Here is a 54547-nt window from a genome sequence, read left to right as displayed (position 1 = left end):
GTGCCGGGAGCCGACATGAGCAGGTTGACGCAACCGACCAAGCCCGAGAGCAAGCTGTTCCGGAGGGTCCGCGACCAGGCGGACGAGGCGGACCAGCGATTCCGCCTGGCTCCCGGGCTGCGGCGGCAGATCAGCAAGGTCTTCCCGTCGAACTGGTCGTTCCTGCTCGGCGAGCTCGCGCTCTACAGCTTCGTCATTCTGGTGCTCACCGGCACCTACCTCGCCTGGTTCTTCGACCCGTCGATGACCGAGGTGACCTACAACGGCGTCTTCAACAACCTGCGCGGCGTGACGATGTCGCGGGCGTTCGAGAGCACGCTCGACATTTCCTTCGACGTCCGCGGCGGGCTGTTCGCGCGCCAACTGCACCATTGGGCCGCGCTGATCTTCATGGCCTCGATCGTGGCGCACATGTTCCGGATCTTCTTCACCGGCGCGTTCCGCCGCCCGCGCGAGGTGAACTGGACCATCGGCATCCTGCTGTTCTTCCTCGGCATGTTCGAGGGCTTCATCGGCTACTCGCTGCCCGACGACCTGCTGTCCGGCACCGGGCTGCGGATCGCTTCCGGCATCGTGCTCTCGGTCCCGGTCATCGGCACCTGGCTGCAGTGGTTGCTCTTCGGCGGGGAATTCCCCGGAACCGAGATCATCCCGCGGTTCTACCTGTTCCACGTGTTCCTGCTGCCCGGGCTCATCCTCGGCCTGGTGGCAGCGCACCTGGCGATCGTCTGGTACCAGAAGCACACCCAGTACCCCAGCACGAAGCGCATCGAGTCCAATGTGGAGGGCGTGCGGATCATGCCGGTGTTCGCGGTCAAGAGCACCGGGCTGTTCCTGATCATCACCGGCGTACTGGCGATCATGAGCGGCATCTTCCAGATCAACGCGATCTGGAACTTCGGCCCTTACGTGGCCTCGATGATCTCGGCGGCTTCCCAGCCCGACTGGTACATGATCTGGACCGACGGCATGGGGCGGTTGTGGCCGCCGTGGGAGGTCTACCTGGGCCCGTACATTATTCCGGCGGTGTTCTTCCCGCTCGTCGTCGGGCTGGGCCTGGTGTTCACCGTGGCGATCATCTACCCGTTCCTGGAGCGCAAGCTCAGCGGCGAGACCGCGCACCACAACCTGCTGCAGCGACCGCGCGACGCGCCGGTGCGGACCGCGCTGGGCATGATGGCCATCACGTTCTTCCTGGTGGTGCTGCTGTCCGGGGCGAACGACATCATCGCCTTCCAGTTCGGGTTGTCGCTGAACATGACCACCTGGGCGGGCCGGATCGGCGTGCTGCTCGCGCCGCCGATCGCCTACTACGTGACCTACCGGATCTGCCTGGGCCTGCAACGCGCCGACCGCGAGGTCCTGGAGCACGGCGTGGAGACCGGCATCATCAAGCGCCTGCCGCACGGCGAGTTCATCGAGGTCCACCAGCCGCTCGGCCCCGTCGACGAACACGGCCACCCCGTGCCGTTGCCGTACCAGGCCACCCCGGTGCCGAAGAAGATGAACCAGCTCGGTGCCGCCGGCCGGTCGGTGCCGGGCAGTCTGCTGGTACCGGATCCGCGCGAGGAGACCGAGGCGCTCGACGCCGCCCGCCGCCGGGAGGCCGAGGAGGGGCGCGCCGCCAGGGAGGCCGAGGTCGAGGTCCGTTCGGGCCGCCCGCAGGCGCCCGAACGGTGATCGGCGCTGCCCCGGCCGTTGCCGTAGGGTGCGCGCGTGTCCAATCGGGAACTGGTGGTGCTCGGCACGGCGAGCCAAGCGCCGACGCGGTCTCGCAACCACAACGGTTACCTGCTGCGCTGGGACGGCACCGGCTTCCTCTTCGACCCCGGCGAAGGCGTTCAGCGCCAGATGATCCACGCGGGGGTCAGCGCGCACGACATCGACCGGATCTGCATCAGCCACTTCCACGGCGACCACTGCCTGGGGGTGCCGGGAGTGGTCCAGCGGCTCTCGCTGGACCGGCTGCGGCGGCCGGTGCACGCGCACTACCCGGCCAGCGGCGCCGGTTTCTTCCGCAACCTGCGCTACGCGTCCGCGTTCGACGAGGTCGTCGACCTGCAGGAGCGGCCGATCGAGTGGGAGGGCACGATCGCCACCGGCCCGTTCGGCAGGCTGGAGGCGGTGCGGCTGGACCACCGCATCGAGACGTTCGGTTACCGGCTGGTGGAGCCGGACAGCCGGCGCATGGTGCCCGAGCGGTTGGCCGAGTTGGGAGTGCGCGGGGCCGCCATCGGGAAGCTCCAGCAGGAGCACACGCTCCGCTTGGACGGCGGTCGCATGGTGACGCTGGAGGAGGTCAGCGTGCCGCGCCCCGGGCAGCGGTTCGGGTTCGTGATGGACACCCGGCTGTGCGATGGCGTGTTCACCGTCGCCGACGGCGCCGATCTGCTGGTGATCGAGTCCACGTTCCTGGACGAGGACGCGCGGCTGGCCGACGAGTACCGCCATCTCACCGCCGCCCAGGCGGCCCGGGTCGCCGCCGAGTGCGGTGTGCGCTGCCTGGTGCTGACGCACTTCTCGCAGCGCTACTCGGATCCGCAGCGCTTCCACGACGAGGCCGCGGCGGTCTTCGACGGCACGGTGGTCGTGGCCGAAGACCTGCAGCGGGTCCAGGTGCCGCGGCGCCGTTGAGGCGTGCCGATATGCTGCCGGGCGGGCAGTCATCGCGCGGAAGGCAGGTTCGTTGGTTCGGCAACCGATCCCGGTGGTCATCGTCGCGGGGTTCCTCGGAGCCGGGAAGACCAGCCTGCTGAACCACCTGCTGCGCAACCCGCAGGGCGCCCGGATCGGTGTCGTGGTCAACGACTTCGGGAAGATCAACATAGATGCGCTGAGCGTCGCGGGCCAGGTCGACTCCACCGTCTCACTGGGCAACGGCTGCCTGTGCTGCGCCGTCGACGCCCGCGGGCTCGACCACCTGCTGGCCAAGCTCGCGCGGCCAAGCAGCGACATCGACGTGATCGTGATCGAGTCCAGCGGGCTGGCCGACCCGCGCGGCATGGTCCGGCTACTGCTGAACAGCGCGAACCCCCGCCTCGGCTACGGCGGGCTGGTCGAGGTGGTCGACGCCGCGGAGTTCGACGCGACCCGGCGGCGGCACCCCGAGATCGACCAGCACCTGCGCTTCGCCGATCTGGTGCTGCTTAACAAGATCGACCGCGTCGACGAGTCCGACCAGCGGCGGTTGGCGGAACTGGTGCGCGGGCTCGCCGACGGGAAGCCGGTCCTGACGACCGACCACGGCCGCGTCGACCCGACGCTGCTGTTCGAGCGCGAAGCGGTCCGGGAACGGCAGGACACCGCGCGCCAGATGTCCTTCGACGAACTGCTGGCCGAGCCTGCCGACGACTGCCACGAGCACCTGCACGCCGCGTACGAGAGCGTGGAGTTCACGGCCGACAGCCCGGTGGATCCCCGAGCGCTGATTCGGTTCCTGGACGACCGCCCGGCCGGGATCTACCGGATGAAGGGGCAGGTCCACTTCGGCGCGCCGGGACGCGGGCAGAAGTTCACCCTGCACACCGTCGGCGACTTCCTGCGCTTCTACCGCACGCGGTGGCGCCGGGACGAGCCGCGGCGGACCCAGCTCGTGGTGATCGGCTCCGGCCTCGACCGGGACCGGGTGCGCAGCGGCCTGACCGCCTGCCTGGGCGAACCGGACCGGTCCGACGAGCACAGCATGCTGGACGTGCTGAAGTACACGCGCTCCTGAGACCTTGCGGAAGCGCGCTCGCGCGGGCAGCCTACGGACGATCAAGACGCGACACTGGGAGGGGCTGCCATGCAGGGCTATCCGGGGCAGGATCCCGCCCAGGCGGAGTTGTTCGCGAGCCTGGCCGGGGTAGACCGCAGCCGCGCCAATCCGGCCCGCATGTACGACTACTACCTAGGCGGGGCGCACAACTTCGCCACGGACCGCGAGGCCGCCGACCGGGTGCTGGCGGTGCTGCCCGAGACCCGCACCTTCGCCCAGGAGAACCGGGCGTTCCTGCAGCGCGCGGTGCGGAACCTGGTCGAAGAGGCGGGCATCAGCCAGTTCCTCGACCTCGGTTCCGGCATCCCGACCGTCGGCAACGTGCACGAGATCGCACAGGGCCTGGACCCCGCGGCGCGGGTCGTCTACGTCGACCACGAGCCGGTGGCGGTCGCCCAGTCGCAGCGGATGCTCGCGGGCAACGACCTGGCCACCATCATCCGCGCGGACCTGCGGCACCCAAACCTCGTGCTGGGCCACCCCGACGCCCGGCGGTTGCTTGACTTCTCCCGGCCGGTGGCGGTGCTGATGATCTCCGTGTTCCCGTTCATCCCGGATGCCGACGACCCGCCCGGGATCATCGCCGGCTACCGGCGGGCGTGCGCGCCCGGCAGCTACCTGGCGCTGTCGCACAGCCTGACGCCGGAGTACTGGCCTGGCGAGGTCGCGGAGGCCATCGAGCTATACCAGTCCAGCACCCACCCGTTGCACCTGCGCAACCCGGCGCAGGTCGCCACCCTGTTCGACGGCTACGAGATGGTCGAGCCGGGCCTGGTGTTCACCTCGGCCTGGCGGCCCGACCGGCCGGTCACCGGCGAGCAGGCGCTGGAGAGCCGCGCGGTGGCCGGGGTCGGCGTGCTGCCCGGGTAGCGTCCACTGTGGATCAGCTGCCGGATCCCGGCGGCGGTCGTACCGTGGCGCAGACCGGTTCCGACTCGCCGACAGGAGCGTGCCGAATGTCCAGCGCCGAGGTGCTCGTCGATGCGTTCAGCCGAATCCGCGAAGTGGTGCACGAGACCGTCTCGGGCCTGGCTCCCGACCAGCTGGCGTACCGGGGCGATCCGGAAGCCAACTCCATCGCCTGGCTGGTGTGGCACCTGACCCGGGTGCAGGACGACCACGTCTCGGACGTCGCCGAGGTGGAGCAGGTCTGGACCGCGCAGGACTGGCTGGGGCGCTTCGGGTTGCCGTTCACGCACGAGGACATCGGTTACGGCCACGACCCCAACGAGGTCGGCGAGGTGCGCGTCGACTCCGGTGAGCTGCTGACCGGCTACCACGACGCCGTCCACGCGCAGACGGTGGCCTTCGTCTCGGAGCTGACCGACGACGACCTCGCCGAGGTCGTGGACGCCGGGTGGACTCCCCCGGTCACCCTCGGTGTGCGGCTGGTGAGCGTGATCGCCGACGACCTCCAGCACGCCGGCCAGGCCGCCTTCATCCGCGGCATCGTCGAACGCACCGGATAGCCGGTGGCACCGGGGCAGCGTGGTGGCAGACAATCGCGGCATGACCGAGCGCAAGCCACCCGGTGTCACGTTCGAATCATGGATCGACAAGCAGATCCGCACCGCCCAGGAGCGCGGTGACTTCGACGACCTGCCCGGCGCGGGCAAGCCGTTGCCCGGCGCGGGCGCACCGCTCGACGACCATTGGTGGGTCAAGGAGTACATCCGCCGCGAGGGGCTGTCCGGCGATGCCCTGCTGCCCGCCCCGCTGCAGCTGCGCAAGGAGGTCGAGCGGCTGCCCGAAACCGTTCGCGACCTGACCACCGAGCAGGACGTCCGCGACGTGGCAGCGGACCTGAACCGCCGCATCGTCGAATACCTCCGCGCACCGACCGGACCTCAGGTCGCCGTCGGACCCGTGAACGTCGATGACGTGGTGGCCCGGTGGCGCGCCGACCGGCCCGAGCCGCAGCGGCGCCCAGCATCCGCGCCGAACGAGCCCGTACCGCGGAAAACGCATTGGTGGCAACGCTTCCGCCGCTGATCCGGCCAGCCGTTTCCCACCTTTTGAACGGCTTTGACGGAAGTTGTCGACGGTGCTTTGATCAATGTCATGACGCCGGGACCGCTGCTCGTGCAGCGCGCGCACATCGACCTGTTGTGGGTCGCTTCCGCAGCTTGTCCGCGCGCTTGATCTCCCCTGCCCCGGCGTTGCCCCGCTGCTCGTCCAAGCCGCCTGCCGCCGGGTTGCCCTCGCCTCGCCGGTGACCTGCCGCCGAGGTGCTGTTGTTCGCATCGGTGTCGGTGGACCCCGGCATCGCGATGAGACGGAGAACTGTGCCATGACGCTGGAAGCTGCTTTCCGGGAGGCGGTGGGTCCGGAGTCCCCGGAGGCGCGTCCGCTGGGGGACGGTGCGGTGATCGAGGTGACCGCCCGGTTCGTCGTCCCGCAACGAGATCTCGCCACGTTGGAAAGCGATTTCGCCCGGAAACTGCGCGCCTTGGTGGAGCTTCCCAGCCAGTCCACTGTGGAGATACAGACCAGGCCGGAGGTGCCGCGGTTGCGGTCGCTGCCCGCTCCGACGGAGCCCGCCCTGCGCATCCTGGTCGCCCCGCGCAGGGTGGTGCGGGCCGACGGGACGAACATCGACTTCACCCGGCTGGAGTTCGACCTGCTGCTGTTCCTGTGCGAGAACCCGGGGCGGGTGCACCGGCGCGGCGCGCTGCTCAACGCCGTCTGGCACCTGAACAGCACGCCGAGCACCCGCACGGTGGACGTGCACGTCCGCCGGATCCGCAGCAAGCTCGGGCCGGACCTGGACCTGATCACCACGGTTCGCGGGGTCGGCTACCGGGTGGACCGCCTCTCGGACGTCCACATCGAGCCCGACCCCTACGCGTCCTGAGACCGCGCCAGCTTCCGGGCGGCTTGAGGCCGAGGCGAGGCGGGTAGCCGGGCGGCATGCCGAAGCGCAAGCGCGAGGACTACGAGCGAGGGCTGCCGGGCTACCACGACCCGATGGCCGGCTTCGCCGGAGCGCCCTACGCGCGCAGCGCCCTGACCCTGCGGCTCTGGCTGGCCGGATTCGGCCTGGTGTTCTGCACGGGTGCGGCCGTGCTGGTGTTCCTGTTCGTGCCGGAACTGGCGTGGCTGGGGTGGGCGCTGATCGTGCTGGCCGTGACCGCCCTCGTCGACTTCGGCTGGGTCGCCCACCGCAAGCGCCGCGGCGAACCCGGCTGATCGGAGCCGCGTTACAGCCTGGCGCGATGTCTCTAACCGCTCGCCTGATCGTCACGCCCGGGGCTCGCGGAGTGCCGGGGCTCACGTTCCCTACCTGGCGGAAAGACACCTCCGATAAACACAGCTATGCTGAATATATGAGTCGCGACTTTCCCGCTGCCGAAGACACCGCCGGGATCGCTCAGGCGGCCACCGAGGTCAGGACGGGCGTGATGCGCCTGGCGCGTCGGCTGCGCGCCGAGCGCGATCCAGGCGAGCTGACCCTGGGGCGTCTGGCAGTGCTGGGCCGCTTGGAGCGCGACGGTCCGGCGACCGCCAGCGCGCTGGCCGCCGCCGAGCGGGTCACCCCGCAGTCCATGGCTCGAATGGTGCAGCACTTGATCGACGCCGAACTGGCCGAGCGCGACCTCGACCCGGCCGACCGCCGGGCCGCCATCATCCGGATCACGGAGGCGGGCCGTCGCACGGTCCGGCAGGACCGGGGCAAGCGCGAGGCGTGGTTGGCCCAGGCGATGACCGGGCTGACCGACGTCGAACGGGAGCTGCTGGTGCTCGCGGCCAGGCTGCTGGACCGGCTCGCCGACTCCTGACACCGGCTTCTACCCAGGATCGGACCGACGCCTCGAACGACGCACAAATTCCCTTCTCAAAAGACAGCAACGCTGAATACCTGTTGCGATCGACGGACCCCAAGCCCGAGTTACCGGGCAAGTTCGTCACCCCGATCGCCCTCGGCACGATCCTGCAACCGCTGAACTCGTCGATGATCGCGGTCGCGCTGGTCGGCATCCACTCCCACTTCGACGCGGGCACCTCGGTGACCTGGCTGGTCTCGGCGCTCTACCTGGCCACCGCCGTCGCCGCCCCCGCGATGGGCCGCATCGCCGACGTACTCGGCCCGCGCCGTATCAGCCTCGCCGGTATCGTCTTGGTCGGCGCCACTTCGGCGGTCGCGCCGTTCGCGCCGAACGTCGCGGCGCTCGTGGTCTGCCGCATCCTCATCGGCATCGGCACCGCGGCCCAGTACCCGTGCGACGTCGCGATGATCCGCCGCGCCGCTGACCGGTTTCGCTCCCGGCCGAACAACGCTCTGCCCGCGCTCGCCATCTGCTCGCAGGTCACCGCCGCGCTCGGGCCCTCCCTCGGCGGGCTGCTCGTCGGCGGGTTCGGCTGGGCCGGGGTGTTCTGGATCAACGTTGCGGGTGCCGATAAATCATCCGCACAGGTCACGGCCTTGATCGCCGTCTCTGGCCAGTGGCCGCCGCTCGCCCCGCGATCTTCACGTGTACAGGGCCCGGGCGGCATCATGAGGTCGCCGCCTCCACCGTCTGGGAAATCCTCCGCGAGCACGGCATCCCGCCCGCGCCGGAACGCCAGAGGCGCTCGCCCGCTACCCGAACCGTTCACCGAGCCAGGACAGATCAGACGCCTGGAGATCCGCCGACGAGATCGGCTCGCGGAACCCTTCACGAGTACCAACATGCAGCCCTGAACTGGGCGGATGATTTATCGGCACCCGCACGTCTCACACCCGCCGACCTCAAGATCGCCGGCTCCGCCGTGCGCACCGCACGGCTGCCTTCACTCGTCCGTCGGGGGTGACGGCGGCGATCCCTCTGACTTGTCCCGGCCTCTTCGCTCATCGCGTTCCAGCGCCTGGGCGAGAGCCTGCACCGTCTCCGCCGAACGGAACAGCGCGACCATGCACAACATCCAGTCCCGGCGCACGACCTGGTCGGATTCGGGCGCTAACGGTCCTTCGGGCTCGGCCCGTGGGCGCGATGCTGGCCAGCACGGTCTCTCGCTCTGGTTGAGCAATCTCGTCCGTCCGACGAAACCTGGGAAGCCTTCATCGCCTCACACGAGGCCAAGCTCAACGCGACGACTGCCCTGCTGAACGACCCGGAGAGCTTCGAGGCGATCAGCAGCAGCCACGACAGCGCCCCGGAGCCGTTCGGGTCGCTGTCCGACGTTGAAGACGAGCTGAATCATGCGCTGGCGAAGCTGCACTCTGCGACGGCGACGCCGCTTCCGCACCCCGAACACCCGGCCACACAGCTCGCCAAGGAGTCCGGCAAGACGGTCCACGACATCGCGGTGGACACGGACACGCAGGTTCATCACGAGATCACCAAGCTCCAGGATGCAAAGAGCCTGGACGATGCCGCGTGGATCGCGACGATGAACGAGAAGGAGAAGGAGACCGGCGATAAGCTGCTCGCGGCCAACCATGCTTTCTTCAAGAGGATCAGGGATCGCGGCCTGAAGCACCCGGACGAGCGCCCGGTCCTGATAAAGATCGCAGACGGGTTCGACACCGTCGTCACCGCGTCATCAACTTCGTGAAGAAGGCGGCCGATTGGCTGGCAAAGAAGGTCGAGTGGGTCTGGGACAAGATCAAGTCCGCGGCGAAGGCCGTGGCGCACTTCTTCGGGCTCTGACCAGCGGACACAGGAAGGGAAGGCCCCCCGGCGAGCGCCGGGGGCCCTCTGCTGTTCCAGTCAGGTCCCCACGGAGCCGCTTGTGTGAGCTAATCGTTGCTTTTCGGCGTGTACTAAATAGCGGCACACTCAGCAACGCTGGCGCGGCCAACAGCGCCGCGCCAGAACGTGTCTCCCTCGAATACGTCGCTGTACCACTACGGCGGCGAAGGGTGACCTGGCGGTTGGTTCTGGGCGTATGAAAGGGCCTCCGCAGCTGCGGAGGCCCTTACCGGAACGCCAGCTCGAGTTTGACGAGCGTCTTTCGCACTTCTGAACTCCGCCTGCTCCAGAACTTCCGGCGGGGCTCAAGACTACGAACGTCCTTGAGTTGGACCATGCATTCCTTCGGGGCTGTCGCGCCATCGCCCCTTCGGTTCACCGACCCTCTCAATCGATTCACCGCACTTGTAGTACACACCCGTTCAGGGCATAAGTCAAGGGAATCGATCCGTCTGAGCTGCGGAAACTTGGTGCAGACAGAGTCACGTAGGCCAGGCCAACGAATGAGCGGAGAGAACACCGGATCTGCCCAACGTTCCCCGTCGTTCCCTTCGTTCGGAAACCATTGGCCTGCCCCTGCGGAGGATCGGCAGATGGCCACTTCGCGGGCGACGGGCGGCGGGCGACGGGTGGCACCGGTGCAGCAACTGTCAGCGGTCAGTGGATCTGGCCCGTGGTCACTTGAGTTGGCCCGTGGGTGGCTCGCGGTCAACCGACCTGGCCTGACCTCGTCTTCGGTGGCGATCGGCGACCCCGTCCACGATCGGGTGACGCGGTCAGTACAGTTGGCCCGCTTCGTTGATCATGACGTTGACCTGGGGGATGACCGGTAGGCGCTGCGCCTCTGCTGGCGGCGGCGCCGAGCAACGCCGCGGGTTTCCGCGTCGGGTTCCTCGGCCGCAACGGTGCTGATCAGCGTCTTCCGCTCGCCGACGTCGCAGGGCACGCCTTCGAGGACGTCGCGCCGGTGCGGTCGTTCCCGTCGTTCCGCGGTCAGCACAACAACACCGGTTGGTGGTGGTGCGCGACGAACCGCCGCCACGTCGGGTTCGAGTCGTGGCTGGAGCGCGATCACGTCGTCCGGCTCGACTTCGCGCCCGACGTCGTCGGCCTGGCCTCCCAGCCGTTCTGGCTGACCTGGGACGACGGTCGCCGCGGCCGCCGGCACGCCCCGGACTACTTCGCACGACTCGCCGACGGGACCGGCCTGGTGATCGACTGCCGCCCTGCTGGCCGGATCAAGCCGGTCGACGCCGCGGCGTTCGCCGCGACCGAGCGGGCCTGCGCCGAGATCGGCTGGCGCTACGAGCTCGCGCACGAGCCGGACCCGGTCCGGGCAGCGAACCTGCGCTGGCTGGCCGGCTACCGCCGCGCTCGCTGCCGCCGCGCCGACGTCGCGGCCGCCGCCCTCGAAGCCGTGGCCGTCCCGCACCGGTTGTTGGAGCTGGCGCGGCTGCTCGGCGACCCGCTGGCCACGCTGCCGGTGATCTTCCACTTGCTTCAGGATGCAGATAGCTTCCTGCGAGAGCACGAAGGTTCGGGCACGCAGCGGACCTATGCCTACCTGCTGGTCAACCACCTGCGGTGGCTGGAGCGCGAGTGCCTTGCCTTCGACACGGTGGTGCTGCGGGACCTTGAGCGCTATATGGGCATCGTCGGCGCCGAGGTCGAGATGCCTCTGGGCGAGCCGTGGCGAGTCGGTAAGCGCCCCTACAGCCGCTCAGCCCTGTCAGCGACGGCGGCTTGCCTGAAGGGGTTCTATCTGCACCAGGCCACCTCCGGCGTCAACAGCGAACTCGGCCAGAAGCTCGACGCGGCACGGTTGCCAACCCGAGCGGACCGGCGCCGCGCCTTCCTAGGCCATGTGAAGACCACCATGCCGGCCAACCCGCTCGCGCCGAAGGGGCCGCGTCGCCGACATCCGAAGATGCTTCCGGAGGGTGCACGGGACAAGCTGCTGGCCGAGGTCAACAGCACCCGCGATCGGCTGGTCGTCACGTGGCTTGCGGACGGCGGGATCTTCTCCGCGGGTCCGCCCTGTGGTGGAGGTCGTTTCCTCGCGTTTGCGCAGCTCAGAGGCCGATGGTGATGATGTTATTGGTGAGACAGGTATGGTGCAAGTGGCTGCTGGGGGTTGTTCACCTGTTGGTGTTGGGGGCGTTGAGGCGGGTCATGAGTTCGCGGTTGGCGGTGCGGGCGGCTTCGAGGTCCTCGTCGCGTTCGGCGAGTTGCAGGCGTAGGTCGACGACCTGTTGTTCGAGGTGGGTGATCTGCTGGTGGAGGGCGTCGATGTCGGTTGGGGTGCCGAGTCCGGATTCGCGCCAGGCCTGCTGCCCGAGGGCCTCGGAGAGCCGCTTCTCGAAGTGTTGAATTCGTGTGTAGAGGCGGGCGGCGCGTTCGTGCGCGGCGAGCAGATCGGTCTGCAGCGAGGCCCGGGTGACCGCTGGCCCGGTGCCCTTGTCGGCGGCAGGTGGCTCGGCGTCGGCGGCGTGGATCTTCTCCAGCAGGTCACGGTGTCGGTAGAGAAAACTGCGATCGACGCCCGCGGCGCGGGCGATGGCGGATGCGCCGAGCTCGGAGCCCTCGGCGACGGCGCGGTCGAGGGCGGCCAGGACGCGTTGTCGACGACGTGCGGTGTCAGCGTGACGACCGTCGCGCATCGCTTGGGTCCTCCTGTTTGCCGGCATGGTGTTGACTGGCTGGCTCGTCGTGGCGGTCATGCGGTGGCCTCCGCGGTGGTAGTCGGCGCCGGGACTGCGGCGGTCCGGACGGTGGGCATGCCGAGGGGAACGGCGTGCGCGGCGCGGTGACGGCGCACCACCGCGACCGCGTCGTCGATGCGGGCTTGCTCGGTCTGGTCCAGGTCGGCGAGGTCACTCTTGATGCGGTTGATCAGCTGCCGGACCCGGGTGATTTCCTCTTGCGTGGGGGTGGCGTCGAGGCGGGCCCACTCGTCGACCCCGTCGACGGTGGCGGCCAACCGCTCACGGGTGTGCAACAGATCGTCGAGGTAGGCCTGTAGGTCGGGCAGGTGCGCAACCGTTGTCCGGAAGTGGGAACAGCCAACACATCGAAAGCGCACCGGGCAGGCTCCGCCCCCGGCCTGCACGTTGGATGGTTCGCTGCAGGCCCCGTAGGGCACGGCAACTTCCCCGATCGCGTAGCGAGCATGTTCAGAGTCCAAAAAGGACCGCGCGTCACGCCAGATCCGGTTGCCGTGCCGGTCGAAGCTGAGCGCGGTGACCGCGTCAACGGCGGCGCGGCGCCGATCTTCCCCGATGCGGTAGTAACGCCGAGTCGCGCCCCAGTCCCGATGATCAAGTAGCTCCGCCAGCACGTCGATCGGCACCCCTGCATCGGCATGGCGCTGGGCATAGGAATGCCGCCAGGCGTAAGGAGTGATCTTGGTCTTGTCGAACTCGGCGCCCTCGCGGGTGCGCAGCATCGGCAGCGCATCAACCCACTCGCGGTGGCGGTTGTCCAGCATGTCGATGCTGATCGCCGTGCGCCCGTCGGGATTACGGCGTGGTGAGGGCAACAGCACCAGCCGGGCCGGTGGGATAGAGGGGAAGCGGGCCCGAACCCGGTCTTGCTGCTCGGTGATCACCGCGGCGGTGGCCTGGCTGATCGGCAGACGCCGGCCCAGCCGGTCGGCCTTATGGTTGTCATAGACCAATACGGGGCCACCGTCCTTATCGCGGTCCAGGCAGTCCAGCGGCAGGCCGAGGATGTCTTCGGGCCTGCGTCCGGTGTCGATACCGAGCTGGGCGGCAACCCTGGCATCGACGGGCTCGAGGTTGGCGAGGTTGGCGCACAACGTGGCCATGATCTCCGGCGGCAGGTCCCGGCCGGGCTCACCCCGCTCGGGTTCGGCCGGGATGTCACTACGCCCGAGGGCGAAATCGCCGGGCAGCCCCGCCGCGGGCTGACCGGGCCGAGTCAGGCCCAGGGCGCGAATCCCGGCCAGGACCGCCCGCACGTCGCGGCAGAGGCAGTTCCGGCGGTAGCGGCTGATCTGATCGCTGGATTCCAGGTAGGCCAGCCGATTGAGGAACCCCTCGACGTCCCGGCGGCCCAGCGCGGCAGGATCGCCCCCACGGTCCGATCGGCAGCCGAGATACTCCGACAGCAGCCTCAGCGCGTTGACCTTGCTGCGGACCCGGGCGGCGCCGCGGCCACGGTGACGGGGCAGTTGCTCGGCCGCCCACCGCTTGACGGCCCGGCGCAGCCACGGCTGCCCGATCCCGAGGAACGACAGGGTTCCGCGGTGACCGAAGATCGCCAAATCCCAGACATCCTTGCCCTGTTCGACACCGGGGTCGGCCAGCGCGCGACGAACATGCTGGGTCAGCGCGGTGAGCAACACCCGAACCGGCTTATCGCGGACAACCTCACCGTTCTCGATCGAGCCGACCTGTTGACGGCGCAGCGTGTCGCAGAGCACCCGCAAACTCCCCTGCGGGATCTGCGCCCCGCCACGGACACGCTGCTGGATGCCGAACAGCACCTCCACGACCACCCGCACCGGCAGCGCTCGCAGGTTCACTTGCCCAGGCTCGGCCACACCCGATTCGATGGCCTGCCACACCCGCTGATCCAGCTCGGGGTCGCTTCCCTGGGCCGCGCGCCAGCGCTGATAGTGGGTATTGCAGTAGCCGCACGCACCGTCCGCCGCCCGGGTGCACGCCGCCACCTGGCACGGCCGCATCGGCGGGAAAGGTCGCACCCGCGGATCGGCCAGGAACTCCTCCAGCGACCTCCGCGGCCGCCGGACACGGAACTTCTTGGCATGCGGTTCGCACAACACCGCATGCCGCATCGTCGGCACGCACTGGCATCCCGGCACCGCGCAACGCTCCGCCCGCGCAGGCTCTCCCGGCAGCTGCGCAGCAGCAGCGATCTCCTCGGCGCTCATCCCCAGCCCGGTCAACCGAGTGGAACAGCGGTGACACACCACGCGGAACCTGCTGTGGGCGGTGCCCTCACACCCCTGCGCCCGGCAGACCCGCCGACCCAGCAGCCGATGCTCCGCGGGTGGAGACAACACCTGCATTGCCGGATCCCACCCCGCCTCATCCAGGAAGTCGCGCTCCACCATCGAGGCCAGGCGCGCCGCCGGGCCGTCCAGCCCGACCCCACCCAGCACGTGCGGGAACTCGCACGCATCCCCGGCGACCGCGACGGCGCGCGCCACGGCGGTGCTCACTGGCCCACCCCCGTCTGCTCGCGTGGGCTGGGCACTGCGTCCACCGCAGCCCGCAGCCGGGAGGGGTCAGGATGCACGTACACACTCGACGAGGAGACCGCAGCGTGCCCCAACACCTCGGCGACCACGTCGATCCCGGCGCCGGCATCCGCGATATTGCTGCCGGCGGCATGCCGCAGCTGGTGCGCGCGGACCGGCCCGTCGAGCCCCGCCCGGCGGGAGGCCGCCGCCATCAGCTCCCCGACCGCGTCAGGACGCATCGGCACGCCGATCTGGCCACGGAAGATGTTGACCAGCACGAAGTCGCTGCCCCGGGCTGCCGGCACCTTCATGCGTTCGAACTCGTAGGTGTCAAAGGCTTGCACCACAAGGAAATCCAGCGGCACCGTCCGTTGTCGGCGGGACTTCGCCCATGCCCCGTTCGGATTGTCCTCCCGGCGCACCACGTGCAGATGCGACCGGGTCACCTCGCACCCCAGTGCACGCGAGTCCATCAGCAAGTGGACATCGCTGCGGCGCAGCCCGCACACCTCCCCACGGCGCAGCCCTGCCCGAGCCATCAACAACACGATCAGCCGGTCCCGCGCCGAGCGGCACGCCCGCAACAGCGCGACAATCTCGGCGTCACTGGCCCGATCGACTGTGGTTTCCGGCTCCCGCAGCCGATGCCGCGCTCGCAGCCGCCACGCCATCCGCCCTTCGGCATCCCGAGCGGCCTCCGGCAGATCACGGTCGTCGGCCACCTCATAGAGCAGCGACACCAAACCAGCCGAGGCCTGCCCGGCGGCGACCGCGTGCACCACCAAGCCCCGCACCGCGGTCAGGATCGCGTTGATCCGTGACGGGGACCGCGCCGGCGCGGCGCCAGGACCCGCGAACACCACCCCACCGCTACCGGACGCCTCGGCGCTCGAGGTGTCCGGCCCGGCATGAGCCAGCCAGGTCATGAACAACGCCATGTGTTCGATACCGGCCTGCCAGGACCGCCCAGTGCGGGCACACCACCGCAGGAACAACGCGATCGCATGCGCATACGCCTTCGTCGTGGACTCCGCCCCGTCGCGACCGAACCGCTGCTGCCGCAGAAAGTCATCGGCGACGGCCACCACCTGCAGATCCTCATCCAGCACCGTCCAATACCGCTGGCCGGACGGCAATCTCACCGGGAATGCCCGCATGCGTTTCTCACTCTCAAGTGGACAGTTACGTGAACGACTACCAGCCACGAGCACCACACCCCCGGAGAACCACCGCACCACCGACAAGATCACCCGGTTCGGGCGACGTCATGCAACGGGTTGGGAACCCCTGGAGAAGGCCTGAGGATCGGAGAACTCTGCGGCGTTCACCTGGTGGCTGGCGTTCCGGTAAGGGTCTCTGCAGCTGCGGAGGCCCTTTCATATGCCCAAATGCGCCTCGCCTGCGTGGCGATCAGCGCCCGTGATCACGCGAATTACGTGCCCAGTACGCCTGTTCGGCCTCCAGCCGGGGGATCAGTTCGTCTCGGGTGAGATTGTCGAGATCGGCCCAGGGGAGCCGTTTGAACCGAGCCATCAGAGCGAGCCTTTCCGCCGGTGCTGGGCGTCGATGGAGTCGTATACGGTCTGCTTGCGCTGCCGCAGGTCGGCCCACGGTGCGCGAGAGCTGATCACGATCGATCCCGGGCTGTTCATCGCGGACTCCGGCCGTAGGTGGTGCGGCGGGCCCGCGCGGCGCTGGCCTCGGCGTGGGCGGCGACGTGCCCCTTCCCCCGCTTGGGTAGCGTGCGCAGCTTCTCCTTAGCCGACTCCCGCTCCGCTGGTCGACGACACCGGCTACCGCCGCGACATCGAAGCCCAGGCCAACCTCCAAGAAAGCCGCCACGCCCTCGCGCGGCGGATCTTCCACGGCCAGCGCGGCGAACTGCGCCAGCGCTACTACGAAGGCATGGAAGACCAACTCGGCGCCCTCGGACTCGTGCTCAACGCGCTGGTGCTGTTCAACACCCGCTACCTCGACGCCGCCATCGCCGAGCTCCGCGACGGCTGCTATGAGGTGCGTGAGGAGCACGGCCCGGGGTCTGCCCGCGCCAGAGGGTGCGGGCAGACCCCGCTGGTCAGCTGGAGCCGATCGCCGAGCAGACCCATGACCTGGAGATCTTCGAAGCGATCCGGGGCGCGGTCGCCAGCCACGGCGGTGCGCCGTATCCGGTCGAGGACATGGCAACCCTCGCAGGCGTTGACGATGCCGAGGGTGTCCGTCGGGTGCTGGACCAGATGGTGGCCGAAGGGCTCGCCATACCCCCGGCGGGCACTTGAGCTCCGGTGCCCGACGATGCCTAACCGCGGTGTTCGTGCGCAGGGCCTGATTCACGGCCCTTTGCCCGTGGATGCCCACCAGCGCGTCGAAGTCCGCCGCGGCCGCGGCGGGGGCGAGACCAGCCCCCACCTTCACCAGGTGCCGGACCTGCGCCAGCAGCTCCGGGTCGGGTCCGGCCATCGCTTCCCCGCAAGGTGCCCTGCTGCGCGTCACACCTAGCTAGCCCATCGGCGGCCACCCCGCCCCGGCTTGAGGCCGCACTGCCGGCGACCTGTCCCCAGCAGGCCGCCGCCGAGGTCACAGGTCTCCGTGGCCCACGGCTGTCAGGTCAGCATCGCGGTAGTCAGGGTTTCAGTGGGTGCGGGCGCTGTGGGCGGTCCCCAGGCGCAGCAGCAGGTCGGAGTCGAGGTGCTCGAGTTCGAGGGCTTGACGCATCCGCGGGATGGCTTCGGCGTCGATGCGGTGGCGCACCTGGCGAATGTCGGCGCGGTCCTCGGTGACCACTGCCAGGTGCAGCACCGGGTGAGCGCGGGTGCCGGCCAGGCGGGCCCGGGCCCGGTGTACCCCGGGGTAGGTCTCGATCTCCTCGACCAGCGGTGCGGCAGCGGTATCGGTGTCGAGGCGGGTCTGACCTTTGCGGGGGTTCTGGCTCAGCTGCCAGGTGCCGGTTTTCGCGCGGCGCAGAGTCTGGGCCAGCAGCCAGCGCAGACACAACAGCCCCACGATCACCGCCACGACGGCGACCACCCACGGCACCCACCCCGCCAGCGGTGGCACGGTGGAAACAACCGGAGCCTCGGGAGCCAGCAGAGGCATCGCACCCAATGCGCTGGCCAGGATGCACACGCCGCCGGCCAGCAGCACAACACCAATAAGCACCAGCAGGATGCGGTTGAGACGAGCGGGCCGGTTGGGGCTGGCCATCAGCTGCCCCTTTCCGTGGAGGTTTTGATGCGCAGCGCGGGCCGGCGCGCCGGATTGATGTCGTCGAGCCGGTCGGCCAGCAGGCCGCGGACCTGCTCGGGGATGCCGCCTGTGTCGGCGACGGGGGTGCGCACGGTGACGGTGATGCGGCGTCGGCCGACCTTGAGCCGGGCCGCGCTGACTCCGTCGGCCGCAGCGGCGATGGAGGTGAGGTCCCTGCGCAGGCTTCGGCGGGAGACCCCGGTGTCGGTGTGTTCACGCCCGGTGCCTGGGTCGTCGGCCAGAGGCAGGACGGTGGGCGTTCCAGGCCGAAGCGCGGTGGCGAGCAGGATCAGTCCGAACAGGGTGGCGATGACGCCGGCGATGATGATGACGGGGTCGTTCCACGCGCGGCCCACCACGGGGGCGGCCAGGGCCTGCGGCGACACGATCGGGTCGTATCCGAGCAGGTGCTGGATGGCGGCGGTGGCGGCGAGCACCACCAGAGCCAGCAGCACCACGGCAACCACGGTGGCGGGCACGCTGCGGCGGGGTCGGCGAATCATCGGACCTCCCGACGAACGGCCGGCCGGTATAGCGCGGTGACGGTGATGTCCACGGTGCGCACCCGCACATCGGCCAACACTGCGATCCGGTCGATGAGGTGCTGGCGTACCTCTTCGGTGACCTGGGCGACCGGGGCCGGATAGCACACCGACAGGCGTGCACGCAACGCGCAGACACTGCCGTGCACCTCAGCGGTGACCCGGGGTTGCTGTTCGGCGTGCTCGCTGCCTGCGGTCACGCCGAACACCCGGCGGGCGGCCCCGCCGACCTGGTCGACCTCGGCGATGATGTGGGCAGCCATGGCCTCGATCACCCGGTCGGAGAGGGTGGTCGAGCCCCTCTCCTCCGGTGGGACCTGCCCGCCCCGGGTGCCCGCGTGGCGGGCACCCGGGTGGAACACCGTCTCCTCTGCGGGTGCGGTTCTGGGGTGGGGGGCTGTCGCGCCCGGCCCCGCGACGGTCGACGGGTTCATCGGTGGGCTCGCTCGCGTTCGCTGCTGAAGAGGTCAGCCAGATCGAGGTGACCGTCAAGGTAACGTCCGACCCCGAATCCCAGGGCGCCGAGGATGGCCACGATGGCAAAGGCGGAGAACCCGCCGAACGCGCCGGCCAGGCCCAGCACGAGGCCCACGGCCAGGCAGATGAGGGTGGCGTTCATGATCAGCACTCCTGGGTCTGGTTGTCCCGGAGCTGGTGCTGTCCGGGAAGTTCGAGATCTTCGATGACGACCGTGACTGGCAGGCCACCCGCGTAGGGGGTGACGGCCGCGCGGACCTGGTCGGCGACCTCGGCCACCGAAGCGGGGAAGCGGGCCACGACGTGGACGTCCAGCCCGGTCTCGGTCAAGCGGATGCCGGCAACGCGGCGCCCGGGCAGGTAGGTGGCGATGTGGCCGTACCGGCCGCCGTGCAACCCGGCCACGAGCGGACACCCGGCCACAGCCGTGGCAACGGCATCGGCTCTGCGGGCCACCTCACCCATCAGAGCTGGGGTGCTCATTCCACGCGCCCGGTCGTCGATGACTGCTCGCCGGTGTCGTCACCGGGAAGGTGCAGGTCGGTGACGTGAATGTTGACCTCCACGACCTCCAGGCCAGTCATCTGTTCGATGCCGCCGATGACGTTGCGGCGTACTCCCCGGGCCAGCTCAGCGATCGCCACGCCGTACTCGACGACGAGGACGAGATCGATCGCGGCCTGCTTTTCTCCGACCTCGACCGTCACGCCCTGCGTGGACGAGGCGCGCGCCCCGGGGATGCGTTCACGCAACGCTCCGATAGCCCGGGTAGTCCCACTCCCGAAACCGTGCACCCCGGAAACGTCGCGGGCCGCCATCCCGGCGATTTTCGACACGACCACATCGGCGACGGTGGTCTTGCCCTGGCTGCTCTCCAGCTGCGACTCGCCCACGGCCGGGCTGCGCGGCGACGGCGTCGCCGGGGCAGAACTCACGGCCTGCGAGCCTTGACTCTGTTGCTGACCAGTCGGTGTAGTCATGGCCCGGTTCTCCCTCACGATCGGACAAGGCCGAGTTCACCGCGTGTCGCGGCGCTAACGGCACTTGCTCTCGTAGGACACGTGCCCGCGCCGATTCCTCACGACCCCAAACCCAATGCCCCCCGAATGGGGGACGTGCGGTGAAGCGATACCGCGAACAGCCGGGGCCCTCGCACACCCGGCCGTAGGGAGCATCACCGGTCGCCTAATTAGTCGGAGAGGGCGATGTCGCTGTGCGCTGCGAACACGTCGTCGATGTCGATAGTGATGGCCACGGGTTCCAGCCCCGTCACCGCGCGCACCTGTTCATCGACCGCAATACGGATGCGCTCCGCAAGTTCGTACAGATCCGTGCCGTAAGTTGCGGCCACAGTGAGCACGATCGCCGTGCTCTGGCCAGCCATGCCGACTCGCACCGCGTTCTCCTGGCCTACCGAGCCGCCACCGGGCCGGTGTAGGCGGCTCAAGGCGACCCGCACTCCCGGGACGTCTTGAGCCGCCTCCCGGGCCGTGACCACCACGACCCGGGCCGCGATCCGGGTCTGCCCGTCGTCATCAGCCAGCACTCCATAGGTTGGGTTGTGGACCGTCCCGCGGATTCGTCTCAGGGCGGCCTGCAGCGGCGATTCCGGCGGGCGCACCGCCACATCCGCGACCTCGCGAACCGGGGCCCACAACCGGTCATACTCCGCCAGCGCGGCCTGGCAATGCGGGCATCCGGCCTGATGGCTGTTGCGGCGGGCCGCATGTCCGTCCGCGACCTGTGCGAGCACGTCCTCCACAACCGCTCCACACGGCAACCGTTCACCGAAGCGGTACCGGGAACCGTGACCAGTCGTCATGTCCAGCCCTCCATACGATCCAGCACGACGCGGCGCGCTCGCGACAGCCGACTCCGCACCGCCGCCTCGGAAATGCCCAGAACCACCGCAGTCTCCCGATAACTCAATCCTTCCAATTGACACAACACCAGCACGCTTCGCTGCTGAGGTACGAGATCGTCGATCGCGGCATACACGGCGCGAACGCGCTCGCGGGCCATCGCGACATCCTCCGCACCGGCCGCAACCGGCGTCAGGCACTCGGCATCCAATGAGAAAACTCCCGGATTCCGGGAACGCCGGTGATTCAAACACCGGTTCACGACGATGCGATAAAGCCACGTCGTGAACGCACTGGTCCCAGCAAAACCCGCTAACGCCGTCCACAGCTGGATGAAAACCTCCTGCACGACGTCCTCGGCATCCTGATGGTTGCCCAGCATGCGCAGCGCGATCCGGTAGATCCGGCCCTGATGACGACGCAGAAGTACCTCGAACGCCTCGAGATCACCACCGCGCGCCTTGCCCACCAGCCACAGGTCCGCCTCCTCGTCCCGGGACGACAACGCCGCCACAGACCACCCCGAGCCGGGAGGACGCCCCGCCCGACTACGTCGCCCCAGGCCCTCGCTCACCACCGCACGGCCCCCGACTCCATGACGCACACCAGAAGTTCGCTTCACCCCGGCCGATGCCCATCCCCTGGGCACCACAAGCTGCCCAACTCACGCCATACCCATACAGGTGCTCCGCTAACGAACCGCTCGAAATGATCCACAACCGGGGGCCGCCCAAGGCACTTCAGATTCCGGTCTCGGTAAGCGCGCATCTCTGCCCTTGCCGACGTCCGGCTGCAGCATGCGGCCGCCGACCAGTCATCTTCCCGGACACCGTACGTCTGCGACCACAGGAGCCTTACGTCCCAGTTTCCGGCCTCCTGCCGGCTTCGAGGCATCGGCTTCCACCCGCTCCCAAGAGAACACCGACGGAAAGAACCAGGTCGAGTGCACGATCTGTCGGGGGCGTAATGCCTGACCGATGGCAAGCGACTCTTCTGGCGGAGTCTGACGCGTCACGCGCGACAACCAGCGTGGATGGGGGTGTGAATGATCGCGTTGAACAAGGCAGCAGCGTGCAACTACCCGAACGGGCACCGCCACCAGAAACGGCCCGGGTCACCATCGTCAAGGAGTCGTAGCCGCGCATGCGGCATCGGCAAGTACACGACGACCTTCGCCTTACCGGGACTGTAATTTTAACGGTGTAACTCCTGAGATGTAGGAGGCACCAGTGACTGAGGTGAAGACCGAGCAGGCCAGCGAGGCCGCCGCGGCAGACCTGGCGGTGATGGATGAGCAGATCCAGCAGCTGGCCGATCGGGCCCGTGCCGAAGGGCTGCGGCTGACTGGTGAGGGTGGGCTGCTGGGCCGGCTGACCAAGCTGGTCACCGAGGCCGCGCTAGCCGGCGAGATGGATGATCATCTCGGCTACGGCAAGCACGACCCGGTTGGCCGCGACGGCGGCAACTCGCGTAACGGCACACGGGCCAAGACGGTGCTGACCGAGGCCGGTCCGGTGGGAATCAGCGTGCCGCGGGATCGTGACGGGAGTTTCGAGCCGGCGATCGTGAAGAAGCGGCAGCGCCGCCTGTCCGGGGTGGACGATTTGGTGATCTCGTTGTCCGCCAAGGGGTTGACACACGGCGAGATCTCGGCTCACCTGGCCGAGATCTACGGGGCCGAGGTGTCCAAGCAGACGATCTCCACGATCACCGACCGGGTGATGGACGGGATGGCCGAGTGGCAGAACCGGCCGTTGGACCCGGTCTATCCGGTGATCTTCATCGACTGCATTCACGTCAAGATCCGCGAGGGTAACGTGGCCAACCGGCCGGTCTACGTCGCGCTCGCGGTGACCGTGGACGGCACCCGCGACGTCCTTGGGCTGTGGGCCGGCGAGCACGGCGACGGGGAGGGCGCCAAGTACTGGCTTCGGGTGTTATCCGAGATCAAGAACAGGGGTACCGCCGACTGCTGCATCGTGGTCTGCGACGGGCTGAAGGGCCTGCCCGACGCCATCGCGCAGGTGTGGCCGCAGACGATCGTGCAGACGTGCATCGTTCACTTGCTGCGCAACAGTTTCCGTTATGCCTCCCGTAAGGACTGGAGCGCGATCGCCAAGGACCTCAAGCCGGTCTACACCGCACCCAGCGAGCAGGCGGCGCTGGACCGGTTCGCCGAGTTCAGCGAGAAGTGGGAGTCCCGGTACCCGGCGATCGTGCGGCTGTGGACCAACGCGTGGGCGGAGTTCGTGCCGTTTTTGCAGTTCGACACCGAGATCCGCACGATCATCTGCACGACCAACGCCATCGAGAGCATCAACGCGCGCATCCGCCGCGCGGTGAACGCTCGCGGCCACTTCCCCAGCGAGCAGGCTGCCTTGAAGTGCGTCTATCTCGCAATCATGAGTCTTGATCCCACCGGGACGGGCCGCAAGCGCTGGTCCAACCGCTGGAAGAAGGCCCTCAACGCCTTCGAGATCACCTTCGACGGACGCCTGTCCGCCGGACGCCGATAAAACCGAAAACAACAGTTACACCGAAAACTTGACAGCCCCGCCTTACCAGCCGGGCAGGGCGTGTGCAAGGTTGATCTGAGGGTTGCGGCGGGTTTCTGTCCAGGTGGGACGCGAGATGAGGGCGCGGTTTCCGGTGGGAGATCATCGGGTTGTCCAAGCCGTGACGGTCTATCCAGGAGCCGCGCTCTTGTGTTCTTGGCTTCCCTGATTCGGCAGGGCGTGTGCAAGGTTGATCTGAGGGCTGCGGCGGGTTTCTGAGCAGGCTGGACACGCGGCACGAGGGCGCGGCCTTGATGGGAGATCATCGGGGTGTCTAGTCCGTGATGTTCTACCCGAAAGCCGCGCCCTCGTGTCCTCATCCTCCCCGATCCTGACTGTGCTGAACCAGCCCACCCTCACCGTGGAGTCCCTGCAGAGCCGTATCGACGGCCTGTGGCAGGCCCTGGAAACGGTGACTGATCCCCGCAAAGCCCGCGGCCTGCGGTATCGGCTGCCGTTGCTGCTGGCCCTGGCGGTCCTGGCCGTGGCCGCCGGAGCGAAGACCTTCCTCGAGATCGCCGAGAATTCCGCGGATCTGCCAACCCGGTTGCCGGCCGAACTCGGCGTGTGTTCGTGGTCGGGCACGCCGTCGAACTGGACCTTCTCCCGGGTCCTGGCCAAAGTCGATCACGACGAGCTTGACCAGGCCTTATCCGGCTGGACGATGCAGGAGTACAAGCCCGCTGAGGCGGTCGCTGTCGACGGCAAGACGATGCGGGCCGCGACCACCGGGCAGACCGACATGCCCCAAACCCAGGTCGTGGCCGCGATGAACTCCCGCGGTGAAGTTGTTGGCCAGACCGCGGTCCAGGCCGGTGATGAGAATGTGGCTCCTGCCGGTGAAGGGCAACCGCCCCCGCCTGCACCGGAGGCTGACAACCCTGCCCTGGAACAACGCCCGACTTGACACCCACGATCGCAGTCGCGGGCACGGGCGGGCCGAGACCCGCAGCCTGAAAGTCCTGATCCTGGACGACGATCTGCGATCAGAGTCGCTCAACGCCCGGCAGGCCGTCCAGGTCCGGCGCTGGCGCCGGCCGAACGGCAAACCCGCCAGCATCGAAACGGTGCATTACCTGACCAACCTGCCACCGGCCACCGCCGGACCTGATGACCTGGCCAGGCTCATCCGCGGGCACTGGGGCATCGAGGGAAGACTCCACCTCGTTCGTGACGTCGCCTTCAACGAGGACCACCACCGGGCCCGCACCGGCAACGCACCCCAGAACCTCGCCGTCTTACGCAACACCGCAATCACCCTGCACCGCCAAAACGGAGCCACCGGCATCCAACCCGCCCTCCGCGCCGGCAACCGCAAACCCGAACGACTCCTGGACCTACTACCCGAAACCACCTAAACCGGACAGGTTAACCTTGCACACGCCCTGCCTGATTCGGGTTGTGCTTGACCGGCCCACCGTCACAGTCGAGTCCTTGCGGGGTCGTGTGGACGGTCTCTGGCGGGCTCTGGAGGCGGTGGGCGGGGAATCCTGTATGGGTTGCCGTTGCTGCCGGCCCTGGCGGTGCTGGCGGTGACCGCCGATGCGAAGACGTTCATCGAGTCCGCCTCGGCGGAGAGAACCCGCAAGTTCCATTGAAATCGAACCTTCGATTTCAATGGAACTTGCGGACCGTCGGCGTGTCGCACCCCGACACGCCGATGCCTGTGGACAACCTCCGCAATTTCAATGGAAATCGTGGGCGGGCACGGACGTGCCAGGGCCCGCAGCCTGAAAGGTCCTTGTTCTGGACGGAAACCTGCGAACCGATCTGCTCGGGGCTCGGCAGGGCATCTGGATATGGCGCTGGCGCCGCCCGAACGGCAAAGCCGCCGGTATCGAAACGGTCCACCACCTGGCCAACCTGCCACCCACCTGGCCAACCTGCCACCCACCTCCCTATCCGAAACTACCTAAACCGGACAGGTCAACCTTGCACACGCCTGACCAGCCGGGCATCTCCAGGTTGTCTGTAGAATTGAGGAACACGGAGACAGAGATGACCAATACCGCGCATTTCAAGGCAGTCGGCGACGAGACCAGCCCGGTAGTCATCATCAGGGATGACCGAGGCGGTGCCGTCACAGAGTTGCAGCTGCCGGGGGCAGCATCCGAGCCGGAGCAGGCCGACAGCGCATTGCGATCCGCTGGCTGGTCCCGAAGTAGCGAATGGACCATGGCCGATGACGGCTGGGTCGCACCTGTGGTCCGGCTCGAGCAGCGGCAGTGACGGCGGCCACTCCCGCCTGTGAGATCAACAGTTGGCATGTGGCTAGGATTGAATGCCTGCTGGGCAGGATCACCACGTTCTACCAGCGCTAGTCACGATTTTGGGAGATCTTCAGGCGCCTCGGGCGTTCTCGTTTGTCGCGGGCAGTGCGTCGTCCCTTTTTGCCGGGATGGCATCCTCAGGCGGGAAGACCTCGTCAGCTGATCGGCACCCGCGCAAAGCGATTACATCCAGAGCGGCGTTGTGGGCGAGCAAGGAGTAGCGCGCCAAGCAATGTGGGGGCCGTGCACTTGGACGTAGACACCCCACACACACACAGAAACCAACCGTTGCGCACGATCATCTAATATGGACGAAACTAATCGCACCGGCCTCGATCTGACCGATCCAACGTGTCCTTACTTAGTTGGTGATGATCCAACAGGTACGTCCAAAGCAGCAAAGCTTGCCGCCTCGTCGTTGCCTTGCGGCAACTAATTAGATGGCCCTGACATCCCCGAGATATTTGGCGTCAGCCCCGAGTCAGCCTCGAGCCTTTGTGGAAGACCAGCCGGTAAATGACCAACAGGATCAGCGCCCCGACCACCGCCCACACGAAACTCATCAGGTTGAACCCCGAGACCCCGGTGCTGCCGAAAACAGAACTGCCCAGCCAGCCCCCGAGCAGGCCTCCAGCGATGCCGATGAGGATGGTGAGGATGATGCCGCCCGGATCCTTGCCGGGCAGGATGAACTTCGCAATCACGCCGGCGATGAGGCCGAACAGGATCCAACTGAGAATACCCATGCCTCACTCCTTCCGTTGCGCTCCGTCGACCCGTTGAGCGCACGGCAGAAACATGTTTAACAGGTTCATAATGCACCCCTTCTATCGATCGCGTCAATGCAGTTCACTCCGCTCCAGCCTCACCGCTGGGAACCATCGCTTCGTCGAAGTGATCAACGAAACGGAAGATCACAGCATCGGTACTCGGGAGGGCGCGACTACTGCGCTGCGCAGCGCCCGTTGTCGTGAGCCGACGTCTCCCATCGCGAGCCAGCGCAGCTACCGCTTTCGCGCCCAACAGGGCGACGAAAAGCCGAAGCCAGCCGCGGAGCCGCCGCTCAACGGCGTTTGAGCTGCCGTGGTTCGTGGTCGCTTCGATTTGTGCGGCCGCTTATTGATCGGGAACTTATAGGTGTGATCTTCGTTGTTCTGGCATGATCGCTGGTGTGCGGGACACGCGGAGGTTATCGCCTGAGGCGCAGGAGGATTTGCGGCGCAGGGTGGTCGCTGCTGTTCATGGTGGGATGACGCAGGTCGAGGCGGCCCGGGTGTTCGCGGTGGCCCCGCAGTCGGTGTCCAGATGGGTGCAGGCGTGGCGGAAACGCGGCTCGAAGGGTCTCACCGGGCGTCGCCGGGGTCGCAAACCCGGCGAGCAGAAAGCGTTGAGTGCCCGCCAGCAGCGCAAGCTGCGGTATGCGGTGGCCGAGCACACCCCGGCCACGTTCGGGCTGACCGGCCTGGTGTGGACCCGCAAGACAGTGGCCGAGCTGATCCGGGTGCGCCACGGCATCGTGTTGAACCTGCGCACCGTCGGCAACTACCTGCGTTCCTGGGGATTGTCGCCGCAGAAACCGATCCGCAAGGCCTACGAACAGGACCCCGAGTCCGTACGCCGATGGCTGGAGGAGGACTACCCGGCCATCGCCGCCCGCGCCCGCCGCGAGGGCGCACTGATCCTGTGGCTGGACCAGACCGGGATCCGCTCCGACGCCACCGTGGCCCGCACCTGGGCACCGGCGGGCCAGACACCGGTGGTGGGCAAAACGGGGAAACGGTTCAGCGTGAACGCCATGTGCGCGATCGGGAACAAAGGCGAGCTGTACTTCACCGTCTACACCGGCTCGTTCAACGGCAAGGTGTTCCTGCCGTTCCTGGACCGGCTGACCCGCCATCTGGACCGCAAGGTCCACCTGATCGTCGACGGACACCCCGTCCACCGCCGCAAGACCATCCAGCAATGGATCACCAAGCACGCTGAGGCGATCGAGATGCACTTCCTGCCCGGATACAGCCCCGAACTCAACCCCGACGAGATACTCAATGCCGACCTCAAACGCACCATGTCCACCAGCACAGCCCCGAAACCCGCGACGAGTTGAAACAAGCGGTACGCTCCTTCCTCCACCGCCTCCAGAAGCTGCCCGACCGAGCTCGCTCCTACTTCGGCAAACCCGAAGTCCGCTACGCCGCCTGACATCACACATTTGCCACCCAGATCAATAACGTGGGTGTGGGTGCATCTCGTGGCCGCGGGGCGAGGTTGCTCCGCCGGATGACGTGACACCTCGGAAGATCGCCGCGCGGGATAGGGGGTGTTCGTCATGCGGAATCGGCGCAAGGTGCACGCTCACCGACGGCCAATCGCCCTCGCATGCAGCACGGCATCGGCTCGTCGCGACGTCGCAGATCGGTGACCAGTCGGGATTGCTCGTTCGAGTGGTGGCAGGCATGGGAGTCGGTGGCGGCGCATCCCATAGGTGTTGGACATGCTTGCCCGCGGTGAGCGGAGGGATGGCAATGGACAAGCAGGAGACGGGACCACGGAGTAAGCAGGACGAGAGCACAGAGTCGAGTTGGACGACCACGTCAGGGCGTGTCGCCGAGAAGGCACCGGCGGGGGACGTCGCGGAAACCTCAACGGGTCGCACGACGATCGCTCCCGTGGTGGTACAGAAGATCGCCCGTATAGCCACCGAGGAAATCTCCGGGGTCTACGCCATGGGCGGGGGCATCACGCGGGCGTTCGGTGCGATCCGGGAACGTGTACCCGGCGCGAGTGCTTCGCAGACCTCGGGGGTGGTTGTGGAGGTCGGCGAGAAGCAGGCAGCGATCGATCTGGTGATCGTGGCCGACTACGGGGCCGCGCTGGTGGACCTAGCGCGGGCGGTGCGCCGCAACGTCATCACCGCGATCGAGCGCATGACTGGCCTGGAAGTCGTGGAGGTCAACATCGCCGTCAACGACATCCATGTGCCGGGCGAGGAAGAACAGCAGCCGAGTGCGGCGCGCGTCGAGTGACCGGTACATGGCCGGGCACCTCGCCAACCTGATCATCAGCAGCGGCCACGAGGGCGGCTTTACCGAGCTGGATAACACCGACGACGCCGTCGACGCCCTGCACGCCGAGCTGATGGCTGCCGTAACCAACGAAAGCTGGCCGCACGGCATCCCCACGGCCATCAACATCGCCCTGCTGGCCCGCTTCTACGAACGCCTGGAGTTCATCACCACCGGTACCCTGCCCACCCGCAGCTAACTGCAGCCTTGACGGAGTTGGTGTTTACAGCGGATCAATGCTGCCGGACAAGGAACGGGGGGCTGTTCTACTCAGCCGGTGGTGGCGCGTAGGGGTGGGGACAGCTGCTGGTCCGTGATCCCCGGCAGACCGTCTCGTTCGAGCCGGTCGCAAAGGTCGGCGACAGCACGGATGAGGTGGTCCGCAGCCACGCCATGCGGGGGCTGCTCGGCGTAGGGCTGGAGGTGCTCGCCTGCCCGGTGCAGCAGTGCCACCGCCCCGACGGGGTTGCCCCGCCGGACGTGAGTGAGGCCGACCGCGAGTTGAGCGAGACCCTTCCACAGCATGCGCTCGCCTGCGGGGCTGTTCTTCCAGGCGGCCTCGAGCACTTCGTGAGCGTGGAACGGTCGGCCCTCATCGAGCAGCCGCTGAGCCAGCTCCAGGCTCTCCTGCGGAGTGAGGACGAGCTCCTCATCGATGCGCTCAACCCCGGGGCTGCCGTACGGCAGCGGACGCCCGAGCCCGTCCCGAGGGCGGGCATTACGGGCGCGGCCCTGCGGATCCCGGTCGCGGTGACGCACGACCGCATTGTGCCTCACCACTGGCCCTTGCCCCGGGGCGCGTTCACACCAGGGTTTTCTACCTCTCATCCAGCACGAGCGGGCATGTTCTCCGGCTCCTTGCGCCCGGACAGGTAAGCATTGAGCAGCACAGGCACCCACGTCGCCACCGGCACACCGAGCTCGACGGAAACCTGCTCCAGCACCTCCGCCTGAACATGCGAAGGCCAGATCCGAATCTGCACCGGCCCCGCCCCCAGGTAGCGCACCCGCCCATACGACTCCGCAAACGGCGACGCCGGACGCACCCGAGCGGTGCGCAGTAACTCGGCAAGATTCCCGCGGAGGTCCTCAAGGGCCGCGAACACCACCGACGTCGTGGTCCAGCCAGCGCGCTGTTCCCGGTAGCCGTCCAGACGCGCCTGCAAAGCGTCCGAGACGAACGCCGTCCTAGGCTCGCCGCCGATGGGAATGTTCATCATTGGGTTTCTACCAGAGGCTCGAACCCGCGTCACAGGCCTGCTGCAGGCCGGCACCGGCTCCATCCGAGGCGAATCGATGCGGCAGACAGCACCTGCTGGGCGCCGAGCGCCGTGACACCACATCCCAGCGGTATCCATGTCTTGGGGGTGAGAGCCATACTCGGGGATCACTGCGATCCTATCGACCGGTTCCTGCGCCTCGCCTGGACACGGCTCCCCGATCTTTCCTGATCCGAGGTACGGCGAGGTTGCAGCTGCGAGGTCGATGCGCGTCATAGCGCGTCTGGATCTGTTCCGCGCGTCTTTGGCTGGGTGGAACTCGTCACTCGGGATCACAGGTCACCGTTGAGCAGATGGTGGTGATGATGCGCTGCCCATCGACGACGTCCCGCGAACAGCCGATATCCGTTCGGCGCTGATGATCGAGGCAGCGTTGCGGGTGGTATGCGGCCTAGCTCCCGGCCGAAGGCATGCGAGACAGCCGATGCTTCGGCGAGACCGTCAGCGAAAAGCCCGTTCCACGTGTGGACGCTCCGCGTGGTATTTACCGAACCCGAACATGGCACCCATTGGGTTCGCACAGAAGTCGATCAGTGTGTGCCGGCGGACAGCCGGATTCTCGAACACGAGGAGCCCTCATGCGCATCTCCACCTGGAACCGTCGCATCGCGATCACCGGAAGCTGTGCCGCGCTGGTAATGGCGATCGGCGCGCCGATCGCGTCCGCGCAGCAGGCTCCGGCACCGACGCCGGTAGCCCCGATCACACTGAGTCCCGAGGAATCCGCGCAGGTGTGCAACGAGATGGTTCCCAAGCTGCAGCAGCGCACCGATCACCCCGTGTAAGGCTCCGCCGAGCTCAGGCAACGGTCAGTCGGGTGTTGATGACCGCAGCGGCGGGTAGGACGTGGTCATGGCCAAGGACAAGAAGACCAGCAAGATCGTCACCGATCCAGACCAAGCTCTTGCCCGGGCGCGGGCAGCCGCCGAACAGATCAAACCGAAGGAGGAAGCACTGTACTGGGCGACGATGGCTCAAGCCCTGCTCTTGAGCGAAATGCGCGACATGATTCGCGAGACACGCACTCACCAAGGCGGGAGTGTGGAACTACCCGAACAAGCACCGCCACGAGAAACAGCCAAGGTCACCGTCGTCGAGAAGTAGCACGGCGCGGTTTCGCTGAGGTGCCCAGCTGCTGTCGGTCCTCATCCGATGCCCACCTACTTCCCCATCCTGAATCACCGCGAACTGACGGTACGCCGGCATGGAAATCGTCAGTGCTTCCAAGGTGGTGCAACCCGGATCACCGGTTCCCGGCGTAGTCGCGTGCCTCAATATTGTCCTGACACCCGCACGGATCACGGCGTTCGAGATCGGCAAACAAACCAGCATCCGGCCTGGCCCACCACCCGTTCACTCTGGCCGCAATGCCGTAGCACGCATCGCGAGCGCACCGTCAGAAGGCCGTAGGTCCTGAGTTTGAGCGCCAACCGACCGTTTCTGCAACGACGCTCCTAGACAGCACTGCCAGGGCATCGCCCCTGGCAGTGCACCCACTCGATTGTGCTTGGCTTTGCTGGGTTCTCTCCAAAGGGTCACCACCGCCCGACTGCCTTGGCACCCTTACCGTGATCACGTGGGCGCCCCGGCATCGCTGGTCAACGGTGGATCCAGCAAAGGTCAACAGTCGCCCCCATTAATGGGAGCCACGAAGCCGGGCCAGTCTCCTTGAGCCTCGACCTCGCTTACCAGCACTGGTCGTTTCAGCTGCCCGGGCTGCCGGGATGGCGTCCTCGGGTGGGAACGTCTCCTCGGCCGACCGAGCGCCTTCGCCAGTCGATGCTTCGGCTTCTTCGGGGGTTTGTTCCCCGCCGAGCGGACGTTCCTCTGGCTTCGACGAACGCAACACACGGTAAGCGACGTACGCCATGGCAGCCCCTGCTGCGCTCGCTGCTGCCACCATGCCCGTGCGCCGCAAAAGCACCATCCTCCGCTCGTGGGCCTTCGACCGGCGGGTAGACCTGCGCTTGCCATGACGCCTCGACGCACGAGCTTCGAACACGTCCTGGACAACCTTGCGAACGAGGCGCAATGCGATCTTGGCCATGTCCCAGAGGTGCAGCAAAGAGCCGAGGAGCGTGGCCAGATAGGCCTTGATCTTTATCATGTCTCGAGCTCCCAATCACCGATGTCACCACATGCACTAGGTTACGTCCATTCTTCAGGCGCAGGTAGCGGGACGCCATTCGCGAGACGGTTGATCGCAAAGTCTGTCAGCGAAATAAGGTCGCTCCCTTAAAGCCCTCTTAGAACTGATTATGAGCCCCAGTTCCACCTTCAAACATCGCTCAATCTGGTGAGGCATGATCAAGCGTTCAACCCCGCCCGGCAAGTCCGATATACCGCCATCCCGGCGAAGACGTACGCCAGCCCCGCCCGCGGTGTCTCAGCCGCGCTGCGTTGCTGAGCGAAACGCCGCCACAAGGGCACTTACGATCAGCACCAACAGGAGGACCACAACTAACACCAACAACAGGATGGGCAACAAGATCATCCCAGCCACCAAGATGAACTTGGCCTGCCAGCTCATGCCGCCAATGCACCCTTGATCGCTTCCCAGGCCTGACTCTTCCCGAGGAGCGCTGCCCGCACTGCCCGAAGCGCAGCCTGGGGCACGGCCCCGGACTTGTCTGCGCTATCGGCAAGTTTGCTCACCGCTCTCTCGATCTTCTTCGAGATGAGCCGTGTGCAAGCTTCCAGCTCGGCGTAGGCGAGTTGCCACAGACTGAATTCCAGCCGCTTCAAGGCGGCCGCTATGCCCGCGTCAAACCCAACGGGCGCGATGCCGTTGCGATCGAGACGTCTCCGACCACTTCCACCGCCGACAACCACCTCAGACAGTTTCTTTCTCCGCCCGGAAACGCCTCTCATTTTCTTAGCGCGCCCAGACCGTCCGAGCCTTCGTTCGCGCACCACAGCCAGCGCTGCCTGCGAAATCTTTCCTACGGTGCCCGTGAGCGTTGCAGACAACGCCCGAAGCTGCTGGAATGCTTTGCCCAGCAACCCTGGCAAGGTTCGCTAGCGCCACCTTGATCCGAATCATGGTCATCACCGAGCCTTCAAGTTCCCACTGGTTACCCAGGAGCGCTCGAACGGAAGCGCCGGACACCCGAGTCCGAACTCACCCGAACCGCCGCGGCACACTCGCAGCTGCACCGCCGGGTAGTCCTCGGATGGACTCGACTAAACCTACGGTCGGGCGCACTCCTTGCCAGCAAAGCTCCGGACGGGTCCGCAAATCGATTACCAAGCGACAATCGATTGCTACCTCCTGAGATCGTAGTCATCGGTACACAACAGCAGTCTCATACGTGACATCCCAACGACTCCAACGTTTTTTACAGCTCGGAGAACCACCTCCAGGAAGCTGTTCAACCTGGAACAAAGTGTGCAGTAACAAATATCTTCAGGTGTAGGGCGAGTGCGTCGTGGGTAAGCAAGAGTCGTGGGTAAGCAAGAGTCGTGGGTAAGCAAGAGTCGTGGGTAAGCAAGAAGCGACTTCGCGAGCCGCCCGGTCGAGCTACCGGTACTTTGTGGGAGAAGTGCCCGGACACGAAGCCTCGACGCCTGGATTTCTTCCGCAACGGCGAGCGGGTCCCCAGTAGCCGCACCAAGGGAGCATCACATGGGCACAGGCGACAAGGCCAAGCACAAGGCCGAAGAACTCATGGGCAAGGCAAAGGAGAAGCTGGGTCAAGCAACCGGCGACGAGAAGAAAGAAGCCGAGGGCAAGAGCGAACAAACCAAGAACGCACTAAAGCAGGCGGCAGACAAAGTAAAAGACGCCGCCCCAGGGCACGGCGGGGGGAAGAAACCCGGCCGAGACGGATAGCATGTTTCACGGGCCGCCCACCCACCGGTGTGCGGCCCGTTCCGCGACGTCCACAGCCGACGCACTGTTAGACGACGCAGACGATCTGCGGAACGCGCGGCGACTTCAGCACAACATCACCTTGACTCCACCCGCAGACGACGATCGGGCGAGCAGTCGTGCACGATGATTTTGAGACTCACTGCTGACCGGAGATGGTGATCATCAGTAGTCGTCCCGCGGCAGCAGGGGGCCGAGCGGACCGAGGTCCAGGTTGAGATCATCCGTGGAGAATCCAAAGCGATCGCGCAGTTCCGTCATCGCCTCTTCCAGCTTCATGAGGGCGAGACCCAGCTCTTCAACTTGGTCTTCGTCGAGCGTTCCTTGGTCGACTCTGCGCAGGGCCTGGCGTTCCATGAGCTGGCGCAGCAGCTCAACGATGGTCAACACGAGCCGGACCAGATCGCGCTGGACTGACTCAGCATCGGTTTCAATGCGGTGCTGCAGTCTTCCCGACCGGCCGACTCGCTGCTCTCCAGGCGGTTCACTCATCGCTGCTCCCAGGAGGCGACGCTCATCGTGCTCTCTTGGATCGATGTGATGATGGCCCGCAATGAGACCCGCACCAGGTCGACTCCAGCCAAGGAGATGGTGACGTCTCCGGTGAGCACCACTCCCCCGGCCAACAGCCGATCGAGCAGGTCGACGAGCGCGATCTCACGAATGTCCCGAACAGTTCGCGTGCTGACGTCGTGTTCTGTGGTCATCGCCGCGCTCACAGTCGTTCCGTGGATATCACCGCGAACGAGTACGGCGCCCAAGGTCCCGTGAGTTCGATCTGCAGGAAGCTTCCGCTCGCTTTGTCGTCAATCGCGGAGGTGAACTCCTCGGTCCGCGAGTCGTCCACCAGGTAGGCACCGTTGAGCACCATCAAGCCCCGGTAGGCCGCGAGGTCCCGATTCTGCGGCGGGTGCACGCGGTTCGCATGAGCGAGCTTGCTCAAAGCACTATGAATCTCTCTCGCTTGCTCCACCGCTTCATGCTCTGCCGCGGCCTGCCCCTTTCTCTGCTCTCGGATCTTGCGAAGGTATGCCTGTCCTGGACCGTGCCCCGCCACCTCTGACCTCCGGTGCGGTCATCCGCTTCTCGCCATCGTGCGCGTTCATCTTTCGTTGCCCCGCCCCCTGGGATAGCGATCGACCCGGCGGTAGGAAAGGAGATCACCGTCTTGGTCCAGTTCCGCCTCATACACCGCCAGAATGTCCGCCGAGTCCGGAACCCGGTGACTCTCGACCACCTCGACACTTACAAGCCAGCCATTTTCCACGCGCTCGAGGGACGTGACACCCTCTGGCTACCTGCCCGTCAGTTCATGGACGTGGCGGACGGCCAGCTGCGCGACCTGGGCAGCCTTGAGCGAACGTCTCACATCGTCACTGCCTCGCCTGTCCTCGTCAGCTTCGGGTTCCGGACGCGCTCGCTGTGGCTTGCGGTCCTTCTCCGCAGAACGACCACGTGGGGCCACAAACTTCGATCCCGTTTGCTGCGGTCGGCTTGGCCGCCGGCGATCAGCTGGTGGCTCGCGGTCTCTGGCGTCGTCGCCCGCGCGGTGGCCACCGGATTCACATCTCCCCGGCTTCACGGCGGCGTTGCGCTTCGAACAGTCTGGCCAGCAGGTCTGCGTGCAGCTCGTCACGCTGTTGATCGGTCAGCTCACCGGCCGCATGTGCGTCATCGACGTCAGCTATCTGGCGTTGGATCAGGGCGGGGTCGTAGTACTGCCGCTCCGCGTGCTGCTTGATCTGCTCGGCCACCCATACGGCACCTCGGACCGGTGCCAGTGGAAGCGTGAGCAGCCCGGTGATCAGCCCCATGTCAGGTCTCCGGCAAGAAGTCGCTGGACGCGAGAGGTCCGATCAAACGCAAGTTGATCCGCCCATCCCACTGCCATCCAAGATCATCCACTGCTTGCTCGAACTGAGCTGCCACCTCACGATCAACGAGGAACGCGACGTGCACGGCGTCGTCCTCACCCGCAACCGCATGCGGAACGGAAGCAACGAAGGACTTCTCGAGAGAGCTGATCAGCGTCTCGGTGTCAGCTTCACGTTTTCCCACCACCGCATTGTCGACCAGCTCGCCGAGCCTCAAGCGCTCGGCGTAGCCTACGTCTTCGGGAATACCTCGAAGTACCTCGCGCAGTTCCTGGATATCTGGATCCTCGGACACGATTTCACGAAGGTGCGCGTTGTTCGCGTAACGACCGCGAACGGTGAACTGCACCAAGTCGGCGAGTTCGGCGAGCATTGCCTCGAAATGATCGTGGTGTGGCGCCAGGAGCTCGTCGACAACAGCCTCCATGGTGCTTACGACTGATCCGAAGCGGATCGGTATCACAGTCACTTCCGCCGCAAGAATGTCAAGTACTCGTTCATGCGCGAGCAAGTCCTCGCGCGTCCCGAGCAGACGAGCGAGTTGCACCTCGCTGACCAGGGCGGAGAGCTTGCCGTACGAGGCCAGGTCTACCTCTTCCTCCCCGTCGCCAACCGAGGGCATGTCATCCGGGAGCTTCTCCCGGCGGTCGAGGATCCCGTACACGTACACGCCGCGATCAGTGTTTTCTCGATGTCCTGATTGGACGTGACTGCCTCGTTCTGCGTGTGTGGCCATCATTCATGCTCCCGGCTGCGTGGTTCCCGGCGCCGTGCGGGTTGCTTCTCCCTCTTGTCTTCCTGGTCCGCACCGCGGAACTCGTCGAACTTGTCCTTGGCCGCGTCGATCATCCCCTTGGTCTTGCCTTTGGCGCCGCCCTCAGTCATGCCCTGCATCAGCTCTGGAAGGTCCTTGCCGCCCTTCTGATCCAGGTCCAGCCTGTTGGTCGCTTCAGCGAAGCGCAGGTAAGTGTCCACACTGGCCACGACGACGCGCGCATCGATCGTGAGTATCTCGATTCCCACGAGCGAGACACGCACGAACACGTCAATGACCAGACCCTTGTCGAGGATGAGCTCGACTACATCCGCAAGAGTGCCTCCAGTTCCCCGCTGCACCGGGGAACCACCACCGCCGCCTTGCACGCTTGCGACGGTCATGCGATCACCTTCTCCGCCTGGATGTCACGGGTTCCCCGCGACGCCGTCCGTGTTCTTCTTCCTCCTTATCTTCGTCGGAGCCCTCGTCGCCGTACTCGCCTTCTTCCTCGTATCCTTCGCCTTCCTCGGCTTCGGACTCCTCGCCGGCTTCGCCGTAGTCCTCCTCCCGCTCGGCCTCGCCCTCCTCGTCGCCGTACTCTTCCTCTTCGCCTTCCTCTTCAGCTTCACCGCGCTCGCCTTCGTATTCCTCCTCTTCCTCTTCGGGGCCGTATCCTTCTTCTTCCTCGCGCATGGCGTCCTCATGAGTCTTGACGACCTCGCGATCGCGGATCTCGCCACGCCATCCTTCGATCTTGTCCTGCTCCAAGATCGTCCGCGTCATCATGTGCCGTTTGATGTACTTGAAATCCGCTCGCACGCGCCGTCCTTGCGCACGCCACATGTACGCGGTCTTCTCGAAGAATCCTTGCGGATAATATTCGATGACAAGCAGGATCCTCGTCATGTTCGGCGCGAGCGCGTGGAACGTGACCGATCCGTCCACGGTCCCCTTCGCGCCTTTCGAAGTCCAGATGATCCTTTCATCCGGCACCTGTTCGACGATAGTGGCTTCCCAGCTCCGCTTCGACAGAAAGATCTGCGCCTGCCAGTTGATCTTCTCGTCGGACTCCTGGTCCACGCTGAGAACTTTCTTCGTCATGCTCGGAAAATCTTCGAACCTGGTCCACTGGTCGTACACGACGCGAAGCGGCAATCCCACATCGTTGTGCTCGATAATGTTGACAACCTTGGACTTCCCCTTCTTCCCCCCTTTGCCTCCACCCATACCCAGTGCCTCTTTGGTCTTCTCTTTTACGCCCGTCAGACCGGCCTTCAGTGCCGACTTGACCGGGGATCCTCCCTCAGCCAATTCCTTACCCCCCGTCACCGCCGCCATCAAGCCGGCACCACCGTTCTCTGCCGACTCCGTCAGTCTCTCGGTCATGCCTTCGACCTTGTCGCTGAGGAAACCCGTTGCCCGTTCCCCTGCCGCTGTCAACGACTCCTTGAAGCCTGCCTTCAAAGGTTCGAGCGGAAGCTCGCTCAACAACCCGCCCGAACCAAATGCATGTTGATCACCGGATTGTTCTGCCACGGTCATCACCCCAGCCCTCAAGACGACTTCTTAGGGGCGGCCGACTTGGTGCCGGTCCCTGACTTGCGCTGGCTCGTTGCTCCTGACCTGCGCTGCCTCCCCGCGCCGCCGCTTGAACGACCTCGAGCCTCAGTCGAGGCCGCAGTCTTGGAATCGTCCTGATCGGAGCTCCTCGGCCTCGGCACGGTTTCCTTCTTCGCCGTGGAAACACCGCGCCGACCACTCGGCTCGGAAGGACGCATGCTCGCGCGAGCCGATGAGGAACGCTCAGCCGTCCGCCTGCGGGCACGGTCAGCGCTTCGCGGCGACCGTTCCGGGGACTGCTCTTGCTCCTCTTCCTCGCGCTCCTCGGTTGCGGCTTCATCCTCGCCCGAGTCTTCCTCGGGAGTTTCCTCAGAGGTCCGCTTGCCGAGGCCAGATACTCGCTTACCGAGGCCAGAGGATTGTTCCCCGACGTTGGAAGCCCGCAAACCGGCGGCCCGCTTGGTCAGGTTGTCCCCAATCGAGTCGATCTTGTTCGTCGCTGCCGCAATCGCAGCGGTCTTGGCCGCGTCTATCAAACGCTCACGCGCCTCACCGGCCAGCTTCTTCAACTCAGGAGACCCTTCGACCAACTTGCCGCCCTGAGCGAGAAGATCCTTGGGATTGAGCCCAGCATGCCGCCCTGCCATCATCCCGGCGGTCGCGATCGCGAGCTTCATCTTCCGACTGCGCCCGAGGACATATCCGATTGCTACTGCCAACGCGATTTGAGGTCCGGATTTCATGATCAATCCCCTGCGGGCGTCTTCGGCAGACCGGTCGCCCGTAGCGCAAACGACTTGCTCACGCTATGAGCACAGCCGAGATCCGGCACAACTCGCCCGCATGTTGACCTACTGTCGAGCCGCTACGGCGACTATCTTGAGTGGCTACCCCTGCACCAGTGGGCCAAAACCCCTTGCTATGAGGCAACTTCGTGATCGAACGCGATTTCTGCGAAAACAAGATCGAGAACCGCGCCAAGGCCGACGAGATCGCTTTTTACGGCTAACATCGCGTTGATTTTTCAGTTACATGAATAGCCTTCGAGCTCGGCGCCGTAGCGAGATCAGCTGACCACACCCGCATCTCGAAGCTCCTCTTCGACAATCTCGCTCACCCACCGCCGTAGTGGTGACATCCGTTCTGTTGCGTGCCGCTCACGGTTATCTCTTCTCCACCTCGGCGTTTGCTGGGCGTCTCTCAGCTCCACAGCGTCTTCGTCCGCTGAATCCGAATCCACGGTCAGGCCGCTCAGCGCGCACAACGCGCCTCGGCCGGCCGCCGACGTCGCCGCCAAGCTTCTTGTCTTCGAGTCGCCATGTAGAAGGCCCAAGACCACTGCGTCACCGATGTCAGCCGCCGCACGGCTCACGATGGCCAGTCGCAGCGTGTCAGGGCTCGGCGCAAAAGTCATTGCCAACCCGGATAGAACGTCTCGTACGCCGATGCTGCGACAGAGAACCGCCATACCCGGAGTGACCTTACTGTCCGAGTCAACCAGCCCACTGGCACTTGCGAGGGTCTCTGGACGTAGCACGACGACTGCGCCGGCTGCGGCGGTTCCGATGCCAAGCAGGCGAGGAAACGACGTCATGGCGCTGCCCCCTCCTCCAAGGATGCCAATGCCCGCCGGGCATGGACACCTTGATCAATAACACCTCACGGCGTTGGCGCATAACGAACACCGTGCTCGTCCACCAGTATGCGCCCAACCTCACGAACGGAAGGTTCCTCCACCAGCTTCAACATGGCCCCTTCCCAAGGAGTGGGGCTACGGTGGAATCGCCCGCGCAATCGGGCAGCGTCAGGACCTCGGAGGCGGAAGATTATGTCAAGTACACACCGCACTGAGCATGTCCCTGAGCAACCGCGCGAGCATGAAGACTTTCAAGTCGTGCTCGTCGCCCAGATCAACTTGCCTTGGGCGAGGCGACGGCTGGTCGACGCCAGCGCACTCGTTCGCACCGCGAACCTGACCACGAGCGTCCATGGCGGACTGCGGATGATCGCAAACGTCGTTATGGCCGCGGCGAAGACCCTTGCTACAGGCCGTCAGGAAGCTGCCCCGCCCGAGGAACATCCGACGCTGCTGGTTACCTCAGAGCGCACCGACATTTCAAAAACCGACGCTCGTCAAGGACGCAAGCCGCTACCCCAGGAATGACCTCCTCTGCCCATTGCGGCGGAGTCGCGAGCGTGGACGGCACCAACAGCAGCTGGCCAGTGCAAGCCGGCGCAGAGTCGCTGTCACACAGGATCAGAGTAACCACTCGCTCAATGCGTAACTCCAGTAACGCAAGTTTCTCCAACGCTTCATGTGCGGTCGTCCGAGTTCCACCGCGGCTGGTTGCGACCAGCCGAATGCCCGAAGGAGAGAACCACGAACTCCAACGAGCAAGGGCGCGAGCGGGTCCGCCCACTTGGTCATGGATGGCCTGTGTGGAAAGTCCCGGCAGACGATCGTCCATTCAGGACCTTGGAACGTTCGAACTGCTCTCGATTGCCACGCTGCGATGGACACCATGTAAGCGGGGCAACCCCGTGGCGGTGTTGTCGCCAATGGTGAGGATGATGCCGCCCCGGATCCTCACCGTGCGCGTAGCCAGGAACGAGGCCGAACCCCTTGCTCGACAACGATGCATCTACTGGCTAGTAGCGGTTCCGCCGCCCTCCCCCTCGTGCGTTGGAGTCGTCGGTTCCTCGTTCGAGCTGCTCGAAATCTCGCGACGGGCGTTGCACCAGGCCCGCTGCGCATGCCGTTGCGTCTCTGCGACTTCGGCGAACGCTTCACCATGTTCCTGCGCGGCAAGGGCATCAGCAATCCCAGCCAATGCCACCACGCCGCGCGACCCAGCAAGCGCGAACGCCGTGACCAAATCATCCGGCAGGGCTGCACCGGGGCCCTCTCCACGCGCGGCGCCTGACTCCGCGTCCACTGCGCCCTCCCAAGCTGAGCTTAGTTGCGCTAGAGCATCTAGTAGGTTGCGCCAAACAGTGACCTGCTCGACGTTCGGTTCTGGCGACATGTCACTCATCGTCTCCACTCCTCGAATCACTCCTACTGTTAGGTAAAAACTAATTTGACACACCGAAGCCATGAACGCAGCCTGGATGGATTGCAACCGCTTTTCCGACCATCACCGAACCCTGCCATTGAACAGCCGACAACTTACACTAGTTGTCGAGCAATGTCCTGGCATTCGAGAAGCCACTTCCGCTTTTATCAAAAGACATTTCGCCGAACCTATCCGACGCGATCTCCAGCCGACTTTTCCTCCTACCGGTTCCACCTTTGCTACAGGAGCACCCCAGGGCCTCCGCGTGAGACACTGGACGCATCAACTCCGCACGGTGATCGCGTATTGGAGCAAGGGAGACGACCCTGCTACGTCAACCTGATCTACCGCCAGACGATCTCCTGGACGAGATCGAGACCGCAGCCCGGGCGCTCGTGGTGGTCTGGGCGCGCAGTGCAAAACGCGTGCGGCCGACCGTTTCGGCATCGCAACTGCGCGCTCTGCTTGTGGTGGATCGTCACTCTGCGATCAATCTCGCTGGGCTCGCTGACGAACTCGGCTCGATCCCCTCCTGTCACCAGTCGGTTGTGCGATCGTCTTCAGGCCGCCGGGCTGCTCGTACGCCGAAGCAGCGCCAATGACCGTCGTGAGATCAGCCTGCAGCTCTCCCGCAACGGACGGAGTTTCGTACAACGGTTCCGAGGGGCGCGAAAAGCGGACTTGACCGCGGTACTTCTGCAGATGAGCCCGCAGCGCCGCAATACCCTGCTCATGGGTTTGAACGCCTTCTACTCAGCGGCGATGAAACTCGGCCACGTCGACGAAGAGCTCGTCTGAGCGACTAATCAGGAACTGCTATCCGAGCTGTTGCTGCTGCGGCGCCGTGCCGCGACAAACCTGCTTCCAGCCACCGCCGCCTCATGGAACCGCCGTGCTAAATCGCGGCGGTGCACCGACTGGTGACCAAGCTCGGTTTGGCCGAGCGGATCAACGACAGTCTGGCGTTGTTGAAGGTGCACCTGCCCTACCATGAGTCCGATCACGTGTTGAACCTCGCCTACAACGTGGCCTGCGGCGGCACCCGGCTGGAGGACATCGAGCGGCTGCGGCATGACACCGCCTACATGAACGCGCTGGGCACGGACCTGATCCCGGATCCGACCACGGCGGGGGACTTCTGCGGCCGGCTCGCCGAGGACGACGTGGTGGCGTTGATGGAGGCGATCAACGCGGTGCGCCCGCAGTTGTGGACGGGTCGGGGACGAGACCTACTGGGTCCGATCGCCTACCTCGACGTCGACGGCACGATCGTGCCCACCGGCGGGGAGCACAAGGCCGGGATGGACATTTCCTACAAGGGAATCTGGGGGTATGCGCCGCTGATCGTGTCGCTGGCCAACACCAAGGAAGTGCTGTATCTGGTCAACCGGCCCGGCAACGCGCCCAGCCATCAGGGCGCGGCGGAGTGGATTGACAAGGCGATCGAGTTGGTGGCCCCGCACGCCGAGCGGGTGTGCCTGCGCGGGGATACCGACTTCTCGTTGACCGCGCACTTCGACCGCTGGGCCGAGAAGGTTGACTTCGTCTTCGGCATGGACAACAACGTCGCGCTGCGCTCCCGCGCCGAAGCGCTCGACGAGGCCTGCTGGAGCCGGCTGCAGCGGCCCGCCGCCTACGAGCCGCGCACCGGAGGGACCCGTGCCCGCAGGGAGAACCACAAGCAGCGGATCGTCACCGAACGCGGGTATGTCAACCCCCGCCATGGTCATCCGCCGCGCCCGCAGCATCACCATCCGGCTCATCGGCTACCAACCCAGCCTGGACCGTCTCTTCAGCACCTGGAACACCATCGAACGCCCCGCTTCGGCTAACCTACCACCGGTTACCAGACTTCACACCCGACCACCGCGCACCCGCGGCGGCGACCACGCCTGCCCGAACCCCGAAATCGGCGCCCAGCACCCACCCGAGCGCCACGACACCGGCCCATACGAGCCCCACAACGCCCCCACCACTCATCGGTGTATCCCACGCTCACGCCAACGTGATCATTTCGGCTACCACCGCCCCCACAGAGACCGACTCGCTTATTTGAGGGCTAGTCCTCGCTCCCATCCGGGCATGCTGCGTCTGCCGCAACCAGACCGTCCCTTCGAGCCAGCCTGCCGATGGGCTGTCATTGCGGAAACTGGCCGGCCGCTTCGACTATCGCTATGTGCCCCCAGCCGTCTCGGCCGCGCGTACCCAATCGACTTTCCCGTGTTCTGCAAGGATATCGCCCCTGGTAAACCGTGGCCGCCGCGCACCGTCACCGCACGCAACGCGACAGGGCAGGAGCGTTCAGGATGTAACGTCGCTGCCGCAACCAGGCTCCGTCCGCAGCCTGGACACGATCCGGTAATCGACGTAAACCTCGCGGTATGTGACGCCCTCGACAACGGGGTCTGGGAGGTGGGTGCGCTCGCTGCCGGACACCGACTCCTCGCCGGGATGGCCGGTGAATTCGACCCGGGTGTCCGGCACTTCGTGAAAGCGCATCTCCCGCGCGTACACCGTGCTGGTGAACGTCACCTCCGCCGCTCCATCGACCGTCACTGGTTCACATCCCGCCCCGTCGGTCTGGGCCGCTTGGAAGACCCCCGCCGTGGCTCGCCTGACGCCCAGCGTTCGGCGGGTGTGCCGGCCTGGGCGCCACGTCTGGCTTTTCCCTCTGCTCGCTCCCGTGGGCGTTGACCGCCCTTGGTGGGACGGCTCGTGTCCTTGTCACCGACGGCTTCCCCGACATCTTCGACCGCTTGGTCCACAGTTTGTCCGACCCGTTCGACGGCGCCTCTGGTGGTTTCGCCCATTTCTTCGACGGTCTCACCGACCTCTTCGACCGCCTCACCCGCACCGCGCCCGACCTGCTTGACCGCCTCACCAGCTCCCTCACCGACACCCTTGGCCGCCGACTCCACGCCCCGGGTCACGTGTTCGAGGATTTGCGGGTTGCGGTCGATCGTCTTCAATACACGGTCCAGGATCGCGGCGACGTTGTCGAGGCGAACCTTCAACAGCGCCTGCGCCTCGACGCCCTTGATCTCGAGCGCTACGCGCCCCAGTGCCGCGTCCACCCCGACATTGAGCTTGAGCAGATCCAGGACCTCGGCTTGCAGGGACACCCGGGCGCGGAGATCCTCGACCTCAAGGCTGATCTCGTCCACTTTCAGGACAGGAATGTCCAGGAAAACGTCCGCCTGCTCGTTCGGCTCGCCATCCAGCTCGAGTTCGTCGTAGCTCTGCTGTTCGTCGCCATCCTCAGGCTCGACCTCGAACCGGTCCTCGCCGGGGTCTTCCGATGCACCCTCGGACATGTCTCCCACCCCTCTGAAGTGTCCTGGAGGTTCGTGACGCCGTGCCGCCAAGGTAAACCCGCAACGTCGCGGGCACCGGGCTACGAGCGACCGGAAATCTGCCGGTAGCCGGCCGTGAGTCGTTTGGGCCGCCATGGGACTCTGTTGCCTAATTGATCGTCATGCGGGAAGGGTGAGTTCGAGTCTGGCGAGGCGGCTGGTGCGTGTGGTGCTGGGCTGGACGCCTGTCCACCAGGCGTCCAGTCGGATGAGGTTGATCGCGGTGGCGGCGAAGACGTGGGCGAGGTGTGTCTTGGGCAGGCCGAGGTAGCGGCTGCGGCGGATGCCGGTGGCCGCGACCGCTTGGTGGATCGTGCCCTCAACCCCGGCACGGGTGGCGTACCGTTGTTTCCACTCGTCGGTGGTCTGCTCGGCTCGGGCGTGCTCCACCGTTTTGTGGATCTCGCGGGGACGCAGCATCAACTGTCGACCGCTACGGGTCGAGCGTGTGCACTGTGGACGGACAGGACACGTTTGACAAGCCGTGGCTGGGAAGCGCACCACGAGCGATTCCCGTCCTCGTTCGGTGCAGACCGACCAGATCGTGTTGGTCACCCCTTGTGGGCAGGTGACCTGCTGGGTGTCCCAGTCAATGGTGAAGGCGGTGCGGTCGAAACCGCCCTTGGCGCGGGCCTGTGGGGAGTTGTCGACGCGCAACGGACCCGGCAGCGTGATACCGAAGTCGCGCTGGGCGCTGATCATCAGCACCGTCGCTTCCAGGGCGGTGCGAGCGCGGATCGACTGCGGCCTGCCGATCGAGTATCACCGCACGAAACGACTCGCGGCCCGTTCGGCACCGCGATCCAGGGCTGGTGCGGCTGAACGGCTCCGTTTTGTGATGCAGCCCTGGCTCAGGGGCATGTCGACGTTGAATCCGGACCCGTTCTCGGTTCCTGGGCGCATGTGGTCGTGCGGCGCGTGTGGATATGGACGCCTCCGCGTGCTCGGCCGTGGGCAAGGTCGGCGGCGCGCAGACAGCAGCGCACCCACATGTTGAGTTGCATTTCCTTGGCCAGCCGCGCTCGTGCGTAGAGCAGATTCACCAGCCGGGTGCTGGGGCGCGCCCAGGCTTCGATCTCGAATCGAACCGCATCTTCCTCCGGCCGGGCGCGGAACTCGATCTGCCCGGCTTCCAGGTGCCCCCGCAACGTCACCATCCGAAACGAAGCGTCCTCGCAGGCCACAACCCGGACCGGCGCGTTCCACGGCCCCGGCATCCGGACCACGAGCTCGTCACCGACCCGCAGACCACCTTCCCTACCTCGGGTTCGCTGCACCGTCGCGACCTCGCGCGGGAAGGCTCGGTTGAGATCAGCCATGACCACCGCCATCAACATGGGGGCGTCGAGATCGCCGGCCTCGATCCGCACGCTGAAGGTGCGGTGGAACAGCTGGCCGGTTCCGTCACCGACCAGCTGGCAGCGCTCGTCGATGAGGTCATCGGGCACCGCCGGGGGCAGGTCCGACTCATCTCCGCACTCCTCGCTCCGGTGCAGCGGCGTGATCTGCCACAGGTAGCGCCACGAGATCAAAGCCATGCCGAGCAGCAAACGCGCCCCCGCGAGCGCGCGGCGGACGAAAGAAACCTTGGACGCCACAACGGCACTCCTTTCGCACGGATCGCCCGGGCCGGGCATGCTCGTGTCATGCCCCGAAACGCCAGCGATGACACGGGGAGGACCAGTGGTCGTTCGGGCACTGCACCAGGTCGGGCTGCGCAGCACCCATCTGCAGGTGCTGTCGCTGGGGTCGGTTCTGCTGTGCTTGGGCCTGTGGGTCAGGGCCAAGACCGTCGACGAGGAACAGCGCGGCAACGCCGAACGCCGAGCCCTGTTCACCGGTTTGTGGCCACCAACGCTGTGGTTGATCGGTGCTTCACTGCACGAACTCGAACGAAGTCGCGATGCGCGCTCCACTGCTCCGCGGCGTTGACTACGTCTCAGCTCTGGGGAAATTGCGGCACCGCCAGGTGAATTTCACCGCTGAGCAAGTCCAACCGCCGGAATGGCACTTCGACACCTACCGCCAGTACCTCGCGCGCGAGCGACCAGGCCCACCGGAGCCCGGCGGCGCCTGGGAGATCGCCTGCCAACTCGTCCGGGACTACGAGTTTTCGGTGCCCGAGATCGTCCGTGCCGTCTACGACGGCCGCAACCCGCTGCTGGGGCGGGACATGCTCCTCGAAGGGCGCTTCTACGGGTTGCGCTTCTACATGGGCGTGCGTGTGACCCATGTGGTCGACGAGACGCGTGGCGGCTCGCAGCAGGTGTGGGGCTGGGCTTACGCGACGCTCGAAGGCCACCTCGAGCGCGGCAGGATGAGCTACGAACTAGTCAAGGACCTGGCGTCCGGCGAGGTCGAGTTCGTGATCACCGGCTTCTCGCAACGCTCGCCCGCCCTGGGCCCGATCACCCGGCTGGGCTGGTTGCTGTTCGGTCGCCGCATCCAGCTGCGCTTCTACCGCCAGTGCGGCGCACGCCTGCGCAGGCTGGTGCAAGACCGTCTCGCAGGCGCCACCGCGCCGGCGACCGCGCTGCACGAGGGAGACCTGGTGCTTGCGCCCTCCGGCATCCACCCCACCGCTGGCGATCTGCTCACCGTACGGTGGCACCATCCGGGTACCTGAACATACGAATTGCCCGACCGGTCCAGCATTGCGAAGATCCCGTTGAGTTCCGACTTGTATATGTAGCTACCAGTTGGACAGGTCGGATGATCACTGGCCGGTCTGCGCCCAAGCCCCGCAGAACAGCCTCTCTGTTCCACGCGTTCAGGCGTAGGCTGAGGTCAACGAGGTTCTCGGCAACGTGAGCAGTCCCGCTTCCACAGTCCCGGGGGTCAGTACCGGTCGTCGAACGGCCGGGAGGGAGTTCCGCCATGGGACCCAACCAGCCAAACCCGGGCACCGCACAAGCGACCTCCGCAGGCGCCCGCGCCGCAGTCAAGCCGGAAACCGGCACGCGAGGTTTCGTCGACGGCGCTTGGTGGCCGCGATCGGCGAACCCGACAACGGAGTTCACCGCGCTGCTCACCGCCCTCGCCGCCACCCGTGGTCCGATGACCCGGCTCGCCTACAACCTGGCCGCGTGGGAGCCGGCCCCTCGGAAACTCCGCGTCGAGGGGCACCAGGTACGCCTCGAAGGCTTCCACACGCTCGATCAAGACACGGTCAGCCTGACCGACCCGAGCGGACACCGAATGGTCCTGCTGGTCATCCCCGCGGACACGACCGAACTTCGCGGGAACGCGGTGCTGACGAGGGCGTCCGAACCGGACAACGTCGCCACACCCCACGATCTGCTCGCCGATGCCCCGAATTCCGTTCCTGCGGTCATCCCGCAGCCAACCGAGGCGTCGCCGGAAGCCCGCTGGGAGACCGACGGCGGCCACCTATTCACCGTCCGATAGACCGCGGTGGGTTGTCGTCTGCGGCCGTCGGTCGGCACGGGTCGGCCGCCGAACGGGGGCCTCGCGGACCAAAACTTTCTCAGCAGGCGAGAACGGCAAACCCACCAGGTTTTGCCTTCGGAAGGAGGTGTGTGCGATGCCGGTGCTGCAGTTCGACCCGTTCCGCGATATCAGCCGGTTGGCCAACGAGGTGTTGACTGCGGCGCGCACGCCGCAGCCCATGCCGATGGATGCCTACCGCCGCGGCGAGGAATACGTCGTCGAGTTCGACCTGCCTGGCATCGACCCCGAGTCGCTGGAGGTCACCGCTGAGCACAACACGCTGACCGTGCGCGCGCAGCGCAGCGCGACCGAGTCCAGCAGTTCGGACGTGAGCTACCTGGTCACCGAGCGCCCCACCGGCACGTTCGCCCGGCAACTCCAACTCGGCGCCGCGCTGGATGCCGACCGCGTCCAGGCCGAGTACCGCAACGGGGTGCTGACCCTGCGCATCCCGGTAGCCGAGCAGGCCAAACCCCGCCGCATCAACGTCGCCCGAAGCGACGAAGCCCGCATGATCTCCGGGCCCACCACGGACCCCGATTAGACAGTCGACCTCTTCCAGCCCGCCGTTCATGCAGCCCGGAGGGCTGGCGCGTTCCTACTCCGGTTCCCGGGCGGGTGGATTTTCGAGGAAGGCGCGGAGCTGGTCGGTCGGGAGCGGGCGGGAGAACAGCCAGCCTTGGTAGAGATCGATTCCGAGGTCGCTGAGGACCTGGAACTGGCCGATGTTCTCGACGCCTTCGGCGACGCAGCTGCGTCCCATCGCGTGCCCCATGCCGGTCATGGCTTGGGCGATGGCGACGTCGGCCACGTCGGTTTCCACACCGGAGACGAACTGGCGGTCCAGCTTGATGATCTGCGTGGGAAGGTCTTTGAGGCGGGCCAGCGAGGAGTAGCCGGTGCCGAAGTCGTCCAGGGCGAAGCGCACTCCGCGTTCGGCGAGCTCGATCATCGCTTCGCGGGGGCGCGCGGGCAGGTCGATCAAGGACGTTTCCACGATTTCCAGAACCACGCGGTGCGAGTCGATGCCGCTTTCGGTGATGATCGCGGTGATCTCATCGACGAATTCCGGGTCGTGGGGCAGCAGATCGACCAGGTTGACCGCGACGGCCACCGGGTGTCCATTCCGGACGGGCCAGCTGGCCGCCTCGCGCAAGGCGGTGCGCAGCACCCACCGGTCCAGTCCGCGCAGCAGGTTGCCTTGTTCGGCCACGCGCAGGATCACCTCCGGTGAGAGCAGGCCGCGGTCGGGATGCGGCCAGCGCACCAGCGCCTCGGCCATCGCGACGGAACGATCACCGGCCAGGATCGGCTGGTAGTGCAGGACGAGGGAGTCGGTCTCCATAGCTGCGCGGAGTTGCTCTTCGAGGCCCAGTTGCTCCTCCACCGTGGCGATCATGGTGGGGGTGGCCAGCGACACCCGCCCGGGTCCCCGGCTCTTCGCGTGGAACATCGCCGCGTTGGCATAGCGCAGCAGATCCGCGCCGACGGTGTCCCGGTCGAGCATCGCGGCCCCGATCGAGGCCGACACGGCGACGGGATGCCCGCGCACGGGCACGCTCGTGCGCAGCAGCTCCGCCACCCACATCGTGAAGGCTTCCAGGCTCCCCACGGCGTCGACGTCCGAGCAGATGATCAGGTACTTGTCGCCGGAAAGCCGGGCCGGCGTGCATCCGGGCGGCAGCCCGTCCACGAGACGCCGCGCCAACGCCGTGAGCAGTTCGTCGCCGGCCTCCTGGCCCAGCGCGTCGTTGACGCGCTTGAAGTTGTCGATGTCGCAGAACAGCACGGCGACCTGTTCGGCGCCCCGGTGCAGCAAGCTGTCGAGCAGCTCGTTGAGGCCCGTGCGGTTGAGCAATCCGGTCAGATCGTCGTGGGTGGCCTGGTAGCGCAACGCCTCAGTCTGGCGCAGCCGCTCGGTGATGTCCTGGAACACCACCAGCCAGAACCGGCTTCCGTCGTCGGCCACCGACGCCGCGCTGTGCACGTCGCAGTGCACGGCCTGGCCATCCGAACGCACCAGCACCCGCTGGTGCACCCGTGACCGGTTCAACGGTGCATCCATCGCCGCGGCGTCCACGAGGAGGCTTGCGCCCCGGTCGTCCGGGTGCAGCAGGCCCGCGGCGGGCATGTTATTCAGGTCGTGCAGCCGGTAGCCCAACAGGCCGCACAGCGCCTCGTTGGCATCCAGCACGCGCTCGGACGCATCGAACAAGGCGATACCGGCCGGGGTCAGGTCGAACAGGTCGGTGAACCGCCGGCTCGACCGCTGCTGCCGGGCACCGGCTTCGGTCTCATCACGGGTGACCTGGATGAAACCTCGCACGCCACCCTCCGCCGACCGCTGCGCGATGATCACCACGTGGGCCCGGAAGCGGGTGCCGTCCCGGCGCAGGAGCCAGCCTTCGTCCACATGGCTGCCGAGCTCGGCGGCCTGAGCCAGCTGCCATTCCGCGTGGTCGGCGACGCCCGGTTCCGCCGGGGAGAACACCGAGAAGTGCTTCCCGATGATCTCCTCGCTGCGATAGCCCATGATGCGTTCTGCCCCGTCATCCCAGCCATCCACCCGACCGGCCGCATCGAGCGCGAAGATCGCGTACTCCTGCAGTCCCGCGGCCAGCAGACCGAGGCGCGCCTCAGCCTTCGACTGCAGCCGCGCAATCCCGCCGTGCCCACCCCGGGTCACGAACTCGGTATCACGTTCCTCGACCATCGGGCCCCGATGCGTTCGATCCTCACCCTGATTTTCGCACCGACGCAGCCGGACTACGACTACAGCTTGCCGTCGAGCAGCACCCCGGGTCGGCTCATCGAGCTCAGGCCTGGAGGTCGACGACGGCCTTCACCTCCTCGGGGCCCGTCTCGAAGACTTGGGCCCAGTCGCCCAACGGGATCCGGCGGCTGATCAGGGCCCCCAGCCAGTTCCGGTCCGCGCCGGCCAGCGCCTGCACGGCCTGGTTGTAGTGGCGCAGGTTGGCGTTCACGCTGCTCAGAACGACGTCGTTGTCCAGCATCAACTCGTCGTCGATCGCCGCCGCTGGGAAGGGCACGGTGCGGTGGTGGCCCGTGCTGCCGGTCAGCACCGTGATGGAGTTGCGCGCGGTGTGCCGCAGCACCTCGAACACGACCTTCCCAGAACCGGTCGCCTCGATCACGACATCCGGTTCGCAGCCCAGATCGTCCAGCGACGTGTGATAGGTGGCGCCCAGCGCGCGCACCAGATCCGGTTTCGGCCCCTCGGTAGCGTGGTCGAGAACGTGCATGTCCAGGCCGCGCTGCGCGCCCAGCAGCGCACCGAGCAGGCCGATCGGTCCGGCGCCGGTCACCAGCGCGTGGCGGGGAGCGAAGTAGGCTCGTCTGCCGATCGTGTCGACCTGCTCCCACGCCTTGGCCACCGCCGATGCAGGCTCGGTCAGCACCCCCAGATCACCGAGCGCCGGGGTGACCTTGATCGCGAACTGGGGCTCGACCGTCCATTGCTGAGCACCGAATCCGTCCAGTTCCTTGATGCCGCGCTCGGTGTACTCGCCGTTGAGGCAGAAGTCCCACTGCCCGGCCGTACACGCCTCGCACGGCTGCGGGTCCGGACGCCGGACGACGCCCACCACGTAGTCGCCCTCCAAGAAACCACTGACCGCGGGCGCGTGGATCACCCGACCCACAGATTCATGAAAGAGAACCATCCGGTCCCGCCCCGGCGGCAAAAGACCACGCGCGCGTTCGGTGACATCACGATCAATGTCGCAGAACCCCACCAGCAGGCCACGCACCAGCAGCTCCCCTGGCTGCGGCACGGGATCGGGCAGTTCGGTGACCGCCGACAACTCCGGCCTGCCTGGAACCACGGTGGCGGCCTTCACCAGAAAACCCTCCCGTCCCGTCGGGTGCGCACCGACATACGACCAGAACGCGGCTACGAGGTGTTGTCCCTGATGGACGGGTGTCGCAACGGCATGCCGACCGCGTGCAGGTGCCGCAGCACCTGGGCGTAGGAGCTGAGCAATTCGCACTGGCTGTACGAAACTCCGCGACTGGTGCAGAACCGGCGCACCAGCCGCTGGGCATGTCGCAGGTTCGGCCGGGGCATGCTCGGGAAAAGGTGATGTTCGATCTGGTAGTTCAAACCTCCGAGCAGGAAATCCACGAACCGGCTCCCGCGAACGTTGCGGGAGGTGAGCACCTGCTTGCGCAGGTAGTCCAGCCTGTCTCCCTCGGACAGGGTCGGCATGCCCTTGTGGTTGGGCGCGAACGCGCACCCCATGTACACGCCCCACAAACCCTGGTGCACCGCGATGAACACCACCGCCTTCAGCGGCGACAACACCAGCAACACCACCACCAGATAACCCACCACGTGCGCGGCGAGCAGCACGGTTTCCACCCGGTGCGCTTTCACCTCCCGCCGCAGCACGGCCTGGATGCTGCGGACGTGCAGGCCGATCCCCTCAACCGTCAGCAGCGGGAAAAACAGGAAAGCCTGGTACTTCGCCATCCACCGGACGATGCCGCGCTTGGCGCGGGCCTGCTCGGTGGTGAACGCCAGAACCCGGATCTCGATATCGGGATCAGCGTCCTCATGATTCGGGTTGGCGTGGTGACGCCGGTGCTTGCCGACCCACCAGCCATAGCTGATCCCGGTGAGACACCCGTGAACATGCCCTACCAGATCGTTCGCCCGGCGCGTGCGGAAGATCTGGCGGTGCCCGGCATCATGTCCGATGAAAGCGAGTTGGGCGAACGCTCCCGCGAACGCCATTGCCGTGAACACCTGCCACCAGGAGTCGCCAAGCACGATGAACGCTGCGCCGGCGGCCGCGAGCAACCCTCCGTTGATGGCCATCTTCGCCGCGTAGTAGGCGCGACGATGATCCAGCAGGCCGCGTTGCTTGATCAACCGAGCCAGCTCGGCGAAATCACTACCTCGCCCTGCGCTCCCGTCACCGACCGGGCACCCCGCCGTCCGGCGGTGTTCACCCGAAGTCCCGACATCCCCCCGCGAGTTTTGCCGCGACGACCGCCTACCACCACCAGTGGGCGGCGCATCGGAAGTCATGATCGCCCGCCCCCCTTACGACCGATCGACACCCGCCTTCCTGGGTGCGCTCGGGAGCCTAAACCCAACACGGAGTTGCCGCAGGCACATCATGCCCCTGCCCCCGCACTGGCGACGTCGCCGAGTCCGTCACCACACGAGTACCCATGCGCGCGGCCGTCACTCGAGTAATGCCGTTGCTCGGCGAAGGGCAACCACCAGCGTGCCGAACTACGCTCGGGAACAGCAGAGGACAGGAGCGTGCACTGGGGACCTACACGGCCTTCTACTGCGTCTTCTACGGTCTGCCACAGTGGCTGGAGGACGCTAGGGGGCTGGGACCGGTCGGAACCGGCCTGGTGGTGCTGCCGATCGCGGCCGTCGGCGCGGTGTCGACGCTGCTGGCCACCCGGCTGCAGCGCAAGCACGGGCCGCGAGCGGCGTTGCTCGTCGGGACGGCCGCGCTATGCGTCGGCGGGCTGCTGCTGACGGTGCCGGATGCCGGCTCGCCGACGCTGCTGCTGCTCGTGGTCTCCGCGATGCTGGGGTTGCCCAACGGGTTCAACAACATGGGCAACCAGGGCGCGATGTACGCCGCCGCCCCGGCCGAGCGCATGGGCGCGGCATCCGGGCTCTACCGCACCTCGCAGTACGTCGGCGCGAACCTCGCCGCCGCGCTCCTGGCGCTGGTGATCGGCGGGCACGCCGACGATGCCAGCCTGCATCGGATGGGCCTGGCGATCGCGATCATCGCGGGCGCGCTGCTCGCCGCCTCGCTGTTCGGCCTGCTCCGCCGCCGACGCGCCTGAACACGGGCGAAGGCCCCGCACCTGGTGGGGTGCGGGGCCTTCGCGAGCTTAGGGGCCGGCCCGGGATCCCGGTACCGGCCGGGCAACCCGAAACTCAGACGAGTCGGACGTCGCTGGCCTGCGGGCCCTTCGGGCCCTGGGTGACCTCGTAGGTGACCTTCTGGTCCTCGTCGAGGCTGCGGAAACCGCGAGCGTCGATCGCCGAGTAGTGGACGAAGACGTCCGCGCCACCGTCGTCAGGCGCGATGAAGCCGAAGCCCTTTTCCGAGTTGAACCACTTCACGGTTCCCTGTGCCATGTCTCTCTCCTTCTGGGAGCCGGTACTACTACAGGCACTCACACTGCGTGACCGCCTGGGTCGCGGATCTCGAACGGCGACTTCTCCAGCTACAACCAGATAGCAGCACGCTCGCATCACCATCCTGCGAGTGCGCGCGAACACGACCCCAGAAAAATACGACCGTCGTAGACACTACACGGTCGGCGGCGATCATGTCGTGCTGGATCGCCCGGCGTGTCGCACGATTGAGGGAACTTCGCCACCGGCGCCGGGACCGCCGCAGGTTCCGGTGTTTCGCGTGTTTCAAGTTTTTCGCGTGTTGCGTGATGGGCTCCGGAGAAAAGGGGAAGGGCACACGCCGGGCGAATCTTTCGCTCGAAGGTGCACTTCAACCGGTGAATCCGGCGGGGTCAGTTGCTGGGCCCGGACCAGAAGAGCTCGTCCAGGTTCGGGGCCTTCTCGACGGGCCAGGCCCTCGCGGGCCCGCGACAGCGGCAGCACCTGGTCGATCAGCGGCTCCTAGTCGCCGGCCGCGACCCCGGCCAGCAGCGCGCGGAA

At 66.4% G+C, this 54547-nt stretch carries 64 protein-coding genes and 3 pseudogenes (1 of these 67 only partly in view); 32 read left to right on the top strand and 35 right to left on the bottom strand.

All coding sequences use genetic code 11. The annotated features are described in order from the left end of the window. The first annotated feature begins 15 nt into the window (after positions 1 to 15). From FDZ84_RS30365 to FDZ84_RS30305, 12 genes are all read left to right on the top strand, one after another. A complete protein-coding gene (locus tag FDZ84_RS30365; RefSeq protein ID WP_168588662.1) occupies positions 16 to 1680 on the top strand; it encodes a cytochrome bc complex cytochrome b subunit in 1665 nt (554 codons plus the stop codon). A gap of 36 nt (positions 1681 to 1716) precedes the next feature. Next, complete coding sequence (locus FDZ84_RS30360; protein ID WP_168588661.1) at positions 1717 to 2634, top strand: ribonuclease Z; 918 nt, start codon at positions 1717 to 1719, stop codon at positions 2632 to 2634. A 52-nt stretch (positions 2635 to 2686) separates the two neighbouring features. Further along, a complete protein-coding gene (locus tag FDZ84_RS30355) occupies positions 2687 to 3715 on the top strand; it encodes a GTP-binding protein (RefSeq protein WP_168588660.1) in 1029 nt (342 codons plus the stop codon). 69 nt (positions 3716 to 3784) lie between these two features. Beyond that, positions 3785 to 4627, top strand: coding sequence for an SAM-dependent methyltransferase (locus FDZ84_RS30350; protein ID WP_168588659.1), 843 nt, complete (start codon positions 3785 to 3787; stop codon positions 4625 to 4627). A gap of 86 nt (positions 4628 to 4713) precedes the next feature. Beyond that, positions 4714 to 5226, top strand: a complete 513-nt coding sequence (locus FDZ84_RS30345) for a DUF664 domain-containing protein (protein WP_168588658.1) — start codon at positions 4714 to 4716, stop codon at positions 5224 to 5226. A gap of 40 nt (positions 5227 to 5266) precedes the next feature. Continuing rightward, the gene (locus tag FDZ84_RS30340; RefSeq protein WP_168588657.1) at positions 5267 to 5749 is read left to right on the top strand and encodes a DUF1992 domain-containing protein; all 483 of its coding nucleotides are present in this window, start codon (positions 5267 to 5269) and stop codon (positions 5747 to 5749) included. A gap of 298 nt (positions 5750 to 6047) precedes the next feature. Beyond that, the gene (locus FDZ84_RS30335) at positions 6048 to 6611 is read left to right on the top strand and encodes a winged helix-turn-helix domain-containing protein (RefSeq protein WP_168588656.1); all 564 of its coding nucleotides are present in this window, start codon (positions 6048 to 6050) and stop codon (positions 6609 to 6611) included. A 56-nt stretch (positions 6612 to 6667) separates the two neighbouring features. After that, positions 6668 to 6946, top strand: a complete 279-nt coding sequence (locus FDZ84_RS30330) for a DUF6343 family protein (RefSeq protein ID WP_168588655.1) — start codon at positions 6668 to 6670, stop codon at positions 6944 to 6946. 137 nt (positions 6947 to 7083) lie between these two features. Further along, entirely contained in the window at positions 7084 to 7536 is a 453-nt protein-coding gene (locus FDZ84_RS30325) for a MarR family winged helix-turn-helix transcriptional regulator (protein ID WP_210435215.1), read from the top strand. A gap of 83 nt (positions 7537 to 7619) precedes the next feature. After that, positions 7620 to 8438: an MFS transporter gene (locus tag FDZ84_RS38180; RefSeq protein WP_210435214.1), complete on the top strand. Its 819-nt coding sequence runs from the start codon at positions 7620 to 7622 to the stop codon at positions 8436 to 8438. 605 nt (positions 8439 to 9043) lie between these two features. Then, positions 9044 to 9292 carry a hypothetical protein gene (locus tag FDZ84_RS30310; protein WP_168588654.1) on the top strand — a complete coding sequence of 83 codons (249 nt, stop codon included), beginning with the start codon at positions 9044 to 9046 and terminating at the stop codon, positions 9290 to 9292. A gap of 981 nt (positions 9293 to 10273) precedes the next feature. After that, entirely contained in the window at positions 10274 to 11518 is a 1245-nt protein-coding gene (locus FDZ84_RS30305) for a TnsA-like heteromeric transposase endonuclease subunit (RefSeq protein ID WP_371812927.1), read from the top strand. A gap of 49 nt (positions 11519 to 11567) precedes the next feature. Here FDZ84_RS30305 and FDZ84_RS30300 read toward each other — a convergent pair whose 3' ends face one another. Genes FDZ84_RS30300 through FDZ84_RS30285 form a run of 3 tightly spaced genes read right to left on the bottom strand, consistent with a single transcriptional unit; the run spans position 11568 to position 15798 of the window. Further along, positions 11568 to 12089 (bottom strand): hypothetical protein, encoded by a 522-nt coding sequence (locus tag FDZ84_RS30300; RefSeq protein WP_168588652.1) that lies wholly within the window; start codon positions 12087 to 12089, stop codon positions 11568 to 11570. Between the two features lie 56 nt (positions 12090 to 12145). Beyond that, positions 12146 to 14635 carry a tyrosine-type recombinase/integrase gene (locus tag FDZ84_RS38175; RefSeq protein WP_210435213.1) on the bottom strand — a complete coding sequence of 830 codons (2490 nt, stop codon included), beginning with the start codon at positions 14633 to 14635 and terminating at the stop codon, positions 12146 to 12148. Next, positions 14632 to 15798, bottom strand: a complete 1167-nt coding sequence (locus FDZ84_RS30285; protein ID WP_246868544.1) for a tyrosine-type recombinase/integrase — start codon at positions 15796 to 15798, stop codon at positions 14632 to 14634. Before FDZ84_RS30285 ends, FDZ84_RS38175 begins: the two co-directional genes overlap by 4 nt. 643 nt (positions 15799 to 16441) lie before the next feature. Here FDZ84_RS30285 and FDZ84_RS41155 point away from each other — a divergent pair. Next, positions 16442 to 16678, top strand: a pseudogene (locus FDZ84_RS41155) (Tn3 family transposase); the annotation flags it as partial. Positions 16679 to 16710: 32 nt separating this feature from the next. Then, positions 16711 to 16932, top strand: coding sequence for a hypothetical protein (locus FDZ84_RS30275; protein ID WP_246868543.1), 222 nt, complete (start codon positions 16711 to 16713; stop codon positions 16930 to 16932). Positions 16933 to 17284: 352 nt separating this feature from the next. Here FDZ84_RS30275 and FDZ84_RS30270 read toward each other — a convergent pair whose 3' ends face one another. The 8 genes from FDZ84_RS30270 to FDZ84_RS30235 form a co-directional block, all read right to left on the bottom strand. Next, positions 17285 to 17857, bottom strand: coding sequence for an alkaline shock response membrane anchor protein AmaP (locus tag FDZ84_RS30270; RefSeq protein ID WP_168588650.1), 573 nt, complete (start codon positions 17855 to 17857; stop codon positions 17285 to 17287). Further along, on the bottom strand, positions 17857 to 18402 hold the full coding sequence (locus FDZ84_RS30265; protein ID WP_168588649.1) for a DUF6286 domain-containing protein: 546 nt from the start codon (positions 18400 to 18402) through the stop codon (positions 17857 to 17859). The genes FDZ84_RS30270 and FDZ84_RS30265 overlap by 1 nt, the downstream gene beginning before the upstream one ends. Then, positions 18399 to 18875: an Asp23/Gls24 family envelope stress response protein gene (locus tag FDZ84_RS30260; RefSeq protein ID WP_168588648.1), complete on the bottom strand. Its 477-nt coding sequence runs from the start codon at positions 18873 to 18875 to the stop codon at positions 18399 to 18401. Before FDZ84_RS30260 ends, FDZ84_RS30265 begins: the two co-directional genes overlap by 4 nt. After that, on the bottom strand, positions 18872 to 19060 hold the full coding sequence (locus FDZ84_RS30255; RefSeq protein WP_168588647.1) for a hypothetical protein: 189 nt from the start codon (positions 19058 to 19060) through the stop codon (positions 18872 to 18874). Before FDZ84_RS30255 ends, FDZ84_RS30260 begins: the two co-directional genes overlap by 4 nt. 2 nt (positions 19061 to 19062) lie before the next feature. Continuing rightward, positions 19063 to 19401: an Asp23/Gls24 family envelope stress response protein gene (locus FDZ84_RS30250; RefSeq protein WP_168588646.1), complete on the bottom strand. Its 339-nt coding sequence runs from the start codon at positions 19399 to 19401 to the stop codon at positions 19063 to 19065. Next, positions 19398 to 19853 (bottom strand): Asp23/Gls24 family envelope stress response protein, encoded by a 456-nt coding sequence (locus tag FDZ84_RS30245; protein ID WP_246868542.1) that lies wholly within the window; start codon positions 19851 to 19853, stop codon positions 19398 to 19400. The genes FDZ84_RS30250 and FDZ84_RS30245 overlap by 4 nt, the downstream gene beginning before the upstream one ends. A 254-nt stretch (positions 19854 to 20107) precedes the next feature. Continuing rightward, positions 20108 to 20740 (bottom strand): Asp23/Gls24 family envelope stress response protein, encoded by a 633-nt coding sequence (locus tag FDZ84_RS30240; protein WP_168588644.1) that lies wholly within the window; start codon positions 20738 to 20740, stop codon positions 20108 to 20110. Beyond that, entirely contained in the window at positions 20737 to 21294 is a 558-nt protein-coding gene (locus FDZ84_RS30235) for an RNA polymerase sigma factor (protein WP_210435212.1), read from the bottom strand. The genes FDZ84_RS30240 and FDZ84_RS30235 overlap by 4 nt, the downstream gene beginning before the upstream one ends. 772 nt (positions 21295 to 22066) lie before the next feature. Here FDZ84_RS30235 and FDZ84_RS30230 point away from each other — a divergent pair. The 4 genes from FDZ84_RS30230 to FDZ84_RS30215 all read left to right on the top strand — a co-directional run bounded on the left by FDZ84_RS30230 (position 22067) and on the right by FDZ84_RS30215 (position 25564). Next, the gene (locus tag FDZ84_RS30230) at positions 22067 to 23296 is read left to right on the top strand and encodes an IS256 family transposase (protein ID WP_168590352.1); all 1230 of its coding nucleotides are present in this window, start codon (positions 22067 to 22069) and stop codon (positions 23294 to 23296) included. Positions 23297 to 23645: 349 nt separating this feature from the next. Beyond that, on the top strand, positions 23646 to 24242 hold the full coding sequence (locus FDZ84_RS30225) for a transposase family protein (RefSeq protein ID WP_168588643.1): 597 nt from the start codon (positions 23646 to 23648) through the stop codon (positions 24240 to 24242). Then, positions 24175 to 24693 carry an ISAs1 family transposase gene (locus FDZ84_RS30220; RefSeq protein ID WP_168588642.1) on the top strand — a complete coding sequence of 173 codons (519 nt, stop codon included), beginning with the start codon at positions 24175 to 24177 and terminating at the stop codon, positions 24691 to 24693. The genes FDZ84_RS30225 and FDZ84_RS30220 overlap by 68 nt, the downstream gene beginning before the upstream one ends. Positions 24694 to 25333: 640 nt before the next feature. Beyond that, positions 25334 to 25564: a hypothetical protein gene (locus FDZ84_RS30215; protein WP_168588641.1), complete on the top strand. Its 231-nt coding sequence runs from the start codon at positions 25334 to 25336 to the stop codon at positions 25562 to 25564. A gap of 511 nt (positions 25565 to 26075) precedes the next feature. Here FDZ84_RS30215 and FDZ84_RS30210 read toward each other — a convergent pair. Beyond that, positions 26076 to 26351: a GlsB/YeaQ/YmgE family stress response membrane protein gene (locus tag FDZ84_RS30210; RefSeq protein ID WP_168588640.1), complete on the bottom strand. Its 276-nt coding sequence runs from the start codon at positions 26349 to 26351 to the stop codon at positions 26076 to 26078. A 413-nt stretch (positions 26352 to 26764) separates the two neighbouring features. Between FDZ84_RS30210 and FDZ84_RS30205 the strand changes: the two genes are divergently transcribed. From FDZ84_RS30205 to FDZ84_RS30195, 3 genes are all read left to right on the top strand, one after another. Then, positions 26765 to 27709: an IS630 family transposase gene (locus FDZ84_RS30205; protein WP_256413590.1), complete on the top strand. Its 945-nt coding sequence runs from the start codon at positions 26765 to 26767 to the stop codon at positions 27707 to 27709. Between the two features lie 418 nt (positions 27710 to 28127). After that, positions 28128 to 28628, top strand: coding sequence for an Asp23/Gls24 family envelope stress response protein (locus tag FDZ84_RS30200; protein ID WP_168588638.1), 501 nt, complete (start codon positions 28128 to 28130; stop codon positions 28626 to 28628). 7 nt (positions 28629 to 28635) lie between these two features. Then, positions 28636 to 28866 (top strand): hypothetical protein, encoded by a 231-nt coding sequence (locus tag FDZ84_RS30195; protein WP_168588637.1) that lies wholly within the window; start codon positions 28636 to 28638, stop codon positions 28864 to 28866. A 71-nt stretch (positions 28867 to 28937) separates the two neighbouring features. Here the strand turns inward: FDZ84_RS30195 and FDZ84_RS30190 are convergent, their stop codons facing one another. Together FDZ84_RS30190 and FDZ84_RS30185 are read right to left on the bottom strand one after the other, a co-directional pair. Continuing rightward, complete coding sequence (locus FDZ84_RS30190) at positions 28938 to 29444, bottom strand: DUF309 domain-containing protein (RefSeq protein ID WP_246868541.1); 507 nt, start codon at positions 29442 to 29444, stop codon at positions 28938 to 28940. A 47-nt stretch (positions 29445 to 29491) separates the two neighbouring features. After that, positions 29492 to 29887 (bottom strand): hypothetical protein, encoded by a 396-nt coding sequence (locus FDZ84_RS30185; RefSeq protein ID WP_168588635.1) that lies wholly within the window; start codon positions 29885 to 29887, stop codon positions 29492 to 29494. Between the two features lie 638 nt (positions 29888 to 30525). Here FDZ84_RS30185 and FDZ84_RS30180 point away from each other — a divergent pair. Together FDZ84_RS30180 and FDZ84_RS30175 are read left to right on the top strand one after the other, a co-directional pair. Beyond that, positions 30526 to 30732, top strand: a complete 207-nt coding sequence (locus FDZ84_RS30180) for a hypothetical protein (RefSeq protein ID WP_168588634.1) — start codon at positions 30526 to 30528, stop codon at positions 30730 to 30732. A gap of 67 nt (positions 30733 to 30799) precedes the next feature. Then, positions 30800 to 31051, top strand: coding sequence for a hypothetical protein (locus FDZ84_RS30175; RefSeq protein WP_168588633.1), 252 nt, complete (start codon positions 30800 to 30802; stop codon positions 31049 to 31051). A 532-nt stretch (positions 31052 to 31583) separates the two neighbouring features. Here the strand turns inward: FDZ84_RS30175 and FDZ84_RS30170 are convergent. The 3 genes from FDZ84_RS30170 to FDZ84_RS30160 form a co-directional block, all read right to left on the bottom strand. After that, the gene (locus FDZ84_RS30170; RefSeq protein ID WP_168588632.1) at positions 31584 to 32054 is read right to left on the bottom strand and encodes a hypothetical protein; all 471 of its coding nucleotides are present in this window, start codon (positions 32052 to 32054) and stop codon (positions 31584 to 31586) included. 279 nt (positions 32055 to 32333) lie between these two features. Then, positions 32334 to 32477, bottom strand: a complete 144-nt coding sequence (locus FDZ84_RS30165) for a hypothetical protein (RefSeq protein ID WP_168588631.1) — start codon at positions 32475 to 32477, stop codon at positions 32334 to 32336. Continuing rightward, entirely contained in the window at positions 32474 to 32950 is a 477-nt protein-coding gene (locus FDZ84_RS30160; protein WP_210435211.1) for a hypothetical protein, read from the bottom strand. Before FDZ84_RS30160 ends, FDZ84_RS30165 begins: the two co-directional genes overlap by 4 nt. Before the next feature lie 622 nt (positions 32951 to 33572). On the opposite strand from FDZ84_RS30160, the gene FDZ84_RS30155 reads away from it, so the two are divergent. Then, positions 33573 to 33779, top strand: coding sequence for a CsbD family protein (locus FDZ84_RS30155; RefSeq protein WP_168588629.1), 207 nt, complete (start codon positions 33573 to 33575; stop codon positions 33777 to 33779). 204 nt (positions 33780 to 33983) lie between these two features. Here FDZ84_RS30155 and FDZ84_RS30150 read toward each other — a convergent pair whose 3' ends face one another. The 9 genes and pseudogenes from FDZ84_RS30150 to FDZ84_RS30110 form a co-directional block, all read right to left on the bottom strand. After that, positions 33984 to 34310 carry a gas vesicle protein K gene (locus FDZ84_RS30150; RefSeq protein ID WP_168588628.1) on the bottom strand — a complete coding sequence of 109 codons (327 nt, stop codon included), beginning with the start codon at positions 34308 to 34310 and terminating at the stop codon, positions 33984 to 33986. Continuing rightward, on the bottom strand, positions 34307 to 34525 hold the full coding sequence (locus tag FDZ84_RS30145; RefSeq protein WP_168588627.1) for a gas vesicle protein: 219 nt from the start codon (positions 34523 to 34525) through the stop codon (positions 34307 to 34309). Before FDZ84_RS30145 ends, FDZ84_RS30150 begins: the two co-directional genes overlap by 4 nt. Before the next feature lie 8 nt (positions 34526 to 34533). Continuing rightward, positions 34534 to 34875 carry a GvpL/GvpF family gas vesicle protein gene (locus tag FDZ84_RS30140; RefSeq protein WP_168588626.1) on the bottom strand — a complete coding sequence of 114 codons (342 nt, stop codon included), beginning with the start codon at positions 34873 to 34875 and terminating at the stop codon, positions 34534 to 34536. A gap of 45 nt (positions 34876 to 34920) precedes the next feature. Continuing rightward, positions 34921 to 35100 (bottom strand): annotated as a pseudogene (gene gvpO, locus FDZ84_RS30135) (gas vesicle protein GvpO); the annotation flags it as partial. Between the two features lie 280 nt (positions 35101 to 35380). Then, the gene (locus tag FDZ84_RS30130) at positions 35381 to 35632 is read right to left on the bottom strand and encodes a gas vesicle protein GvpG (RefSeq protein ID WP_168588625.1); all 252 of its coding nucleotides are present in this window, start codon (positions 35630 to 35632) and stop codon (positions 35381 to 35383) included. Between the two features lies 1 nt (position 35633). Beyond that, a complete protein-coding gene (locus FDZ84_RS30125) occupies positions 35634 to 36362 on the bottom strand; it encodes a GvpL/GvpF family gas vesicle protein (protein ID WP_246868540.1) in 729 nt (242 codons plus the stop codon). Positions 36363 to 36427: 65 nt separating this feature from the next. Continuing rightward, positions 36428 to 36850: a gas vesicle structural protein GvpA gene (locus tag FDZ84_RS30120; protein WP_168588624.1), complete on the bottom strand. Its 423-nt coding sequence runs from the start codon at positions 36848 to 36850 to the stop codon at positions 36428 to 36430. A gap of 4 nt (positions 36851 to 36854) precedes the next feature. Further along, positions 36855 to 37991, bottom strand: a complete 1137-nt coding sequence (locus FDZ84_RS30115) for an SRPBCC family protein (protein ID WP_168588623.1) — start codon at positions 37989 to 37991, stop codon at positions 36855 to 36857. Between the two features lie 11 nt (positions 37992 to 38002). Beyond that, positions 38003 to 38686: a hypothetical protein gene (locus FDZ84_RS30110; RefSeq protein ID WP_246868539.1), complete on the bottom strand. Its 684-nt coding sequence runs from the start codon at positions 38684 to 38686 to the stop codon at positions 38003 to 38005. Positions 38687 to 39903: 1217 nt separating this feature from the next. On the opposite strand from FDZ84_RS30110, the gene FDZ84_RS30105 reads away from it, so the two are divergent. The 3 genes and pseudogenes from FDZ84_RS30105 to FDZ84_RS30090 form a co-directional block, all read left to right on the top strand. After that, positions 39904 to 40173, top strand: coding sequence for a hypothetical protein (locus tag FDZ84_RS30105; RefSeq protein ID WP_210435210.1), 270 nt, complete (start codon positions 39904 to 39906; stop codon positions 40171 to 40173). A gap of 589 nt (positions 40174 to 40762) precedes the next feature. Then, positions 40763 to 40933 (top strand): hypothetical protein, encoded by a 171-nt coding sequence (locus tag FDZ84_RS30100; RefSeq protein WP_168588621.1) that lies wholly within the window; start codon positions 40763 to 40765, stop codon positions 40931 to 40933. Positions 40934 to 41964: 1031 nt separating this feature from the next. Beyond that, positions 41965 to 42786 (top strand): annotated as a pseudogene (locus tag FDZ84_RS30090) (transposase); the annotation flags it as partial. A 580-nt stretch (positions 42787 to 43366) separates the two neighbouring features. Here FDZ84_RS30090 and FDZ84_RS30085 read toward each other — a convergent pair. The 4 genes from FDZ84_RS30085 to FDZ84_RS30070 form a co-directional block, all read right to left on the bottom strand. Further along, a complete protein-coding gene (locus FDZ84_RS30085) occupies positions 43367 to 43621 on the bottom strand; it encodes a hypothetical protein (RefSeq protein ID WP_246868538.1) in 255 nt (84 codons plus the stop codon). Beyond that, a complete protein-coding gene (locus FDZ84_RS30080) occupies positions 43618 to 44379 on the bottom strand; it encodes a hypothetical protein (protein WP_246868537.1) in 762 nt (253 codons plus the stop codon). Before FDZ84_RS30080 ends, FDZ84_RS30085 begins: the two co-directional genes overlap by 4 nt. 159 nt (positions 44380 to 44538) lie before the next feature. Then, positions 44539 to 45120, bottom strand: coding sequence for a transposase (locus FDZ84_RS30075; RefSeq protein ID WP_246869253.1), 582 nt, complete (start codon positions 45118 to 45120; stop codon positions 44539 to 44541). A gap of 149 nt (positions 45121 to 45269) precedes the next feature. Beyond that, a complete protein-coding gene (locus FDZ84_RS30070) occupies positions 45270 to 46016 on the bottom strand; it encodes a DUF1990 family protein (protein ID WP_246868536.1) in 747 nt (248 codons plus the stop codon). Positions 46017 to 46101: 85 nt separating this feature from the next. Here FDZ84_RS30070 and FDZ84_RS30065 point away from each other — a divergent pair, with 85 nt between their 5' ends. From FDZ84_RS30065 to FDZ84_RS30050, 4 genes are all read left to right on the top strand, one after another. Continuing rightward, positions 46102 to 46350 (top strand): hypothetical protein, encoded by a 249-nt coding sequence (locus FDZ84_RS30065; protein WP_168588618.1) that lies wholly within the window; start codon positions 46102 to 46104, stop codon positions 46348 to 46350. Further along, positions 46322 to 47044 (top strand): DUF1990 family protein, encoded by a 723-nt coding sequence (locus tag FDZ84_RS30060; protein ID WP_168588617.1) that lies wholly within the window; start codon positions 46322 to 46324, stop codon positions 47042 to 47044. The genes FDZ84_RS30065 and FDZ84_RS30060 overlap by 29 nt, the downstream gene beginning before the upstream one ends. 251 nt (positions 47045 to 47295) lie before the next feature. Next, positions 47296 to 47826: a DUF5994 family protein gene (locus tag FDZ84_RS30055; RefSeq protein WP_168588616.1), complete on the top strand. Its 531-nt coding sequence runs from the start codon at positions 47296 to 47298 to the stop codon at positions 47824 to 47826. 136 nt (positions 47827 to 47962) lie between these two features. Then, the gene (locus FDZ84_RS30050) at positions 47963 to 48412 is read left to right on the top strand and encodes an Hsp20/alpha crystallin family protein (protein ID WP_168588615.1); all 450 of its coding nucleotides are present in this window, start codon (positions 47963 to 47965) and stop codon (positions 48410 to 48412) included. A 54-nt stretch (positions 48413 to 48466) separates the two neighbouring features. On the opposite strand, the gene FDZ84_RS30045 is transcribed toward FDZ84_RS30050, so the two are convergent. The 3 genes from FDZ84_RS30045 to FDZ84_RS30035 all read right to left on the bottom strand — a co-directional run bounded on the left by FDZ84_RS30045 (position 48467) and on the right by FDZ84_RS30035 (position 52771). Continuing rightward, positions 48467 to 50581, bottom strand: coding sequence for a bifunctional diguanylate cyclase/phosphodiesterase (locus FDZ84_RS30045; protein ID WP_168588614.1), 2115 nt, complete (start codon positions 50579 to 50581; stop codon positions 48467 to 48469). Positions 50582 to 50684: 103 nt separating this feature from the next. Next, the gene (locus tag FDZ84_RS30040) at positions 50685 to 51728 is read right to left on the bottom strand and encodes a glucose 1-dehydrogenase (protein WP_168588613.1); all 1044 of its coding nucleotides are present in this window, start codon (positions 51726 to 51728) and stop codon (positions 50685 to 50687) included. Between the two features lie 53 nt (positions 51729 to 51781). Continuing rightward, complete coding sequence (locus FDZ84_RS30035; RefSeq protein ID WP_246869252.1) at positions 51782 to 52771, bottom strand: acyl-CoA desaturase; 990 nt, start codon at positions 52769 to 52771, stop codon at positions 51782 to 51784. 296 nt (positions 52772 to 53067) lie between these two features. On the opposite strand from FDZ84_RS30035, the gene FDZ84_RS30030 reads away from it, so the two are divergent. Next, a complete protein-coding gene (locus FDZ84_RS30030; protein WP_168588611.1) occupies positions 53068 to 53709 on the top strand; it encodes an MFS transporter in 642 nt (213 codons plus the stop codon). Positions 53710 to 53803: 94 nt separating this feature from the next. Here the strand turns inward: FDZ84_RS30030 and FDZ84_RS30025 are convergent, their stop codons facing one another. Further along, positions 53804 to 54007 carry a cold-shock protein gene (locus FDZ84_RS30025; protein ID WP_168588610.1) on the bottom strand — a complete coding sequence of 68 codons (204 nt, stop codon included), beginning with the start codon at positions 54005 to 54007 and terminating at the stop codon, positions 53804 to 53806. 501 nt (positions 54008 to 54508) lie between these two features. Then, positions 54509 to 54547, bottom strand: partial view of a hypothetical protein gene (locus FDZ84_RS30020; protein WP_246868535.1) — the end only. It continues 183 nt past the right edge of the window; 39 of the gene's 222 nt are visible here — the last part of the coding sequence; its start codon lies beyond the right edge, outside the window; the stop codon is at positions 54509 to 54511.

It is taken from the genome of Saccharopolyspora sp. ASAGF58 (assembly GCF_012277335.1).
Lineage (GTDB): Bacteria > Actinomycetota > Actinomycetes > Mycobacteriales > Pseudonocardiaceae > Saccharopolyspora > Saccharopolyspora hattusasensis.
This window is presented reverse-complemented; position numbering and strand designations above follow the sequence as displayed.

Bases quoted from the DNA above. Each gene is read 5' to 3' on its own strand.
- FDZ84_RS30365 (WP_168588662.1), top strand. From the start codon at position 16: ATGAGCAGGTTGACGCAACCGACCAAGCCCGAGAGCAAGCTGTTCCGG.
- FDZ84_RS30350 (WP_168588659.1), top strand. From the start codon at position 3,785: ATGCAGGGCTATCCGGGGCAGGATCCCGCCCAGGCGGAGTTGTTCGCG.
- FDZ84_RS30345 (WP_168588658.1), top strand. From the start codon at position 4,714: ATGTCCAGCGCCGAGGTGCTCGTCGATGCGTTCAGCCGAATCCGCGAA.
- FDZ84_RS30340 (WP_168588657.1), top strand. From the start codon at position 5,267: ATGACCGAGCGCAAGCCACCCGGTGTCACGTTCGAATCATGGATCGAC.
- FDZ84_RS30335 (WP_168588656.1), top strand. From the start codon at position 6,048: ATGACGCTGGAAGCTGCTTTCCGGGAGGCGGTGGGTCCGGAGTCCCCG.
- FDZ84_RS30330 (WP_168588655.1), top strand. From the start codon at position 6,668: ATGCCGAAGCGCAAGCGCGAGGACTACGAGCGAGGGCTGCCGGGCTAC.
- FDZ84_RS30325 (WP_210435215.1), top strand. From the start codon at position 7,084: ATGAGTCGCGACTTTCCCGCTGCCGAAGACACCGCCGGGATCGCTCAG.
- FDZ84_RS30300 (WP_168588652.1), bottom strand. From the start codon at position 12,089: ATGCGCGACGGTCGTCACGCTGACACCGCACGTCGTCGACAACGCGTC.
- FDZ84_RS30270 (WP_168588650.1), bottom strand. From the start codon at position 17,857: ATGGCCAGCCCCAACCGGCCCGCTCGTCTCAACCGCATCCTGCTGGTG.
- FDZ84_RS30265 (WP_168588649.1), bottom strand. From the start codon at position 18,402: ATGATTCGCCGACCCCGCCGCAGCGTGCCCGCCACCGTGGTTGCCGTG.
- FDZ84_RS30260 (WP_168588648.1), bottom strand. From the start codon at position 18,875: ATGAACCCGTCGACCGTCGCGGGGCCGGGCGCGACAGCCCCCCACCCC.
- FDZ84_RS30255 (WP_168588647.1), bottom strand. From the start codon at position 19,060: ATGAACGCCACCCTCATCTGCCTGGCCGTGGGCCTCGTGCTGGGCCTG.
- FDZ84_RS30250 (WP_168588646.1), bottom strand. From the start codon at position 19,401: ATGAGCACCCCAGCTCTGATGGGTGAGGTGGCCCGCAGAGCCGATGCC.
- FDZ84_RS30240 (WP_168588644.1), bottom strand. From the start codon at position 20,740: ATGACGACTGGTCACGGTTCCCGGTACCGCTTCGGTGAACGGTTGCCG.
- FDZ84_RS30230 (WP_168590352.1), top strand. From the start codon at position 22,067: ATGGATGAGCAGATCCAGCAGCTGGCCGATCGGGCCCGTGCCGAAGGG.
- FDZ84_RS30215 (WP_168588641.1), top strand. From the start codon at position 25,334: ATGACCAATACCGCGCATTTCAAGGCAGTCGGCGACGAGACCAGCCCG.
- FDZ84_RS30210 (WP_168588640.1), bottom strand. From the start codon at position 26,351: ATGGGTATTCTCAGTTGGATCCTGTTCGGCCTCATCGCCGGCGTGATT.
- FDZ84_RS30205 (WP_256413590.1), top strand. From the start codon at position 26,765: ATGATCGCTGGTGTGCGGGACACGCGGAGGTTATCGCCTGAGGCGCAG.
- FDZ84_RS30200 (WP_168588638.1), top strand. From the start codon at position 28,128: ATGGACAAGCAGGAGACGGGACCACGGAGTAAGCAGGACGAGAGCACA.
- FDZ84_RS30195 (WP_168588637.1), top strand. From the start codon at position 28,636: ATGGCCGGGCACCTCGCCAACCTGATCATCAGCAGCGGCCACGAGGGC.
- FDZ84_RS30185 (WP_168588635.1), bottom strand. From the start codon at position 29,887: ATGATGAACATTCCCATCGGCGGCGAGCCTAGGACGGCGTTCGTCTCG.
- FDZ84_RS30180 (WP_168588634.1), top strand. From the start codon at position 30,526: ATGCGCATCTCCACCTGGAACCGTCGCATCGCGATCACCGGAAGCTGT.
- FDZ84_RS30175 (WP_168588633.1), top strand. From the start codon at position 30,800: ATGGCCAAGGACAAGAAGACCAGCAAGATCGTCACCGATCCAGACCAA.
- FDZ84_RS30170 (WP_168588632.1), bottom strand. From the start codon at position 32,054: ATGATAAAGATCAAGGCCTATCTGGCCACGCTCCTCGGCTCTTTGCTG.
- FDZ84_RS30165 (WP_168588631.1), bottom strand. From the start codon at position 32,477: ATGAGCTGGCAGGCCAAGTTCATCTTGGTGGCTGGGATGATCTTGTTG.
- FDZ84_RS30155 (WP_168588629.1), top strand. From the start codon at position 33,573: ATGGGCACAGGCGACAAGGCCAAGCACAAGGCCGAAGAACTCATGGGC.
- FDZ84_RS30150 (WP_168588628.1), bottom strand. From the start codon at position 34,310: ATGAGTGAACCGCCTGGAGAGCAGCGAGTCGGCCGGTCGGGAAGACTG.
- FDZ84_RS30145 (WP_168588627.1), bottom strand. From the start codon at position 34,525: ATGACCACAGAACACGACGTCAGCACGCGAACTGTTCGGGACATTCGT.
- FDZ84_RS30130 (WP_168588625.1), bottom strand. From the start codon at position 35,632: ATGGGGCTGATCACCGGGCTGCTCACGCTTCCACTGGCACCGGTCCGA.
- FDZ84_RS30120 (WP_168588624.1), bottom strand. From the start codon at position 36,850: ATGACCGTCGCAAGCGTGCAAGGCGGCGGTGGTGGTTCCCCGGTGCAG.
- FDZ84_RS30115 (WP_168588623.1), bottom strand. From the start codon at position 37,991: ATGACCGTGGCAGAACAATCCGGTGATCAACATGCATTTGGTTCGGGC.
- FDZ84_RS30110 (WP_246868539.1), bottom strand. From the start codon at position 38,686: ATGAAGCTCGCGATCGCGACCGCCGGGATGATGGCAGGGCGGCATGCT.
- FDZ84_RS30100 (WP_168588621.1), top strand. From the start codon at position 40,763: ATGCCGTTGCGTCTCTGCGACTTCGGCGAACGCTTCACCATGTTCCTG.
- FDZ84_RS30080 (WP_246868537.1), bottom strand. From the start codon at position 44,379: ATGTCCGAGGGTGCATCGGAAGACCCCGGCGAGGACCGGTTCGAGGTC.
- FDZ84_RS30075 (WP_246869253.1), bottom strand. From the start codon at position 45,120: ATGATCAGCGCCCAGCGCGACTTCGGTATCACGCTGCCGGGTCCGTTG.
- FDZ84_RS30060 (WP_168588617.1), top strand. From the start codon at position 46,322: ATGCGCGCTCCACTGCTCCGCGGCGTTGACTACGTCTCAGCTCTGGGG.
- FDZ84_RS30055 (WP_168588616.1), top strand. From the start codon at position 47,296: ATGGGACCCAACCAGCCAAACCCGGGCACCGCACAAGCGACCTCCGCA.
- FDZ84_RS30050 (WP_168588615.1), top strand. From the start codon at position 47,963: ATGCCGGTGCTGCAGTTCGACCCGTTCCGCGATATCAGCCGGTTGGCC.
- FDZ84_RS30045 (WP_168588614.1), bottom strand. From the start codon at position 50,581: ATGGTCGAGGAACGTGATACCGAGTTCGTGACCCGGGGTGGGCACGGC.
- FDZ84_RS30030 (WP_168588611.1), top strand. From the start codon at position 53,068: ATGCGCGCGGCCGTCACTCGAGTAATGCCGTTGCTCGGCGAAGGGCAA.
- FDZ84_RS30025 (WP_168588610.1), bottom strand. From the start codon at position 54,007: ATGGCACAGGGAACCGTGAAGTGGTTCAACTCGGAAAAGGGCTTCGGC.